We start from the raw sequence: 56,791 nt of genomic DNA on the forward strand, positions 1-56,791 counted from the left end.
CCCTGCTCGCCCCCGCCCACCTGCCCACCCTGCTCGCCCCTGCTCGCCCCCGCTCGCCCCCGCCCACCTGCCCACCCCTGCTCGCCCCCTGCTCGCCCCCTGCTCGCCCCCGAGACCTGCACTTACCTCCGAGCTCACCCCCGCACTTCTCGAAACATCCACCCGGCTCGGAGGCATCGCTAGGGTTCACCCGGGCCCCACCGCTGGGACCGCCGCGCGACGGCGCCTCCCGTTCGCGAGCGGGAGCCCCCTGGCCCACTCCGCCATTTCCGGCAGCGCCCAGCGCCACCCACCACGCCCCACCCAGCGCCCCACCCAGCGCCCAGCGCCCAGCGCTCGGCGCCACCCACCGCGCCCAGCGCCCAGCGCCACCCACCACGCCCCACCCAGCTCCGCCGACTGCGCACACCCCGGCACTGCCCCGAGACCTGCACTTACCTCCGAGCTCACCCCCGTACTTCTCGAAACATCCACCCGGCTCGGAGGTATCGCTAGGGTTCAGGTGCGGCGCAGCGGAGGCGGCACATGAAAGGCTCGTAGCCGCTCTGCCAGGGCATTCGCCGAGCGGCTCGTAGCAAAATCCCAGCGCACAAAACCGAAGCCGGTTGTGCCGCGGATCCAGTCTTCGCGCTGCTTCTCTGCAAGCACGACGTCTCTTGGAGTACGGCCGCCAAGCATCTCCGAGCTCGTGTATTTGACGTCACCGTCGACCTCGCCAAACGTGGCGGCGCCGAGTAGCTCGAAATCAATTCGGTAGACACCGCCGCCCGGAGCTGCAACCGTTGGCTGCAGTCGCACCTCGTAGCCGAGCCGCCTGAGCTGCAGGCGACTCAGACTCTCAGCAACAGACTCTGCCCGGCCGTCGGCGTGGGCAAAGCGCCCTTGAGCCACGCGCACACCTCGTGCGGGTGCTAGCGCCGAAAGCTCACTGAGTTGCCTCGCCCTCCACTCCCTCTCCGCGTCGATGTCGTCGGCGCCGCCGAACAGCATCCGCAGGCCCGCATCCAGCACCACGGCGGCTTGCTCGGGCCGCGCAAACCTGGCCACATCCCTGAGAGTTCGGCCGAGTGAGGTGCACCACAGCCCGTCGACCTCGGTGAGTTCGTCGTCGGCCACGCGGGCCTCATGCTGAATCATGCGCGTCGATCGTCGCTGATGGTTTCGAGACCGCAGGGTGACGTGTACACGTTCGTTGCCGATGCCGTAGCAGGCAACCCCGTGGATCGCCGCGGCTGTGAGATGCGAGAACACCGGTCGTCGCCTCGTCGCGTCGAGGTCGACCGCGCTCGCGAGGGCAAGGTGGCGCCAATCGGGGTGCCAGGCCGCCCAGGTAGCTCCGGCAACATAGTGGCCCCGGGCAACTCGGTGCAACTCTCCCGTGCGCACGGCGTGCTCGATGGCACGGTCGTGCACGCCTTCAGCGCGGAGCTGCGCGCGGCTCATCATATGGGTGCGAATCTCGCTCAGGCGATCCCAGTGGTTCATGCCCCGATGCTCGCAGCCCATGCTCGAGAGCGCGGGGCCGCGCCGAAAAATGTGCACGCCTTCCCATCGCACATCGCCCTAGCGCAGATGTGCACAACGGCTGGGCAACGCGGCACCACAGACCTGGCCCGGCCTGGCCCCACGGGAGCGCACCGCGCGCCCGGCCCGGCCCCACCCGCGCACACCGCGCGCCTTGCACGTCGTCACAGCACAACGCTGCACCCGTTGCCGACCGCGCGCGCTCTGTCGGCCAGCCCTGCACTAGTCTCCGAGATCACCCCGTTGCCGCGCTGCGAAAGTAGGTGCTCTCGGAGGCATCTGCAGGGTTCTTACGACCGCCGGCGGCAACGAGAGCCACCCGCAGGGCACGCACGTCGCTCGTCGGCGACCCCAGAGCGCGCGCAGCCGCGGGCGTTAAGCTTCCTCCATGAGCGAATCCGCGGGCCCGAGGTTTACCAGCCAGCCCCCTATGCCCCCGGAGCAACCGATGGCAGCTACACCGGGCTCGGTTGCCGGGCAGGCGGCGGTTCAGGCAACGGGCTCCTTTCCAGGTCGCACCCCGCGCCAAGCCCCAGGGCACCAGCCCCCGGGGCAACAGCTCCCAGGGCGTGAGTTTCCAGGCAAACGGCTACCGATGCCGACTCGACCCGTAGCGCCGATAACGGCGCCGACAACTTCGTCAGCGCCCGATTTCACGAGCTTCCCGCCGCCGCAGACACCCGCTGCCCTATCGCCAACACCACACGCTCCCCAACCGCCCCAGGCACGCTTCGCCAGCCCAGCCACGCAGCACTGGCCACCGCATCCGGCCCAACATCCCCAGCCCACGCAGCGATCCCAGGTGCTCCCCCAGCACACCCAGCACCCCCAGCACACCCAGCACACCCAGCACCCCCAGCACACCCAGCGCCAGCAAGGCGGCCGCCCTCACCGCCCGGGCGATGGCGCTAACGTGCTCGCGCTCACCGCGTTTGTCTTGGTGGCCATGACGATGCTGCTCTCATCGCTGTTCACTGGCATCGCGAGTTTCACCATGACCGACTACCTGTACGCTCAGTTCGGTGGTGCGGGGTTTGAGGTGCTCAGCTGGGCACAGACGCTCTTCCCACCGCTCATCTACGGCGTCGCCCTGATTCTCGGCTTCGTCGCGACCAGACGCAACCGCCCGACGAGGTGGCGGAGCCTCGGGTTCATCGCCGTCGGGGCTGCAGGTTTCGCGATTCTCACCGAGGTGCTCTCTCGCCTCGGGTGGGTGTTCGTCGGAACGTTCTACTGAGTTTCGGGGCAGTCGCTGCCCGGTGAGCCGATCGGTGCGGCACCGGTGAGCGCAGCGTGAGTGAAGCTGCCGCGGTACTCGAGCACGGTTCCGAGCAACGGGCTGCGCACCCGCGCAGCGACGGTGTTGCGATTAGATGCGTCGTCGAAACCATCACTCACGTCGGCGCGCACCGACAGGAGCGAGGGCAGCCGCATGCGCAGGCGGCCGAGCCTGAGCCAGGCTCTTTCCGAGACAAGTCGCAGGTGCCCTTCGGCGGTCACCGAGCATCGCAGTTCGAGTTCGACCCTGCGATCCCGCCCCAATAGGTTGCGGAGCGTGCCCGGTCGTTCACCGGGGAGCAGCACGTCGACGAAGCGCTGCTCCCCGCGCCGAAACACGAAGACGCGCTCGGCTTGGAGCCCCACCTGGCAGCCGGCCGGCGCGCTTCGCGGCGACACCGCGACCGACCCCCCGCGCACGCCGTCGTTCTCGCGCACACCGTCACTCCCGAGCACACCGTCGCCCCCGCGCACACTGTCGCCCACGCCCGCACCGTCGCCGACGCGCACCACGGTGTTCACGACCGCGAAGGGAACCCCACGCTCGTGCGCAGTTACAAACAGCTCCGGCCCCACGATGGGCCGGGCGAGCAGGTTCAGCCAGCGGTACCTGCTCCCGGCGACCGAGAACTCCCCCGTGACACTCACGGCTCCCCCGACGACCCCGGCGCCGGCGGCGTAGCGCCGCACCTCGGGGTGCAGGAGCGCAGCGGCGGGGCCGAGCGCCGCGAGAAACACCGATCCGCCGGGCACGGGCGCGCCATCAGACAGCGCACCATCAGACAGCGCACCATCAGACAGCGCACCATCAGACAGCGCACCACCAGGCAGCGCACCACCCGGCACCGACACATCACCCTCCGAGCTCACAGCCGCCGCTCCTCGCGGTACGGCTTCAGCGCCCCTGCGACCCTGGCCCCATCGCCATCCCCAACGGCAGGGAACGTGCACGTAAACTCTCCCCGATACCCGAACAGCAGCCCAAACCGCGAGTGCCGCACCTCAAGGTCGATCACGTAGCGCTGCCGCGCCGGGTCAAAGTGTTCGTTGAGATAGGCGCGCCCGGTGAAGAAGGCAGGGAAGCGGAACGCGATCCACCCCTCGTAAAACCGCTGTTCACCCGACACCAGCCGCAACCCGCCGTCGCCGGTGACTGACAGGTCGAGGTCGACGGCGAGGTGCTGGTGGGTGCCGAGGTAGTCGATGATGCGGCCGGCCGCTTCGCTGTAAACCATCGTCGCATCGAAGCGCCGGCGCCTGCCCCGCCCGACCTCCATCGTGCGCACGAAGGTGACGGTCTCGCGCCCGAATCCGTCAATGTACGGGTAGTTGTCGATCTGAAACGGCACGTCGCTGCCGCGCTCGGGAAACATGATGTTGCGCGTGGCCCCGAGCAGCAGGAAGGGCCGCACCCACCAGGGCCCGCGGCGAATCTCGCGCATCACACCGCGCCCGACGCACGCGTAGCCCGCCGCCGTTCCGACACCGAATCTGCGCTGCAGCTCCGGTTGCAGCCGCGCGAAATCGTCGCCGAGCGCGGCTTCGAAGATGCTCTGTGCTTGCGAAGAATTATCTTTCACTATCGCCCGTTCTCGGTCGCGTTGTTGGCTGTTCCGCTCGGCGGCTCGGCGGTGCATGGGGTGGCGTTGTCGGCGGCGGATCCGTGAGGCTCAGCCCCGCCAGCGCCGCCGGCGCGTCGGCCATAACGCCGCCCACCCGCGGCCCGACACCGTGGCTGCCACCGTCACCCCGACCGCGAGCAGCACCGGCGGGTGCGCGCGGCTCTCGCTCGGGCCGCGAACGGCAGTTGGCAGCCCGAGCCCGCGTGCCGCCTAGCCAGCCGCGCCACCACCCGATGCGCTCGGGTTCGATACCCGACTCCGCCCAGATGCGCAGTCTGTCGAAGCTCCAGGCGGTGAGCCACCACACGAACCGCCTCGTGACGATTGGGTCGAGCACTCGGCCGAGCCACCCCCACCCCGGGGCATAGTCATAACCCGTGATGAACCGCACCCCGCCGCGCTCGGGGAGGTATCGCCAGTAGCCGCGGCCCGTGCCGAGCGGTGAGAGCGCGTCCGCGGTCGTGAACAGCAGCGCCGAGGTTCGGGATCCACCCTTCGCACGTTTCTCGCCGAGCGAGACGCCCGTGCCGCGAATCGTGTGCACGCCGAGACCGAGCTCGTAGCGAAACTCCTGTGCGCCGTCTGCGCGCAGCCGCGTCGGGCGGATCGCGCTGAACCTGCCATCCCAGCGCGCGTGCTGCACGGGATCCTGAGTGAGTTCCCAAACGCGCTCCATCGGGGCCGCAATGAAAATCTCGACGTACAGCGCGCGGTCGCGCCGGCCCGCGGGAGTTCGAGACATGCTCTCACACTACCGCCGAGCGGCCCGCGCCCCCGCAGCGACGCGGGCGCGCTCGCATGATTCGCCCAGAATGCACGAAAGCCCCTCTCCCGAGGGAGAGGGGCTTTCCAGAGTCGCAGGCGATCAGTCGCTGGGACTCATGCGCTGAGCCAAACCTGTCGGCTGCAGCCTGAGCGTCGAGCCCGAGCGTCGACCCCGAGCACCAGAGCACTTCGGGGCAGCCAGCGCTGACCCGAAGGTCAGCGCTGCGCTAGCGGCGCAGACCCAGGCGCTCGATGAGCGAACGGTAGCGGCTGATGTCGGTCTTCTGGAGGTAAGCCAGGAGGCGGCGGCGCTGGCCAACGAGCAGCAGCAGACCACGACGCGAGTGGTGATCGTGCTTGTGCTCCTTGAGGTGCTCGGTCAGATCCTTGATGCGACGCGAGAGCAGTGCCACCTGAACCTCAGGGGATCCGGTATCACCGGGGGTGGTCGCGTACTCTTCGATGATCGCCTGCTTGACATCTGTGGGCAATGACATAGGTGATCCCCTTTCTCCAGTTGCGCGGCGCCTTCAGCAGGGTGCTTGGGCTCTCTGTATCCGCGGCCGATCTAACGGCAACCTCCCTAGCTTAGCACCGATTCACGGCTGTGCCCACCGACGGGCTCCGCGCACCGGCGGCCGGCCGATTGAAACACGAGCGAAACACACATGTGACATCGGTGTAGTCGAGGAGAAACTCCAAGGAAACTCCGGGCGCGCAGACTGACACCACCCGGCTTCACGGTCGAGCCGGCCCGCCCTCCCCGGCGGCAACGAAGGGACAACACATGGAAGCAACAGATATTTGGACGCTCACGAGCGCGGCCCTCGTGCTCATCATGACGCCCGGCCTCGCACTGTTTTACGGCGGCCTCGTGCGCGTGCGCTCGGTGGTGAACATGATGCTCTTTAGCTTGAGCGCCATGGGCGTCGTTGGGGTGCTGTGGATTCTCTTCGGCTACAGCATGAGCGTGCTTGGCGATGGCGATGGCTGGTTTGCCGGCAATCCGCTGCGCGACTTCGGGCTCGCGACCACCGACCCCGGTGAATTCATCGGCGTCGGCTTCGGGGCGGTATTTGCGATGATCACGACAGCGCTGATCTCTGGGGCAATCGCCGACCGCGTCGGCCTCGGCTCCTGGGTGCTCTTCTCGGGTGTTTGGGCATCGCTCGTGTACTTTCCGGTCGCCGCCTGGGTGTGGGGCGGCGGGTGGATCGCGAGCCTCGGCACCTGGCTCGGCACCCCCGACGTCATCGATCTCGCTGGCGGAACCGCGATCCACATTAACGCGGGAGCCGCGGCGCTCGCCCTCGCGCTCGTCGTCGGCAAACGCCGCGACTTCGCCCGCGGTGCCCACCGCCCCCACTCCATCCCGCTCGTCACGATCGGAGCGGCGCTGCTCTGGTTTGGCTGGATCGGCTTCAATGCCGGGCTCGCAACCGATGCCGGCACAGCCGGGCTCATTCTCGTGAACACCCTGGGCTCCCCAGCCGCGGCCATCATCGGCTGGCTAGCCACCGACGCCCTGCGCGGCCGCAAGCCAGGCGTGATCGGCGCGGCCTCTGGCGCGGTCGCCGGGCTCGTCGCGATCACCCCGGCCGCCGCGAATCTCGCGCCGGGGTTCGCGCTCCTCCTCGGCCTGCTCGCGGGAGCGGCGTGCGCGTTCGCAATCGACTGGAAGTTTCGGCTCGGCTACGACGACTCCCTCGACGTCGTCGGCCTCCACCTCGTCGCCGGCGTGCTCGGCACCGTCTACCTTGGGTTTTTCGCGTTCGGTGACGGGCTGTTCACCGGCGGCGACGGCGGCCTGCTGCTCGTGCAGGTGCTCTCGGTCGTGGCCGTCGCAGGTTACTCCTTCATCGCCTCACTCGTCATCGCATTCGGGGTCAAGACGCTCACCGGCCTCCGCGTGCCGGCTGAGATCGAGGAGCGCGGCATCGATTCTGCGGCGCACGGCGAGGAGGCGTATGCCCTCGAGAACACGGCAGGCGATAGGTAGCGGGCGCAGGCTGCGAGGCGTCACCCCGCCCTGTCGCGCGAGTCTGCGGGTAGGCTCGGGAGCATGAAGCTTTCGGTTGAACCTGCCAGCCTTGCCGACATCGCGGGGTCGCTCGCCCGCCGAGTGGGTCGCGAGATTCACCGGCTGCGCGCCGCCGGCGTAGACGTGGCCGCGACCAAGTCGAGCCTCACCGACGTCGTCACGGCCGCAGACCGGGAGGCCGAGCGGCTGCTCACTGCCGGGCTGACAGAGCTGCGACCCGACGACGGCATTCTCGGAGAAGAGGGCGCGAGTATCGCTGGCACCACGGGCATCACCTGGGTCGTCGACCCGATCGATGGCACCGTGAACTACCTCTACGATCTCCCCTCGTACGCGGTCAGTGTGGCAGCAACGGTGACCGACGGAGCCCCCGGCACCATGTCCGACGGCCGCCGCGCAATCGCCGGCGCCGTCTATGTTCCGGTCACCGACGAGCTGTTCACGGCTTCGGCAGGCGGGGGCGCCTACCGCAACGGCGTGCGGCTTCAGGGCCCGGCCGACACCGAACTCGCCACGACACTCCTCGGCACGGGGTTCGGTTACACCGTCGAACGCCGCACCGAGCAGATTGAGGTGCTCCGCGAGGTCGTACCCCGCGTTCGCGACATTCGCCGCATGGGCTCGGCCGCGACCGATCTGTGTCTCGTTGCCGCCGGCGCGCTCGACGCCTTCTACGAGCGCGGGCTGCAGCCGTGGGATTACGCCGCTGGCGCCCTCGTGGCGCGAGAGGCCGGTGTCGACGTGCGCGGGCTCGGCACGAACGCACCGGGCGAGGAGATGCTCATCGCGGGCACCCCCGCAATCGCGGCAGAACTCGCGCAGCTCATCGCCGGCACCTACGGGCGGCTGGAGGCGCCGCGCGACTAACTCCGCGGTTGCGGGCGCACCCCGAGCAGCCTGCCCCGCCCGCCCCGCCCGCGCATCCCGCGCATCCCGCGCATCCCGCGCATCCCGCGCATCCCGCGCATCCCATACGATAATCTGACGATCAGCGATGACCACAGTGCGGCTCATCCGTCTCCGAGAGGCTCACACGTGGCAAGTACGAACACCGACAGCGTCAAGTCAGTCGCTCGCGCGCTCGACCTGCTCGAGATCATCGCCGACGCCGGCGGCGATATTTCACTCAGCGAACTCTCGTCGATCGCAGACCTTCCGCTCCCCACAATTCACCGGCTACTGCGCACCCTTGTGGCGCAGGGCTTCGCGCGTCAGCTCGCGAACCGGCGTTACGCGCTCGGGCCGCGCCTCGTGCGCCTCGGCGAGGTCGCTAATCGCAAGTTCGGCCAGATCGCGACGCCGCAGCTGAAGGATCTCGTGGCTCAGCTCGGCGAGACCGCCAACCTCGCGACCCTCGATGGCGATCGGGTGATCTACACCTCCCAGGCACCATCGCCCCACGCGATGCGCATGTTCACGGAGGTGGGCCGTAGGGCATACCTGCACTCGACGAGCGTGGGCAAGGCAATTCTCGCGCAGTTCACCGACGACGAGGTGCGCGCCATCGTGGCCCGAGCGGGCATGCCCCGGGTAACGCCGCGATCGATCGACACCGTCGACGCGCTCCTCGCCGATCTGCGCACCGTTCGCGAGCGCGGGTATGCCTTCGACGACGGCGAGCACGAGGTCGGCGTGCGGTGCTACGCGATGTCCGTGCCGAATATGCCGAGCCCGACAGCCGTCTCCGTCTCTGGGCCGGTCACCCGGGTCGACGACGCGTTCGCCGAGCGGGTGGTGCCGGCGCTACGTGCCACGGTGGCGGAGATCTCCACTGCCGCAAGCCTCGCGAGCTAAGCGCAGCCAAGCGCCTCCAAGCGCCTCTAAGCGCAGCCAAGCGCAACCGAGCGCTTCCAAGCGGGCGCCGAGCGAACTCTCCGGCCCTTGACTGGGCGGATAATTCGACGTACTCTTTCCGTACCATAGAATTAGATTTCCGAATAATGGAAACTTAGTCTCTGGTCATCGAAGAAGGGGACTCCAAATGACTGCATTTCCAAGTGTTCCAGCGACTCCGGCCCACGACGAGCCCGACCACTACCTCGCCGACGGCTTTGACCCAGATTTCTGCACCCCATCCGCCGAGCGCCGCGAGCGCGGCCTGACCGCACTGCTGCGGTCGATCAGGGCCAAGTGGGCGCGCAAGCGCTAAGCCGCACGCGGGCGCGGCGACTGCGCGGAGCTGCCGCGGCGCGCACGACAACGGCGGGGGTGGATCGGCGCAACCGATCCACCCCCGCCGTTGTTATTGCGCGCGGCGCTTACACGCCGAGCATCGCCTCGATTGGCCCGCGAGCGAAGAACACCACGAAGCCGGCAGAAACGATCCACAGCAGCCAGTGGATCTGCTTCGCACGCCCGGTGAATGCGTGCACGAGCACCCACGAGACGAAGCCAGCGCCGATGCCGTTGGCGATCGAGTAGCTCAGCGGCATGACTGCTGCGGTGAGGAACACGGGCAGCAGCACGCGGAAGTCGGTGAGATCGATGTGCGCGATCTGCGACATCATCATCGCGCCGACGATCACGAGAGCCGCAGCGGCGACCTCGGTCGGCACGATCTCGGTGAGCGGGGTGAAGAACATCGCGAGCAGGAACACGAGGCCAGTGACGACGTTCGCGAAACCGGTACGCGCGCCCTCGCCGATGCCCGCGCCCGACTCGACGAACACGGTCGTCGACGACGACGAGGTGCCGCCACCGACGACGGCGCCGATGCCCTCAACAACGAGCGCCGACTTGATGCGGGGGAAGTTGCCCTTCTCGTCTGCGAGGCCGGCCTCGCGCGACAGGCCCGTCATGGTGCCCATCGCGTCGAAGAAGTTCGTGAAGAGCAGCGTGAAGACGAGCATGATGACGGTCACGAGGCCGACCTTGCCGAAGTCGAAGCTCACTGCGCCGACGAGCGACAGGTCGGGCACTGCGAAGGGGTTACCGCCGAGCACGGGCTCGGTGAGGCTCCAGCCGCCGGGGTTCACGGAGCCGTCGGGGCCGAACTTCGGGCCGATCTTCCAGATCGCCTCGACGATGATCGCGATGACGGTGCCCGAGATGAGCCCGATGAGGATGCCGCCCTTGACCTTCTTGGCAACAAGGATGCCGGTGAGGGCGAGCGTGACGACGAAGATCAGAGTCGGAACGGTGGTGATGAAGCCGACGCCTGCCGGGCCGAGGCCAACGGGCGGCGATGACTGGCCGGTCGCGTCGACGAAGCCCGAGTTCACGAAGCCGATGAACGCGATGAAGAAGCCGATGCCGACGGTGATCGCGAGCTTGAGCTGCACAGGGACGGCGTCGAAGATCATGCGGCGCAGGCCGGTTGCCGCGAGCAGCACGATGAGCAGACCGTTGATGATGACGATCGCCATCGCCTCGGGCCAGGTGACCTCCTGCACAACGGAGAACGCGAGGAACGCGTTGATGCCGAGCCCCGCGGCGAACGCGAACGGCAGGCGCGAGACGATGCCGAAGAGGATCGTCATGACACCGGCGGCAAGGGCGGTGACCGCGCTCACCTGGCCGAAGTCGAGGATGTTGCCCGCGACATCTTCTTTACCCGAGAGGATGATCGGGTTGAGAATGACGATGTAGGCCATCGTCACGAAGGTGACGAGACCACCGCGTATCTCGGTTCCGATCGTTGAACCGCGCTTGCTGATCTCGAAGTAGCGGTCGAGGAAACCCCGCTCCTTCACCTGCTGATGTGAGGCCTCTGACACGAACCGCTCCTGTTCCTGGGTGTTTGCTGAACAGGAAAACGGTACCACCTTGCGCGGGGCGGCGTGAGCCCCGGCGCAAAGCGGTACCGTTTGAGCGGTGTCTCAGTGGTGAAATGACACCCTTGAGAGGAGTTAGCTGACACCCTTGAGGTCGATGATGAAGATGAGGGTCTTGCCCGAGAGCGGGTGCCCGCCAGCCTCGCCGTAGGCCTGAGCCGGGGGCACAACGAGCTTGCGGCGGCCGCCGACCTTCATGCCGGGGATGCCGACCTGCCAGCCGGGGATGAGGGCCTTGAGCGGGAAGTTCACGGACTCCCCACGGCTCCACGAGGAGTCAAACTCTTCGCCGGAGTCGTACTCGACGCCGAGGTAGTGAACGTCGACGGTGGAGCTTGCGGCTGCCTCAGCGCCGTCGCCGACAACGATATCGACGATCTCCAGTTCAGCGGGCGCGGGGCCCTCGGGCGCATCGATTTCTGGCTTGGTGAGCGGTGCATCAGTCATGGCCCCATTGTGACTGATCTGCGGGGCTCCCACCATGAGGTTCGCTGAGAGGGAAACACTGTTTTGGCGCCCATACCGTTGCCCACAGGTGAACGGCAGCATCTTAGGCGGGGCGCAACAACGGTTTGGCGGGCAAAGCCCGGTAGCCTAGAGTCGTGAGATTTGCGCACTTGACCCCCGAAGCCACCGGCGACCCTGAACTCTTCATCGAGCGAGGTGAGCGATTCGTTGCCGTGCGTGACCTCGGTGAATCGTTCTCGACGCTACAAGACGTCATCGACGCTGGCCCCGATGCCCTCGAGCGGCTGACCGCGTCACTCGCAGAGCTCCCCGACACGGCGGGCATCAGCGCGGAGGGCGTGCGCTACGCCCCGGCGGTGCTCAACCCGCCCGTGGTGCTCGCGGTCGGGCTGAACTACGACGAGCACGCGAGCGAGCTCGCGCTCGACAACGACTCCGGCCCGGTGTTGTTCACCCTCTTCCCGAACTCCCTCAACGGCCACGGCGGCACCGTCGAGCTCCCGACGCGCATCAGCGAAGAAGTCGATTACGAGGGCGAGCTCGGCGTGATCATCGGCCGACCCGCAAAGAACGTCACGCCTGAGGAGGCGCTCGACTACGTCTTCGGTTATACGACCATCAACGACATCACGGCGCGCAACATTCAGTTCGCCGAGCCGCAGTGGTCGCGCTGCAAGTCGTTCGACGGGTTCACCCCGATCGGCCCGGTCGTCGTGACCGCTGACGAGATCCCCGACCCGCAGGCGTTGCACATCACCACAGATGTCAACGGGCTGCGCGTGCAAGACTCCACGACAGGGTTCATGATTCGATCGGTAGCCGAACTGATCTCGTCGATCTCGCAGTCTCTCACCATTCTGCCCGGTACCGTCATCTCGACGGGCTCCCCCGGTGGCGCCGGTCGGTCGCGCAAGCCACCGCTGTACCTCACCGATGGCACCGAGGTCACCGTCACGATCGAGAAGATCGGCGCGGTCACCGCGCACTGCGTCGCGGTCTAACCAGACCGCGCCAGCGTCGACCGGGTCAACGCAAAGCGGCCCACCGGGGTTTCTCCCGGTGGGCCGCTTTACACGCTTCGCGCGTGGCCGGAGAGGCCCGGCCGCATGCCTACGCCTCTGGCTGCGGATCCCCCGCGTCGCCCGATGCGACATCGGTCTCGATCGCGTCGCGCTCGATCACCGGGATCGCGCCGGTCTCGGGCGCGAGACCCGCGAGCTTCGCCGGCTGCAGAATGTAGTCGAGCTCGGCCTGGTCGAGCAGCCCGCGCGAGACGACGAGCTCGGAAACCTTCGCGTTCGTCGCGAGCGCCTCCTTCGCGAGCTTCGCGGCCTCGGCGTAACCGATCACCGGCGCGAGCGCGGTGATGACGGTGACCGAGCGGGCGACCATGTCTTCGAGGCGATCTTCGTTGGCGGTGATGCCGTCGACGCAGTTCACGCGAAGCGTCTGGCAGGCGCGCTCGAGCCAGGTGATCGACTGGAACAGCGAGTGCGCGATGATCGGCTCGAACGCGTTGAGCTGCAGCTGGCCCGCCTCGACCGCCATCGAGACGGTGACGTCTGCGCCGGCAACCGAGTAGGCCACCTGCGACACGGCCTCGGGAATGACGGGGTTCACCTTTCCGGGCATAATCGAGGAGCCTGCCTGGCGCGCCGGGAGGTTGATCTCGCCGAACCCGGCCTGCGGGCCAGAGGAGAGCAGGCGCAGGTCGTTTGAGATCTTCGAGAGCTTCAGCGCCGAGCGCTTGAGCGCGCCCGAGAAGGTCACGAAGACGCCCGTGTCGCTCGTTGACTCAACGAGGTCGCCCGCGGTCACCAGATCGAGGTCGGTGATGTCGCGCAGGTGGCGGATCACGGATTCTTTGTACCCGCGCGGCGCGTTGATGCCGGTGCCGATCGCTGTGGCCCCCATGTTCACCTCGCGCAACAGCGACACGGCCTCCTGCAGCCGCTCAACGTCTTCGCGGAGCGTTACCGCGAAGGCATTGAACTCCTGGCCGAGCGTCATCGGCACCGCGTCTTGCAGCTGGGTGCGCCCCACCTTGATGATGTGCGAGAACTCGCGGCCCTTCGCCGCGAACGACTCGGCGAGCAGGCTGAGCTCCTCGAGCAGGCTCCCGAGCGAGAACGCGAGCGCGATCTTAATCGCGGTCGGGTACGTGTCGTTCGTCGACTGGCTGTGGTTCGTGTGGTCGTTGGGGTTGATGTAGGAGTAGTCACCCTTGGCGTGACCAGCGAGCTCGAGCGCGCGGTTCGTGATGACCTCGTTCGCGTTCATGTTGCTCGAGGTGCCAGCACCGCCCTGCACGACGCCGACGACGAACTGGTCGTGCAGCATGCCGGTCTTGATTTCCTCACAGGCGCGGTCAATGAGGGTCGCGCGCTGCTCGTCGAGCGCGCCGATCTCGAGGTTGGCGCGCGCCGCGGCCTGCTTCACGCACGCGAAGGCGCGAATGAAATCGGGGTAGACCGAGATCGGCCTGCGGGCGATCGGAAAGTTTTCATGAGCGCGCGCGGTGTGCACGCCCCAGTAGGCAGATGCGGGTATTTCGACGCTGCCGATCGAATCCGTTTCGGTTCGGGTTTGGGCAGACATGAAGTCACTCACGAGTATCTCGCTCCAGTGGTTGAGGGGTTCCGCGGGCACGCCCGCACATCGCCTCCTAGCCTACCCTCCGTGGCCGCCCGGTTCCTCAGTCTCCGGCGGAATCTTTGGCTTTGGGAGCGGAATGATGCCCGTTGTCGGCGGCCCCTCCTGTGGCGCGGAGTCCCAGTGGGTTTTCAGCGGATCCTCGAGCTCTGGCTCGCGTCGCAGCACGTCGAGCGGAGCCGTCAGGGTTTCGACCTGCTGCGATCGGTCGTCGGTCAGGTTGGGCCGGCCCGCGTGGGTGACACGCGGCCCACCGTCCCAGCGCAGTCTGAGCTTGCGCTCGCTCATCAGCCAGGCCATGCCGATCGCGAACGCGACAAGTGCAGCGACCCCGCTGATGACGAACGTGGAGCGCGGCCCGAGCACATCTGCAGCCGCCCCGACGAGCGGCGCCCCGATCGGGGTTCCGCCCATAAGAATCGCCATGTAGAGCGCGAGCACGCGGCCGCGCACGGCAGGGTCTGAGGTGGTTTGCACGAAGCCGTTGGCCGTCGTGAGCATCGTCGAGGTCGCGAGCCCGAAGAACACGAGCGTCGCCGCGAACGCCCAGAACGTTGGCATCGCCGCGCCGAGCAGGCTGACGATGCCGAGCCCGCCCACCGAGATCACGACGACGCGCATCCGCGCAGCCGGCCGCCGAGCCGCGAGCAGCGCGCCGGTGAGTGAGCCGATCGCGAGAATCGACGAGAGCAGGCCGTAGTCGCCGGCCCCTCTGCCGAACTCGACCGCCATCGTCGACGACATCACCGGGAAGTTCATGCTGAAGGCCCCGACGAGAAACACCATCACGAAGATCACGAAGATGTCGTGGCGGCCCATGACATAGCGAAAGCCTGCGGAGAGCTGCCTGAGCTGCGACTCCCGCTTTTCTCCGCCGCCCGGCCGCTCGTGCACCGTCGTGATGAGCAGCAGCGCCCCGAGCATCGCGAGAAACGACGCCGCGTTAATGAGAAACACCCAGCCCGAGCCGATCGCGGCGATGAGCACGCCAGCGACTGCCGGCCCGACGAGCCGCGCGGAGTTGAACGAGGCCGAGTTCAGCGCGACGGCGTTCGACAGGCTCTCGGTGCCGACGAGGTCTGACACGAAGGCCTGGCGCGACGTCGCGTCGAAGGCGTTGACGATGCCGAGGCCCAGCGCGAACGAGTAGAGGTGCCAGAGCTCGGCCGCGCCCGTCACCAGCAGCAGGCCGAGCCCGAGGGCAAGCACCATGAGCAGCGACTGCGTCACGAGCAGCACCTTGCGGCGGTCAAAGCGGTCTGCCACCGCGCCGCTGAACGGCACGAGCAGCAGCTGAGGGCCGAACTGCAGCGCCATCGTGATGCCGACGGCAGACGCGTTGTTGTCGGTCAGCTCGGTGAGCACGACCCAGTTCTGCGTCGTTGCCTGCATCCAGGCGCCAACGTTTGAGACGAACGCTCCGAAGAACCAGATCCGGTAATTGCGGATGGAGAGGGAGCGAAACGTACCTGACACTGAGTAGACGACCCCCTTATGGCTGCCTCTACCCTACGCCTATTACGTTCCGGTTACATCTTTCCGCCCATATCGAGCAGACGCCTGATGCGATCGGGAATGGGCGGGTGCGTCGCGAAGAGGCGCTGCATCATGCCGGGTTTCAGCGGGTCTGCTATCCACAGGTGGGCCATGCTCGATTGCTGTTTCTGCAACGGGCGCCCGTACTCGGAGAGCTTGTGAAGCGCGCTCGCGAGCGCCTCAGGGTGCCGCGTCGTGAGCGCGCCAGTCGCATCGGCGAGGTACTCCCGCTGACGCGAAACCGCGAGCTGCACCATGCTCGCGACGAGCGGGGCAACGAGCATCGCTACGAGGCCAAAAATCATGATCGCGGGGTTGTTGTTGTTATTGCGCCCGAAGAATGCCATGCGCATGAGCATGTCGGCAATCATGCCAACGGCGACCGTGAGGCCATAGACGATCATTGACACGCGGATGTCGTAGTTGCGCACGTGGCCGAGCTCGTGGGCCATCACGCCCTCGAGTTCGGAGTCGGTCATGATGTCGAGCAGGCCCGTGGTCGCGGCGACGATCGCGTGCTCGGGGTCGCGCCCCGTTGCGAAGGCGTTCGGCGCCGGGTCGTTAACGATATAGACCTCGGGCATTGGCATGCCGGTGGTGATCGCGAGGTTCTCGACGACTCGGTACAGCCTGGGGTTGTCGGCCTGGCTGATCTTCACGGCGCCGCTCATAGAGACCGCCTGCTTGCCGGCCATGAAGTACTGAATCAACGCGTAGACGACCGCGAAGCCCATGACCGCGATGACGATGCCGGGAGACTGGTAGATCGCCGCGGCAAGCCAGCCTAGGCCCCCGACGATTGCGAGGAACAGCAGGATGATAAGAAAGCTGTTGATCTTGTTCTTGCGAACGGCGCTATACACGCGGGCTCCTTCCGCGATTCAACGCGTTAAAACTGGATGCGCGGGGGCTCTGCGATCGCCGCCGCGTCGTCGACCTCGAAGAAGTCGCGCTTCGTGAACCCGAACGGCCCCGCGAGCAGGTTGTTCGGGAACACCTGAATCTTGGTGTTCAGCTCGCGCACGCCGCCGTTGTAGAAGCGGCGCGATGCCTGCACCTTGTTCTCGGTGTCAACGAGCTCGGCCTGCAGCTGCAGGAAGTTCTGGCTCGCCTGGAGCTGTGGGTACGCCTCAGCGACCGCGAAGATGCTCTTCAGCGCCGACTGCATGTGGTTCTCAGCGACCGAGGCCTCGGCGGGGCTCTGCGCCGAAATCGTCTCCGCACGCGCCTTTGTCACCGAGTCGAACACACCCTGCTCGTGCGCGGCGTAGCCCTTCACTGTCTCGACAAGCGACGGAATCAGGTCAGCGCGCCGCTTGAGCTGCACCGTAATATCGCTCCACGCCTCTTCCACGCGCACGCGCAGCGTGACGAGCGAGTTGTACGTGGCCCAGAGGTAGATCCCTGCGATGAGCACGAGGGCTACGATGACGAGCGTGATGACCAATCCGGTTGACATAGCTGAATACTAGCGCGCAACGTCATGATTCCGCTGTGAACCGCGCACAATGGCTAGGCGCCAAGCACCCGCTCGAGGTAGGGGTTCGCGAACACGCGATCAGGGTCGAGGCGATCTCGCACGGCCACGAACTCGTCGAAGCGGGGGTAACGCTCGCGCAGTGCTGCCGCCCCGAGCGTGTGCATTTTGCCCCAGTGCGGTCGGCCATCGTGCGCTGCGAGCACGGCCTCCGCCTCCCTGAAGTAGTTGTCTTCGCGGTCTCGCCAGTAGCGGTGCACGGCGACGTACCCGCTGTCTCGCCCGCTCGCGGTCGAGAGCATCAGCTCGTCGGCCTGCGCGCTGCGCACCTCGATCGGGAAAGACACGCGGAAGCGGCGTCGCTCAATGAGCGAGCGCAGCTCGCGCACCGCGTCGGGCACAGCCTCGAGCGGCAGCGCGTACTCCATTTCGCGAAAGTGCACGCGCCGCTGGGTGACAAAGACCCTGTGCGACTCGTCGACATAATCACGCGCGCTCGACACGCCCTGAATTGCACGGTTCACCGCTGGCGTCGTCGCTGGCAGCCACCGCTGAAACCCGACAACGGCACCGAGCAGCGTGTTGTTGACGATCTCCTCGTCGACATACCGCGACACGACGCCAAGCGGCCGCGCCCCGCTCCCTGCGGCGCCGAGCGCCGGGTCGACCGGAATGCGGGTGTTGGTTTTCGTGCGAGCGCCCGAGGTGTGCGGAAACCAGTAAAACTCGAAGTGATCAACTGCCCGGTTGCGCTCGACGAACTTGTCGAGCACCGCGTCGAGCGCATCCGGCGCCTCGACCGCGCGCAGCAGGTAGCGCGGCACACACTGAATGGTCACTGTGATGAGCACGCCGAGCGCGCCAAGCCCGAGCGCAACGGCCGGCAGCAGCTCGGCGTTCTCGGTCTCAGATACGGTGATGAGCTCGCCTGTTCCGGTGACGAGTGTCGCGCCGACGACGGCGGTCGACAGCCCGCCGAGCGCGAGGCCCGTGCCGTGGGTGCCGGTCTGGGTTGCGCCCGTGATCGTCTGCCGGTCGATATCGCCCATGTTCGCGAGCGCGAGGCCGAGCGGCCCGAGAATCGCGGGCAGCTCCCAGAGGTGGGTGCCTGCCCAGAGCGTCACCCTTGCCGCGGCAGGATCGGCCGAGACGAGCCCGCGCATGCGGCTCAGCTGGAGGCGAATGCCGTCGGTCGCCCCGATCGCGGTGAAGCTGTGCGAGGCGCCGATCGGCTTCACTGTGTGGCCGGTGTCGCGTGCGCGCTCGACGGCTGCAATGACCTGCTCCGCGGTTCGCGGAGACACCTCCGTTACGGGCGTCGAAGCCTCTGTTCTCGCCCAGTTGTGCCAGCGCTTGCTCATAGAAAGCACTTCCCTTCTCCGCGATACGTGGGAAGCGGCTCTCCCGCGACGCCGCCCGCGACCGGCACGACGACGTTCCCGTGCTCCATCGGCTCCCCCGATTTCGTGTGCCGCAGCCACACGCGGTCTCCCGGGCGAAGCCCGCGCGCTGCGGGCCCGACCACCGGGGTCTGCACCTCACCCGCAGCCTCTCGCGGCGCATACCTCAAGCCAGTTGGCCAGGCGAGTTGCGGCAGCCGATCGGCTCCGGCCGGCCCCGACGCGATCCACCCGCCGCCGAGCAGGGTCGCCGTGTCGGCGTTCGGGCGGCGCACCACGTCAAGTGCGAACGCCACCGCCGGCGCAGGCGAAAACGAGCGGTAGTTATCGAAGAGGTGCGACCCAAACAGCCCGCTGCCTGCCGCGACCTCGGTGATGCCGCCCTCGGCGACCGTGCGCTCGATCGACCCCGTGCCCCCGCCGTTGACGAACTCGAGCTCCACGAGCTCGCGCACCGCCGCAAGGGCCGCTGCCCGGCGTTCGACGAGCTCGGAGCGACTCGCCCGCTGCATCGCGCGCATCACGATCCCAGCGACCGGCTTGCCAACGGGGGCGTCGCCGACGCCGGCGATCTGCGCCTCGTACGACATCACCCCAGCGATCGTGAAGCCCTGGCGCCCGAGAATGTGCTGGGCAAACCCGCGCAGCCCCTCTTTGGTGTGAATCGGGCTGCGAAACACCCCGATGTGGCCGAGCGCGCGGCTGCGCCACGAGGCGTCGAAGTCGAGGCACAGTCGAATGCGTGGGCGCTTCGTCGGCGCCACGACCGAGTCGATGAGGTCAAGCTGCTCGGGGCTGTCAACCATCAGCGTCACCCGCTCGGCCGCACGGGGGTCTGCGGCGAGCGCCGCGATCGCCGCCCGGTCTGCGGTCGGGTACGCGACGACAATGTCGTCGATCGTCTCGCTCAGCCACACCGCCTCGGCGAGCGAGTACCCGAGCACCCCCGCGTACCCGGGCAGCGCGAGCACCGCGTCGAGCACGCCGCGCACCCGCACCGACTTCGAGGCGACCCTGATGGGGAGCCCGCCAGCGCGCCTGAGCATGTCGTTGGCGTTCGCAGCGAGCGCCTCCGTCTGCAGCGCGATCACGGGGGCCGAGTGCTCCCTGGTCGCCTCAGTGAGGCTCTGCCAGTAGCCGGCGAGGTCGAGCCAGGGCTGCGTTTCTGCTGCGGCGCGCAGCTCCGGTGCCGCGAGATCGAGGGTCATGGGTGCATTCTAGCCCCGCCGGCTAGCTCCCGAGCGAGGCGTTGTCGCTACTCACCAGCGGAGTCTCGCTCCCGGCGCCAGATGCGAAATCTCGTGTAGATGCCCCCGACAACGGCGGCCACGATCAGCACAACAAGCAGGGTTTTCGCGAAGGCCATGTGTCAAGCGTAGCCCGCGCGTCGCGGCGCGGCCCCTCGGCATGCGATCTGCGCTCAATATGCCCTCCTGCTCCGAGTTCTTGCTATCGACCGCAGATCACAGATCCTGCGCCGGCCCCACACCCGGGGGCCGAGCCGCAGCTAGCCCTCGAGATCCACCGCGAACGCCGCGCCCGTCTTCTCTCGCACCTCAGCCTCCGTGTGACCGGGAGCGATGCGCCGCAGCGAGAGCGCCCCATCAATCACATCGAAGACCGCGAGGTCAGAGATGATGCGATCCACCACCCCGACTCCCGTGAGCGGCAGGTTGCACTCGGCGACGATCTTCGGCGACCCGTCTTTCGCGACGTGCTCGGTGACCACGATCACGCGCGGGGTGCCCGCGACGAGATCCATCGCGCCGCCCATTCCCTTGACGAGCTTTCCCGGAATCATCCAGTTCGCGAGGTCGCCGTTACCCGCGACCTGCAGCGCGCCGAGAATCGCGGTCTGCACGTGGCCCCCGCGAATCATGCCGAACGACGTCGCCGAGTCGAAGATCGATGCGCCCGGCACGAGCGTCACGGTCTGCTTGCCCGCGTTGATGAGGTCGGCGTCTTCCTCACCCTCGTACGGGAACGGCCCCATGCCGAGAATGCCGTTCTCGCTCTGCAGCATCACGCTGACGCCCTCGGGCAGGTGGTTCGCGACGAGCGTCGGAATGCCGATGCCGAGGTTGACGTACTGCCCGTCCTCTAGCTCGGAGGCTGCGATCGCGGCCATTTCATCACGTGTCCACATGGTTAGGCCGCCTCTCGGGTGCGCACGGTGCGCTGTTCGATGTGTTTGGTTTGGTCGGCCGCGACGACGACGCGCTGCACGAAGACGCCCTGCGTGTCGATGCGCTCGGGGTCGAGGAAGTCGTCGCTGAGGTGCTCGACCTCGGCGAGGGTCACCCTCCCCGACATCGCGACGAGCGGGTTGAAGTTGCGCGACGTGAAGCGGTAGCGCAGGTTGCCCTCTGCGTCGCCGGTGTGGGCGCGCACGAGCGCGAGATCGGCGACGATGCCGCGCTCCAAGATCGCACGCTTGCCATCGAAGACCGCCTCTTCCTTGCCCTCGGCGATCGGCGTGCCGACACCCGTCGGCGTGTAGAACGCCGGAATACCAGCCCCGCCGGCCCGCAGCCGCTCCGCGAGCGTGCCCTGCGGCACGAACTCGACCTCGAGCGCACCGCTGAGGTATTGCTCGGCGAACAACTTGTTTTCGCCGACGTACGAGCCGAGCACCTTCGACACCTGCTGGTTCTCGAGCAGCAGCCCGAGGCCCTTGCCGTCGACGCCCATATTGTTCGATACAACCGTGAGGTTCTTCACGCCGGTGTCGCGCAGCGCGACGATGAGATTGTGCGGAATACCGGAAAGCCCGAAGCCCCCGACCGCCACCGTCATGCCGTCGCGGGCGACGTCTGCGACGGCCTCCGCGGCGGTGTTCCAAGTTTTTGATGCCACCGTTGCCACCCTTCGTTCACAATGCGGTCACTCTCACCGCCCTGCTGCGAGCGTAGAAGAACGTTGCTATGCCACGCAAGCGGCTCACGCACCCGAGGAGGCATCTGCTCACCTCATGGGTCGCTGGCGTGCTAACGTTCAGTATATGGACGCACAGGTCACCGCTGGCGCGCAGGTCGTCGGCCGCGTCGCCGCGCTGCTGCGTGCGCTGAGCACAACGATGCCCGAGGGGGTGAGCACGACCGAGCTCGCCCGCGATACCGGCATCGCTCGGCCGACCGCGCACCGGCTGCTCTCGGCGCTCGCCGAGCAGGGGTTTGTGGATCGCGAAGCCGCCACGGGTAAGTGGCTGCTCGGGCCCGAGCTCTACCTCATGGGAACAGTGGCCGCGGAGCGCTACGACGTCACCGAGATCGCGCGCGAGCACGTGGCAGAGCTCGCCGCCGCAACGGGCGAGAGTGCATTCTTCTCGGTGCGGCGCGGCAACGAGACCGTCTGCCTGCTGCGACAAGACGGCAGCTTCCCTATTCGCTCCTTCGTGCTGCACGAGGGCAAGCGCTTTCCGCTCGGCGTGGCCTCGGCCGGCCTTGCGATTCTCGCTTACCTCTCCCCCGCAGCCGCCGAGCGCTACCTTGCCGAGACCGACCTGGCGGCGGAGTTCGGGGCCGCTCACGCAGCCGAGCAGTTGCGGGGGCGGATCGCGCAGACGCGAAGCACCGGCTACGCCGTGAACCCGGCCCTCATCGTGCCGGGCAGCTGGGGCATGGGGGCCGCTGTCTTCACGCCGGCGGGCCAGCCCGGGTGGGCGCTCAGCCTCACGGGCACCGAGCACCGCTTCGCGCCGGAGCGCCGCCCAGAGCTTGGCAGGCTGCTGCTTGATCACGCTCACCGGTTGACCGAGCGGCTCGCGCGGCGGTAGGTGCGGGTGTGTGGCGCGCCTCGGGCCACGCGAGCGGTGGGCCGCTATGTACCGCGCGCCGCCGCACGCCCGTCCCCCCACAGGGATTCGAACCCTGACTGAAAAGATTTTAAGTCTTCTGCCTCTGCCAGTTGGGCTATAGGGGGCCAGCCCCTATCTTCCCACAGCGCGGGCGGCTTCCTCGCGGCGGCCGGGCCATCGCTTCGAGCCCGCGCGCGGAGTCCACGTCAGTTTGCCCCGCATTTCGGCCCAAAACCGCCGCTTTGCTGGGGCAAAGTGGCATCAAGTGCGGGCTTCCGAGCAAGGTCACCCTTGACGTAGCCATGCACCGTCCCTTAGCGTTGGCAATTGCAACCTGAATCAGGTTTCATAAACCAACCTTCCAAGGACGAAAGGTACGCGCATGCGCATCGGAAAAAAACTCGCGTTTGGCGCCCTCGTGGCCTCGACCGCACTGGCCCTGTCGGCGTGCGCGCCGGCAGCCACAGCCCCCGGCGACGGCTCGGGCGGCGACGCTGAGGGCCCCGCATCGGTCACCGTCGGCATCATCACGAGCGAGACCGGCCCGCTCGCGGGCTACGGCGCGCAGTACCTCGACGGCTTCAAGGCTGGCCTCGACTACGCGACCGACGGCACTGGCGAAGTCGACGGCACGAAGCTCGACATCAAGTACGTCGACGACGCTGGCGACCCCGACAAGGCCGTCACCGCCGCGAAAGACCTCATCGGCCAGGGAGTGAACCTGCTCGCAGGCAGCGCCTCGTCTGGCGTAGCGGCGGTCGTCGCCGAGCAGGCAGCGCAGAACAAGGTGCTGTTCATTTCTGGCCCCGCCGCCGCCGACAACATCACCGGCATCAACGACTACACCTTCCGCTCTGGCAGGCAGAGCGCGCAAGACGTCGCAACCGCGGGCACGTTCCTCGACGACATCAGCGGCAAGACTGTCGCGGTACTCGCACAGAACAACGCGTTCGGCCAGGGCAACGTCGCCGCCGTAGAGGCAATTCTCGGCGCGAAGGGCGCGACGGTCACCCCGGTGCTCGTCGCCGAAGATGTCACCGAGTTCACCCCGTTTGCCACGCAGGTGCTCGACACGAAGGCCGACCTCGTGTTCGTCGCCTGGGCCGGCGCGACGACCGGCGCGATGTGGCAGTCGATGAGCCAGCAGGGTGTTTTCGAGGCCATGCCCGTCGTCACCGGGCTCGGCGATGCCGCGACCTTCGGCGCGTACGGCGAGGCCTCAGAGAAGATCAGCTTCTTGAACCACTACTTCGCCGGCGCACCCGATAACCCGGTGAACACCGCAATGGTTGAGGCCGTCGAGGCGGCCGGCGGCACCCCCGACCTCTTCACCCCAGACGGGTTCACCGCCGCGCTCATGGTTGTGCAGGCGGTAAAGGAGGGCAGGGGCGACGTCGACCAGATGATCGCCGCGCTGAGCGACTTCACGTTCGAGGGCCCCAAGGGCACGACGACCGTGCGCGGCAGCGATCACGCCCTCATCCAAGAGATGTACCAGGTGAAGCTCGTCGCCGACGGTGAGGGCTTCGCCCCCGAGCTCGTCGCAACGGTCGCGGCCGACGACGTCGCGCCAGCACCCGTCACCGCAGCAAAGTAGGCAAACGCGTGCACACCCAGACCCCGCCTGCTTTGTCTGTTTCGGGCCTCGGCCTGAAGATCGGCGGCGCCACGATTCTCGACGATGTCAACCTCGACGTGCCGCAGGGCTCGATCGTCGGTGTCATCGGCCCGAACGGCGCGGGCAAGACCACCCTGTTCAACGTGATCTCCGGGCTCATCGCCCCGACGAGCGGCACGGTATCGCTGCACGGCGAACCGATCACGCGCAGCTCGGTCGCTGCCCGCGCGCGGGCGGGGCTGGGGCGCACCTTCCAAACCTCGAGCTACTTCCCCGGTCTGAGCGTGCTCGAGAATGTGCGGCTCGCGGCCCAGGCGACCGCCGGCGGCAGCGGCTCGCTGCTGCGCTTCCCGAAGCGCGGAGACGCCGCGACCCAGCGGGCACTCGAAACACTCGCAACCGTCGGTCTGACTCACCAGGCAGAGACCCTCGCGGGCGATGTCTCGCACGGCGACAAGCGCAAGCTTGAAATCGCAGTGCTGCTCGTCACCGACGCGAGCCTCGTGCTGCTCGACGAGCCAATGGCCGGTGTCGCCTCGGGCGATGTCGCGGGGCTCGTGCAGAACATTCGCGATATGCAGGCTCAGAAACAGTGCACGGTGCTCATGGTCGAGCACCACATCGACGTGCTGCTCGGCTTCGTCGACCGCGTCGCGGTGATGTACTTCGGCAACATCATCGCCTTCGACACCCCTCACAACATCATGGAGAACCCCATCGTGCAAAGCGCCTACCTCGGGAAAGCCGTATGAGCGCCCCGATTCTCACGGTCGAGCACCTGCGGTGCACCATCGCCGGGCAACAGGTCGTCGAAGACGTCTCGTTTGAGGTGCCGGCAACGGGCATCACCGCGGTGCTCGGCCGCAACGGCGCCGGCAAGACATCGACGCTGCGCGGCATCATGGGCCTCATCACCCGCGCGGGTGAGGTGCGCCTCGCGGGCGAACGAATCGATGCGCTGCCGACGCACAAGCTCGTGCAGCGCGGCATCGGCTACGTACCAGAAGACCGCGAGGTGTTTGCCTCGCTGAGCGTTGCCGAGAACCTCGCGCTCGCCGAACGGAGCCAGAACCCCCGGCGTGAGTTCGTGGCCGAGCTCTTCCCCGACCTCGTCGCCCGCCGCGACCAGGCAGCCGGCACGCTGTCGGGCGGCCAGCAGCAGATGGTCTCGGTCGCTCGGGCACTCATCAACGACAACCAGCTGCTGCTCGTTGACGAGCCCACGAAGGGCCTCGCACCGAAGATCGTGCACGAGGTTGCCGTGGCGCTCGCAGAGGCCGCGGCCACGGTGCCGATCTTGCTCGTCGAGCAAAACCTCGAGGTCGTCAGGCAGCTCGCAGACGACGCGATCGTTATCTCGGCCGGCCGCGTCGCCTACGTGGGCAAGGCAGCTGACATTCTTGACGACGAGGCGCTCACCACACAGCTGCTCGGCGTCCACGCAGAAGGAGCCCAACTGTGAGCTCACTCGTTCTTACCCTCATTACCGGCGTCGGCCTCGGCGCACTCTACTTTCTCGTCGCCTCTGGGCTCAGCCTCATTTACGGGCTCATGCACGTGCTGAACTTCGCGCACGGGGCGTTTCTCACCCTGGCCGCGTTCATCGGGTGGCGCACCGCTCAGGCGCTCGGCACCGACAGCTGGTTCGCGCTCGTCGTCTCGGTGCTCGTCGGAGCACTCGTTGGCGCGGTGTTCGCGACGCTCACCGAGCTGCTGCTCATCAGGCCACTGTACGAGCGCCACATCGAGCAGGTGCTCGTCACGGTGGGGCTATCGTTCGCCGCGATTGCCCTCTTCGAAGGCATCTGGGGCTCAGACCCCATTACCATCGCTGGGCCGGCCTGGCTCAAGCAGACCACAGCGGTTCTCGGAGCCAAGATTCCGAACGTGTACTGGGTGCTTATGCTTACCGCGGGCATCGTGCTCGCCGCGCTCGTGCTTTTCTTGAAAAAGACGCGCTACGGCATGATCATTCGCGCCGGCGTCGAGAACCGCCAGATGGTCACGGCGCTCGGCATCGACGTGCGCCGCGCCTTCACCCTGGTGTTCGCGATCGGCGGCGCGGCTGCCGGCATCGGAGGTGTGCTCGCGATGCACTACATGACATTCGTGTCGCCCCACCTCGGGCAAACCCTACTCATCTTCGCCTTCATCGTCACGGTCGTCGGCGGTCTCGGCTCGCTTGCGGGGGCCGCGGTCGCCTCGGTTGTCGTCGCCGTGCTCCAGCAGTTTGCAAACTTCTACCTCGGTGGCACGGGCGACTTCATCGTCGTGATCTTGCTCGCCGTCGTGCTCCTCGTGCGGCCGCGCGGCCTCATGGGACGAAAGGTGGCACGCTAATGTCAACCAACACCTCGGCCACTGACTTCGCGGCAGCAGTCGCATCTGAGCCTGCACACCGTGCCCCTCGCCGCGCGATCCCGATCGCCCTCGGCACCGCGCTCGTCGCGTTCGCGGCGGTGCTGCCGCTGCTCAATCTCTCGATTCCCGGTGTTCTCCCCACCCCGACCTACATGCCGGGCAGCCTCGCGCTCCTGTCGCTGTGCATGGTGTTCGCCGCGCTCGCACTGTCGTACAACATGCTGCTCGGCACCGCCGGCATGCTCTCCTTTGGCCACGCCCTCTCCTTCGGCGGCGGGGCGTACCTGCTCGGCATCGGCCTCGCACAGCTGCAGCTGCCGCTTGTCACCGCGACTCTGCTCGCGCTCGTCGGCGGGCTCGCGATCGCGCTCATCACCGGCTCGGTCGCGAACCGCGTCGCGGGCATCCCGTTCGCCATGGTGACGCTCGCGTTCGCGCAGGCCGGTTCGGTGCTCGTGCGCCGCAACGCCCAGGTGACCGGCGGCGAGGAGGGCCTGAGCCTGAACACCGCGCGGGTGCCCGACTGGCTCGTCGGCGTCGTGAACACGCGCAACCTATACTGGGTGATTCTCGCGATTCTCGTCGTCGTCTACCTCGTCGCGCTGTGGGTCGACCGCAGCAGGCTCGGCCACCTCGCCCGCGCCTCGCGCGAGAACCCGGAGCGCGTGCGGGTGCTCGGCCTCAGCCCCTACACCGCCAAGCTCACGATCTTCGTGATCGCCGCGGTGCTCGCGAGCCTCGCGGGCATCGGCTACATGCTGCTGCAGTCTGGCACCGTGCCCCGCGCGGTGTCGGCCGACCTCACGATCACCGTGCTCGTGATGGTGGTGCTCGGCGGCGTCGGCTACCGCTGGGGAGCGATCGTTGGCGGCTTTCTCTACACGCTGCTCGATCAGCGCCTCACTGTGCTCGCCAAGGCCGACGCGATTCAGGGCCTCCCCGATGTGCTTCGCATACCGCTGTCGGAGCCGCTGTTTTTGCTCGGCACGCTATTCATTCTTGTGGTGATGTTCCTCCCCGGAGGCATCGCAGGTACCCTCGATTCAGCATGGAAGAAGCGCACACGAAAGAGCCGCGCATGAGCGAGTACACGATTGGCAGCTGGATAGCCGACCGCGCGGCGATCGATGGCGAGCGCACCGCGATCGACGACCGCGGCGTGCTCACGAGCTACCGCACCCTTGACGCACGCGCACGCGCGCTCGCCGACAGGCTGAGCGAGGCCGGCTACGGCGCGGGCGGGCGCATCGCGACGGTATCTGGCAACTCGACCGACCACGTCGTCGTGTTCTTCGCGTGCGCGCTCCTCGGCATCGCGTTCATCCCGCTCTCGTGGCGCCTCACCGCACCGGAGCTCGCTGAGCTCATCGGGCGCTCGCGGGCCGATCTGCTGCTGATCGAGGACGAGTACGCGGGGCTCGGCGAGCAGGCGATCAACGCGCTCGCCCTGGCCGGCGCGACGCCGCCGCCGAGCGCCGAGCCCGGCCTCGCGGGAGTCGAACTGGCCGCTCCCCCGGCGCGTACCCGGCGCGAGCGACGAGCGGCGCGGGCCGAGGATCCGCTGCTCGTCGTCTACACCTCCGGCAGCGAGGCTGCCCCCAAGGGCGTCGTGCTCACGCACCGCTCCTGCTTCTGGACGAACCTCGCCCTCTCACGGGCGACGCCGATGGGCGCCGACGACGTCGTGCTCACGATTCTGCCCCAGCATCACGTCGCCGCCTGGAACGTGCAGCCCCTGCTCGCGTGGTGGGTGGGAGCGACTGTTGTGCTCGAGCGATCGTTTCAGCCGGGGCGCGTGCTCCAGCTCATTCGTGAACGCCGCGTCACGACGATGATGGGCGTGCCGACGCAGTACCGCATGCTGTTCGACCAGCCAGAGATCGCGGGAGCAGACCTCGGCTCACTGACCCGGGTGCTCGTCGGCGGCTCGACCATTCCCGAGCAGCTCGCGCTCGAGGCAGAGCGGCACGGCCTACCGCTCACGCAGGGCTACGGTCTCACCGAGGCCGGCCCCAACGTGCTGCACTTGCAGCCGCGCGAGCTCGGCACCCACCCAGGGGCGGTTGGCCGCCCCTACCCGAGCGTCGAGACCGCGGTTGTCGACCCCGACTCGGGGTTGCAGCTCTCAGGCGCAGCGACCGGCGAGCTCTGGGTGCGCGGGCCGAGCCTGTTCGCTGGGTATCTCGACGACGAGGCCGCGACCGAGCGCGCACTGGCTGGCGACTGGCTGCGCACCGGCGACATCGTCGAACGTGACGCGAACGGCATTCACCGCATCGTAGACCGGCTCAAGAACATCTACGTCTCGGGTGGGGAGAACGTTGCTCCGGCCGAGGTTGAGGCGGTACTCGCAACCCATCCGCTCGTGGCTGCGGCCGCGGTTGTCGGTGTGCCAGACCCCGTGTGGGGCGAACGCGGCTACGCATTCGTCGTGACCACCGCACCGCTTTCGCGAGACGAGCTGCTCGCGCACGCGCGCTCCCACCTTGCCGCGTTCAAGCTGCCAGCGCACGTCGAGTTTCTCGACGAGCTCCCGCGATCCACCATCGAGAAAGTGGCCCGCACCGAACTTGCCAGGCGCGCCAGCGCTACGCTCGGCACCACCCAACAGACAGGCATCGCATGACCCCCACCAGCGAACACGGCGCGCCGGCCGCAAGCCAGGCAGGCACGACCGACGCGATCGATACGACCGACGCCCCCGTCTCGCCCGCGACCGGCCGCCCGCTCACCAGCCGCGGCCTCGCGACGCGGCGGCGGCTGCTCACTGCGGCCGAGGAGGTATTCGCGGAGCTCGGGTACCACGAGGCGTCGATTGTGAAGGTCACCGAGCACGCAGGCGTCGCCCTCGGCACGTTCTACCTCTATTTCGACAGCAAGCAGGCGATTTTCGAGGCGCTCGTCATCGACCTCAACGACCGCGTCAGGCAGTCGATGACCGAGGCGATGGCCGGCGCCTCGAACCGCATCGAGGCGGAGCGCGGCGGGTTCGAGGGGTTCTTCCGCTTCACCGCACAACACCCGGCCCTCTACCGGGTCGTGCGCGAGGCAGAGTTCGTGTCACCCGACGTGATGCGGTTGCACTACGAGCGCATTGTCGAGGGGTACACGGCGGGGCTTCAGGCCGCTCAGTCTGCAGGCGATATCGACCCTCGGCTTGACCCCGAGGTCGCCTCGTGGGCGCTTATGGGCCTCGGCGAGCTCATTGGCATGCGCTACATCCTCTGGGAGCGCGATGCCGCTGGCATCGCCCCCGATCGCATCGACCCGCAGGTGCTCGACGCGATGATGCAGTTTATTTCTAATGCGCTGGGCGGCACGGCAGCGGCCGGCCCCGGCGCCTCGACGAGCAACGGAGTCACGTCATGACACACGATCTTCAGGGCCGACGCGCCCTCGTTACCGGCGGCGGCAGCGGCATCGGCCTCGCCTGCGTTCACGAGCTCGCAGGGAGGGGCGCGCACGTCGTGGTCGCCGACGTGTCTGAGGAGGCCGCGTCGGCTGCGGTCGCGGCGGTCACGGCGCGTGGCGGATCCGCGACCGCTGACGTTTCCGCGCCCGCCGGCGTCGCGCACAACGGCGCCGAGCGCAACGGTGCCGAGCGCAGTGGCGCCGAGCGCAACGGTGCCGAGCGCAGTGGCGCCGCTGGTGCATCCGGGAGCGCCGAGGCCTGGGTCGTCGACCTCGCCGACACGGCCGCGCTCGACACCCTCGCGCTCGACGTCGATATTCTGGTGAACAACGCCGGCGTGCAGCGGGTGAGTCCCATCGAGGCCTTCGACCCCGAGGCCTTTCGACTCATTCAGCGGCTCATGCTCGAGGCCCCGTTTCTGCTGATTCGCGCGGCGCTGCCAGGCATGTACGAGCGCGGCTGGGGCCGCATCATCAACCTGTCGAGCGTGCACGGGCTGAGGGCGAGCCCGTTCAAATCGGCGTACGTCGCGGCGAAACACGGCCTCGAGGGGCTCTCAAAAGTGACCGCTCTCGAGGGCGGCGCGCACGGCGTCACGAGCAACTGCGTGAACCCCGGCTATGTGCGCACGCCACTCGTCGAAAGGCAGGTTGCCGACCAGGCACGGGTGCACGGCATTCCCGAGTCAGAGGTCGTCGAGCGGGTGATGCTCACCGAGAGCGCAGTGAAGCGGCTGGTGGAGCCCGCTGAGGTCGCCTCGCTCGTCGGCTGGCTCGCCTCAGATCGGGCCGGCATGGCCACGGGTGCCTCGTACACGATGGACGGCGGGTGGAGCGCGCGATGAACACGCACAGCTATCGCACGGTCGATGTTGCGGTTGCCGGCGGCTCGCTGCGCGTCGGGGTGTGGGACCCCGTCGGGCAGGCGCCCGCGGGTGTGACCACGCAGACGGTGCTCGCAATTCACGGTGTCACCGCATCGCACCTCGCCTGGCCATTCGTTGTCGCGGAGCTTCCCGGGGTGCGAGTGATCGCCCCCGATCTGCGCGGTCGCGGCGCGAGCAACGGCGTCGACGGCCAGGCGGGGATGGCCGCGCACGCGGCGGATCTCGTCGCGGTGCTCGACGCCCTCGGAGTCGCGGCGCTCCCCGTGTTCGGGCATTCGATGGGCGCATTCGTCGCCGTGGCGCTCGCGCACCTCGCGCCCGAGCGCGTCGAACGGCTTGTGCTCATCGACGGCGGCCTGCCGTTGAACGCTCCCGCAGGGGTGAGCGCAGAGGCTCTCGTGCAGGCTATTCTCGGGCCGACCGCAGAGCGGCTCTCGATGCGCTTCGCGAACGTCGATGCCTACCTCGATTTCTGGCGCGACCACCCCGCGTTTGTGCGCGACTGGAGCTCGGAGCTCGAGGCCTACTTTGCATACGACCTCGTGCCAGACGGCGACGCGCTTCGCCCGGCTACGAGCCTCGCGACCACGACAGACGACACCGTCGACATGAACACCGGTTCAACGCTCAGCGGCGCGCTCGCTGCGCTGCCCGGCTTCGCTGGCCAGGTAGATCTCGTGACTGTACCGCACGGTCTGCTCGACGAGCGGCCTGGCCTGTACCCGCCGGAGCACCTCGCAGCCCTGCTCGCGGCGCTGCCAAACGTGCGGCACACTGAGCTCGATGACCTCAACCACTACACGGTGGTGATGAGCGAACGCGGCGCGCGAGCAGTCGCGCCCGTGCTCAACCGCGCGGCGCTGCCACGGTAGGCCGGGCGGGCCAACGAGCGCTGCTGTCAGCGCGGCCGGGGTCGGTCGCCAATCCGCGCGAAGTTGATGTCAGTTTCCCCCAGATTTCACCTCGAAAGCACCGTTTCGCTGGGGCAATCTGACACCGAGTTGGGGGCCGTTCGCGGTGCCGAGCGAGCTTGGGCGCGGGGCGGGCTCACACACGGTATCGACCGAGGTCACCCTGCCTCCCACGAGCGTCATGGACTGGAACACTGTGTTTTCGTAGCGTTCGCCCCCGGGCAGGTCGCCCGTGACCCTTGCACGCACCGCGACGCGCGTGCGCCACGGCCACCCTCGCACGAGCACATCGAGCACCTCGAAACGTGCATCGGGTAGGAGACGCATGAGTCGCGCCCACCACCGATTCATTGCGTCGACAGAGGTGCGGCGGCCGCCGAGCGCGTGATCCCCGTGGAAGTGATACTCGAAGGGCTCGCCGAGGCTTTCAACCATCGCCCAATAGTTGCCCGCGTTGATCTCGTCGAACACCCGGCGAACTTTGCGCCGAACAATTGCCGCGTACACGCCGATCGGCCTCCATCTCGGTCGCAGTTCACGATCTCCCGAGTTGCCTCGCGGGATACACACAAGCCCGGCCCAGGGGCGGTGTGCTCCTGGGCCGGGCTTGTCGGTTAGCCTGCCGCGTGCGGCTCGCGCTACTTGCCGAGGCGCTCGCGCAGGCCCTCGAGCTCGGCGGTAAGCGCTGCCGGGAGGCGGTCGCCGAACTGCGAGAAGTACTCCTCGGTGAGGTCTGCCTCAGCGAGCCACGAGGTCGGGTCGATCGCGAAGATCTTCTCGAGATCTTGTTCGACCGACTCGATGCCGGTGAGGTTCAGCTCGCCAGCGGCGGGGATCGTGCCGACGGCGGTCTCCTGGCCCTCGTGCTCGCCCTCGACGCGGCGAATCACCCAGTCGATGACGCGCGAGTTGTCGCCGAAGCCCGGCCACATGAACTTGCCGTCTTCGTCTTTGCGGAACCAGTTGACCTGGAAGATCTTCGGGGCGTTCTCGCCGAGGGTCTCGCCCATCTCGAGCCAGTGGCCCCAGTAGTCGGCCATGTTGTAGCCGCAGAACGGCAGCATCGCGAACGGGTCGCGGCGCAGCTCGCCGACGGTGCCCTCCTGGGCCGCTGTCTTCTCAGACGAGATCGTCGCACCGACGAACACGCCGTGGTTCCACGAGCGCGACTGCGCGACGAGCGGCACGTTGGTCGCGCGGCGACCACCGAAGAGAATGGCATCAAGCGGCACACCGTCTTGCTCGAACCAGTCGTCGGCGAGCGACGGAGTCTGCTGAATCGGCACAGTAAAGCGCGAGTTCGGGTGCGCGGCCGGGCGGCCCGACTCGGGGCTCCAGTCGTTGCCCTGCCAGTCGACGAGGTGCGCGGGCACCGAATCGGTCTTGCCCTCCCACCAGACGTCGCCGTCGTCGGTCAGTGCGACGTTCGTGAAGATCGTGTTGCCCCAGAGGGTCTCCATCGCGACGGGGTTCGTCGTCTCACCGGTGCCGGGGGCGACGCCGAAGAAACCGGCCTCGGGGTTGATCGCATACAGGCGACCGTCCTTGCCGGGGCGCAGCCAGGCGATGTCGTCGCCGATGGTCTCGACCTTCCAACCAGGAATGGTGGGCTGGAGCATCGCCAGGTTCGTCTTGCCGCAGGCCGAGGGGAACGCCGCCGACAGGTGGTAATCCTTGCCGGTCTCGGTGTTCGTGAGCTTGAGCAGCAGCATGTGCTCCGCGAGCCAGCCCTCGTTCTTGCCCATCACGCTCGCGATGCGCAGCGCGAAGCACTTCTTCGAGAGCAGGGCGTTGCCGCCGTAGCCCGAGCCGAACGACCACACCTCGAGCGTCTCGGGGAAGTGGGTGATGTACTTCGTGTCGTTGCAGGGCCACTCGACGTCGTCGGCACCGGCCTCGAGTGGCGCACCGACCGAGTGAACCGTGCGCACCCACTCGCTGCCGGGGGTAATGCCGTCGAGCGCGGCCTGGCCCATGCGGGTCATGATGCGCATGTTCAGCACCGCGTAGGGCGAGTCGGTGATCTCGATGCCGAGCTGCGTGATCGCGCCGCCGACGGGGCCCATCGAGAACGGCACGACGTACATCGTGCGGCCGCGCATCGACCCCTCGAAGAAGGGCTGCAGCTCTGCGCGCATTGCGTCGGGGGCGACCCAGTTGTTCGTGGGGCCCGCGTCTGCCTCGTTCTCGGAGCAGATGAAGGTGCGGTCTTCGACGCGCGCGACGTCGCTGGGGTTCGAGCGGGCGAGGAAGCTGCCGGGGCGAAGGTTCTTGTTCAGCGGGATCAGGGAACCGGCCTCGACCATCTCGCTGGTGATGCGGTTCCACTCGTCTTGCGAACCGTCGCACCAATAGACCGAATCGGGCCGAGTGAGCTCGGCAACCTCGGTGACCCAGGTGAGGATCTCGGGGTTGGTAGTCGTTGCGCTCTCGCGAACGAGATCGGCGATCGATGCGATAGTTGTGGTGCTCATGCCTACGGATTCTCCCTAAGTGGTGCCGTCGAAGTTGGCCTGTATTCCTATTGTGGTTGTGGTCTCAGGTGAACATTCACCAAACAGCCTGTCAATTTTCAGCGTTTTTGCCTTATAGTCAAATTATGAACACAGGATCTGTGCCTTCGCTCAGTGCGGCGACGATTGACCGCTTAGTACTCGGCAAACGGCTCCGACACTTTCGCACCGAGGCCGGGCTCACGCTCGAACAGCTCGGGCAGCAGGTCGGCGTTGTGGCCAGCCAGTTGTCGCTCGTCGAGAACGGGAAGCGCGAGCCAAAGCTCACGCTGATTCAGGCCATCGCCAGAGCGCTCGAGATCGACGCTGGCGACCTGCTCAACGCCGAAGCACCTGACCGGCGCAGCGAGCTCGAGATCGAGCTCGAGCGAGCCCAGAGCACCCCGGGGTACGACCAGCTGGGGTTGCCGCGGATCCGCTCGCCGCGCGCGCTCAGCGACGACACACTTGAAGCGCTCATTGGGCTGCACCGCGAACTCGCGCGCCGCACGAGGGCCGCGGCGACAACCTCGGAGGAGGCGCGTCGGGCGAACACGTCGATCCGCCTAAAAATGCAGGAGCTCGACAATTACCTCCCCGACATCGAACTCATTGCGTCGGAGCTCATGCAGCGCATCGGCCACACCGTGGGCGCGGTGACCCACCGCGACGTGGCAATTCTCGCCGAACTTCTCGGCTTCACGCTGATCTTCGTCGACGACCTGCCGTCGAACACTCGAAGCATCACCGATCTCGAGAACGGGCGCATCTATTTGCCACCGACGTCGATTCCCGGCGGCCACGGGCTTCGCTCGCTCGCGCTCCAGGCGATGGCGCATCGCGTGCTCGGGCACTCCGAGCCGCAAAGTTACGCACAATTTCTCGAACAGCGCTTGCAGATCAACTATTTCGCCGCGGCCTGCCTGCTGCCCGAGGAGCGCGCCGTCGAGTACCTGCAGCAGGCCAAACGGGAACGAAACCTCGCGATCGAAGACCTGCGCGACGCGTTCGGCGTGACGCACGAGGCCGCCGCGCACCGGTTCACGAACCTCGCGACGCGGCACCTCGACCTGCGGGTGCACCACTACCGCACCGACGGTGCCGGCACGCTGGTTCGCGGGTACGCGAACGACGGCCTCCCCTTCCCGGTCGACGAGGGCGGGGCCATCGAGGGCGAGCTGCTCTGCGCGAAGTGGGGCGGGCGCACGGCGTTCAACCGCCAGAACCGCACGAGCGAGTTCTACCAGTTCACCGACACCCCGAACGGCACCTTCTGGTCGAGCGTGCAGACCGGCGACGCCGAGCTCGGGCCGTTCGCGATCGCGTGTGGGGTGCAGTTCGACGATGCGCGTTGGTTTCGCGGGCGCGATACGCAGGTGCGCAAGCGCTCGACCTGCCCAGACCCTAGCTGCTGTCGGGCCGCAGCGCCCGCGCTGCGGGAGCGCTGGGAGGGCAAGGCGTGGCCGAGTGCTCGCATGCACCAGCACGTGCTGTCTCCCCTACCGACCGGCACCTTCCCCGGCGTCGACGACACCTCGATGTACGAGTTCCTCTCGAAGCATGCACCCGAGGTTTAGAGGAAAACGCATCGCGTTTTCCCACCGAGGGGTGTCGGGCCCACCGGCCCAACACAGCCGAACCCCGCACTTCCCTCCGAGCACACCCCATTGCCTGCCGAGATAAGGGGGTGCGCTCGGAGGCAACCGTCCGGCTGAGTGACCAGGGCCCCGCCGGGCCACGCCGGGCCCCGCCGGCCCACGCCGGGCCACGCCGGGCCACGCCGGGCCACGCCGGCCAGCCTGCACCCACCCACCAACCCCCGGGCCAACGCAAAAGGCCGCGGGATCCACCTGGATCACCGCGGCCTGTCGCGTGCGCGCTAGCTAGTTAGCAGCGGGGCGCGGGCGCGACGCGAACTCTTCGAAGATCTCGCGGGGCTGCTGCGTCGCCTCGATGTTCACGATGTCGCGGCCGAGGAAGAAGTGCCCAACCCAGCCGCCAAACACGCGCCACTTACGCTCCCACGTAGGGATCGCGAGGCCGTGGTAGAAGCGGTGTGCGAGCCACGCGATGTAGCCCTTGAGCGTGAAGTTACCGGAGCGGAACACGCCGGTGTTCATGCCGAGGCCGGCGACTGCGCCCTGGTTCTTGTGGTTGTACTCGACAACGCCCTCGCCGCGCAGCGACGCGACGATGTTCTTCGCGAGCAAGCGGCCCTGGCGCACCGCGTGCTGTGCGTTGGGAACGCAGAAGCCGCCGGGGCCGGGGGTCGATGAGATGTCGGGAACCTGCGAGGTGTCGCCCGCCGTCCAGGCGCCCTCGACGATGTCGCCATCTTCGGTTGCAACCCGCAGCGACGGCGCGCCAACGACGTGGCCGCGCGCGCCGATCGGCAGGTCGGTGCCGCGCAGGAACGGGCGGGGCATAACGCCCGCTGTCCAGACGATGAGGTCAGACTCGTACTTCTCGCCGGTTGACAGCTCGATGTTGCCACCCTCGGCGCTCGAAAGCTGCGTGTCGAGGTGAATGTTCACGCCGCGGCGGGTCTGATCCTTGACCACCCAGTCGGCGAGGCCCTCGGTAACCTCGGGCATGATGCGGCCCATCGCCTCAACGAGGTGGAACTTCGTCTCGTCGAACGTGATCTCGGGGTAGCGGCGCAGCAGCGCGGTCGCGAACGAACGCAGCTCGGCGACCGACTCGATGCCGGCGAAGCCGCCGCCAACGACGGTGACGGTGAGCAGGCGCGCACGCTCAGCCGAGTCCTTCGGCAGCGACGCGGCGCGCTCGAAGTTGCCGACCATGCGGTCGCGAATGGCGACTGCCTCTTCGATTGTCTTCATGCCGATCGCGTTGTCAGCGATGCCCGGGATCGGGAAGGTACGCGAGACCGAGCCGGTGGTGATGACGATCTGGTCGTACTCAAAGTCGTACGCCTCGCCGACGTTCGGCGTAATTGTCGCGGTCTTGGTGGCGTGCGAAATGCCGGTCACCTTGCCCGAGATGTTCGCCGTCTTCTTGAGGTGACGGCGGCGCGCCACAACCGCGTGGCGGGGCTCAATCGAGCCAGCCGCAACCTCGGGGAGGAACGGCAGGTATGCCATGTAGGGAAGCGGGTCAACGATGGTGACCTCCGCCTCGCCCGAACGGAGGAGCTTCTCGAGCTTCCATGCCGTGTAGAAGCCGGCGTAGCCGCCGCCAACGATCAGAATCTTCTTCGCCACGAAGCGATCTCCTTGATGATCAAATATGCACAAACTGCAGGCTGCAAGGTGCGCCCGCTTTCTCGCGCGGGAAGCCAGCTGGGCAAGGTTCACCCAACCCAACCCACCTTACCTGCAAAAGAACCCCAAATCGTCACAAACGACGAGTTGCCCGTCACAAACCGAGGTTAATTCGGCAATGCAGGATCCGCGGCGCCGAAAGTACGCTATTTAGCTTGCCAACCAGAACGCTCGAGGGCCAAGTCACCGATCGGGTTCACGCCGGGGCCAGCAGCGAGTGCATGGCCGATAAGCGCGTGCAGGCATTTCACACGCGTCGGCATGCCGCCGGCGCTGATACCGGCGAGCTCGGGCACCTCGCCAACGGAATCACGATCTGCAATGTACTGCTCGTGCGCGCGGGCGTACGCGGCGCGCAACTCCTCGTCTTCGGCGAGCATCTCGTTGAACTCAACCATCATGCCAACAGCCTCGAGCCGCGACGCGGCGGCCACGACCTCAGGGTGCGAGAGGTAGTAGAAGGTCGGAAACGGCGAGCCGTCGGGCAGCCTCGGTGAGGTCGCGACGACGGTTGGGCTGCCGTCTTTGGCACGCGCGGCGATACCCACGACGCCGCGCGCCTCACGCCCGAGCTGCTCGCTCACCGCGGCGATGTCTTCTGGGGTCGGGGCGGGAAATGGGGGCCGGCTCACTGCGTACTCCTTGCGGCTTCGTCTTCTGATGGTGTTTCTGGGACCGCGGTTCCCGAGGCGATGACCGAAGACACGAGGTCTTTCGCCCAGTTGCGCTCAACCTGGGTGAGGCCGGCGCTCGTCTCCTCCTGCGATTCCACGGGAAGCACAACGTCAGAGATAATGCTCAGCTGTGTCTCCCCCGGCAGCACATACGACAGCCGGTCGCGCGCCTGCGCCCTCACATACGAGGGGTCTTTCCAGCGCGCGCGCTCTGCGTCAATGTTCTCGACCGCCTCGCGGTGCTGCCTAACGCTCTCGCGCAGCTGGGCGATCTCTCGCTGCTGCTGCACGAAGGTCGAGATGTTCGGGCTGAGAATCAGCGCCCCGGCGATCACCGAGACGACGACAACGGCGGTAAACACACTGAAGCGCAGACTCGCGGCCCACGCCGCAATATCTGCGCCCCAGTGTTTCACCGTGTGCTCCTCGCCCTGGCGCGTGCCTACGCCTGGAAGCGCGGGAACGCCGCGCGGCCGGCGTAGCGTGCTGCGCCTCCGAGCTCTTCTTCGATGCGAAGCAGCTGGTTGTACTTTGCGACGCGGTCGGAGCGAGCTGGCGCGCCGGTCTTGATCTGGCCGCAGTCAGTTGCGACCGCGAGGTCAGCGATAGTGACGTCTTCGGTCTCGCCCGAGCGGTGCGACATCACGGCGGTGTAGCCGGCGCGCTGCGCCAGCTGCACGGCGTCGAAAGTCTCGGTGAGGGTGCCGATCTGGTTCACCTTCACGAGAATCGAGTTGCCGACGCCCTGCTTGATGCCGTCTGCGAGGCGCTCGGGGTTCGTGACGAACAGGTCGTCGCCGACCAGCTGCACCTTGCCGCCGAGCTCGTCGGTGAGGTGCTTCCAGCCCTCCCAGTCGTCTTCGTCGAGCGGATCCTCAATCGAGACAAGCGGGTAGCGCTCCACGAGATCGGCGTAGTACGCCGTCATCTCTGCCGCGGTGCGCTCCTGACCCTCAAACTTGTACACGCCGTTCTCGAAGAATTCCGAGGAGGCGACGTCGAGCGCGAGCGCGATGTCACGGCCGGGCTCGAACCCCGCGCGCTTGATCGCCTCGACGATCAGGTCGAGTGCGGCGACGTTGTTCACGAGGTTTGGCGCGAAGCCGCCCTCGTCGCCGAGCCCCGTCGAGAGGCCCTGCTCGTTCAGCAGCGCCTTGAGCGCGTGGTAGACCTCGACGCCCCAGCGAAGGCCCTCGGAGAAGCTCTCGGCACCGAGCGGCACCGCCATGAACTCCTGAATGTCGACATCGGTGTCGGCGTGAGCGCCGCCGTTGATGATGTTCATGAGCGGCACGGGCAGCGTGCAGGCGTTGGGGCCACCGAGGTAGCGGTACAGCGGCAGCTCAGCGGAGGCCGCGGCGGCGTGCGCGACCGCGAGGCTCACGCCGAGAATCGAGTTCGCGCCGACGCGCGACTTGTTGTCGGTGCCATCGACCTCGCGCAGCACGGCATCGATGATGCGCTGGTCGTCTGCGGCGAAGCCCTCGATAGCGGGTGCCAGGTCGTCAAACACCGCGTCCACAGCCTTGAGCACACCCTTGCCGAGGTAGCGCTCCTTGTCGCCGTCGCGCAGTTCGTATGCTTCGAAGGCGCCGGTCGATGCGCCCGAGGGCACCGCCGCGCGCCCCACCGAATCATCAGTCAGTCCGACCTCGACCTCAACGGTCGGGTTGCCACGTGAATCCAGAATCTCGCGTGCGATCACCGCGTCGATAAATGCCACCGTGTACTCCTTGTGGTTACGTCGTGAGGCGCGTATTCCGCGCCAGTTCTCAGTGTAGAGGGTGAAGCTTTGGGGCCCGAGGAAATTACGCCATTACTCGCCCAGTTCGCGCCATGAGAGTTCGCTGAGATCGCTCACGCCCGGCTGCACGTTTGCGACCTTGGCAAACCCCTCCTCGACCAGGCGCGCGAGCAGGGTTTTCATGTTTTTCTGCCGCTTCTCGATGCGCACGCGGTTGCCTGCGGCGACGAGCTCGCGCTTGAGTGCCATGAGGTCTTCGAGCTTGGCCTCGGCATCGACGACGAGGGCGAGCGACTCTGGGCCGGTCGAGCCGTCGAGCTCAATGAGATCGACCACCCGCTCGAACCCGATCGAGAACCCGACCGCCGGAACGTCTTGCCCGAGGAACCGGCCAATCATGCCGTCGTAGCGACCGCCGCCGCCCACAGAGGAGCCCGAGCCGGGGTGCGCGATCTCGAAGATCGTGCCGGTGTAGTAGCCCATGCCGCGCACGAGGGTCGGGTCGAAGCGCAGCTCGACGCCCTCGGGCAGGCCCCCGGCGAGAGCCTCGCCAATAGCGACCAGGCTGTCGATGCCCGCCTCTGCCGCCCCAGCGGGGAGCACGGCGGCAATCGCCTCGCGCGTCACCGGAATACCGGCAGCAAGCGCGGCGTCGACGCCCTCGAGAATGCCCCGCATTGCGGCAGCGGCGCCCGAGTTTGTCTCGGCGAGCTCGGCGGCGACTCCCTCGACACCGATCTTGTCGAGCTTGTCGATGGTGATGAGCGCACCGGCCTGCTCCTCGGCTGCAAATCCGCAGTGCTCGAGCAGCCCGAAAAGAATGCGGCGGTCGTTCACCCGAATCACGCAGTCTTTCAGCCCGAGCTCGGCGAGCACCTGCGACGTTGCGGTGATGAGCTCGGCCTCGGCGATGATGCCAGACTCGCCGATCACGTCAATGTCAGCCTGCACGAACTGGCGATAGCGCCCCTTCTGGGGGCGCTCGGCGCGCCACACCGGGCCGATCTGAATCGAGCGGAAGACCGGGGGCAGCTCCGCGCGATGCGAGGCGTAGAAGCGGGCGAGCGGCACCGTCAGGTCGAAGCGCAGGCCGAGGTCTGCGAGCTGCTCGGGGTCGCCAGCCTCGACGGCTGCGGCGAGCGCCTCTGGTTTGATGCCGCGCTTGAGAATGGAGAAGCTGAGCTTCTCGTTATCGCCACCGAGGCCAGCGTGCAAGCGCGCATAGTCTTCAACAACCGGGGTCTCGATCTCGTCGAAGCCGTGGGCGCGATACACCCCGCGAATCACGCCGAGCGCGTGCTCGCGGCGCGCCTTGTCTGCGGGGAGGAAGTCGCGCATACCGCGGGGGGAATTCACTGGGGCTGCCATGCGCTCTATTCTTCCATGCCACGAGGGGCTCGCTGCGCGGGGCTCGCAGCCGGGGCCCGCAGGCTGGGCCCGCAGGCTGGGCCCGGGCCTCGGGCCCCAAGCATTCAGCACCCACTAGGCAATCAGCCCCCACACGGCAGCAACCCCCACACCCGGGGCCTATCAAGCGCAGATCACCTATCTAGCGCAAGTGGGGGCCTGGGCCGCGAACCAGCGGCCTGCTGCACTTAATCGGCGATCGGCAGCCGATAGGCAGCAACCCCGGGTCTGAGGCCTATTGGGGTCTGATCACCTATTGAGCGCTGGTGGCACGGGCGAGGGCCCAAGCCCAAGCCCAAGCCCAAACCCAACCCCAACCCCAACCCCTCACCCCCGCCTACTCAGCAACTGCCCAATCGTGCGCGCGGCGAGCCCAACCGGCTCGGTCAGCACGGCAGTGTCAGGCAGCTCCCCGAGCGTCGAGACCGACACCGAGCCGAGCGGCTCGTGCCCGAGTTTCACGGGCATCGCGAGCGCCGACACCTGCTCGTCGTATTCGCCGCGGGTCACGCAGTAGCCGAGCTCCCGAATGCGCGCGAACTCTGCCTCGAGCTCCCGCGGGTTCATACTCGTCACCGCCGTGTACCGGGCGAGCGGCCGCTGGCTCGTATAGTGGTCTCGCTGCGCCCGCGGCAGGTGGGCGAAGAAGGCCTTCGAGATCGCGCCGACGTGGGCCGGGAAGAGCTCGCCCGCCATCGGGTAGTCGCGCAGCGGCCCCTCGGGCCCGTCGACCGAGATGACGGCGCGCATGTGCGCGTGGTCGGCGATGGCGAAGGTGGCGGTGAGCCCGGTGTGCTCCGAGAGTTCGGTCACGACCGGCCGGGCGATGCTCGCGAGCGATGCGGTGCGCTGCCAGGCCCGCGAGAGGTGGAGCACGCCGGTGCCGAGGCGGTAGACGCGGCGCTCGTCGTCGCGGCGGAGGAACTGCATCTTGGTCAGGGTGTGGATCGTGCGCTGCGCGCTCGAGGTCGAGCAGCCGAGCAGCCCGGCGAGCTCGGTCACCCCGATCTCGCGCCGGTCTGCGCCGAAGAGCAGGAGCGCGGAGAGCGCCCGCTCAACGCTGTCAAGGGTTTCTGCCATGCCCCAAGTATCCCGCATAGCGGCATAAGCCTTGCCCGTCGCTGGCCGATGACCAATTCTTAGGGAGCGCCCCGTCGCGGCGGCGCGAATCACAGAAAGAGGCGATCCAATGACGGACTGGCAGGCGCACGAGCGTGCGAATCGCGCCGGCGCAGCACTCGCGACCACCGAGTCGGGCGAGACATACCTGTACTTCGACACGGCAGCGGCAGCTCCCCCGGTGGTCGCCGCGGTCGAGGCCGCAACCGACTACCTGTGGAAGACGGCGCGCACCGGCCCCTACCTGCCGAGCCTGCGCGCCGAGATCTACGCCCAACTCGACGAGATCCGCGCGAGGGTCGCCGCGTTCATGGGCGCGAAGCCTGCTGAGCTCGCGTTCACCCGCAACGGCACCGAGTCGATCAGCCTCGTCGCGCGCGGGCTCCGCTTCGAACCGGGCGACGAGATCATCGTGCCCGACACCGAGATGCTCTCGAACATCGCGATCTGGCGCATGGTCGCGAACGAGACCGGCGCGAAGATCGTCACCGTCGAGGGCGGCACGAGCGGCCTGCTCACCCCCGAGGCCATCGCCGCGGCAATCACCGACCGCACGCGGCTCATCACCTTCGCAGCGATGTCGAACGTGACGGGCGCCGTGCAGCCGGTGACTGAGATCTGCGAGCTGGCCGCCGCGCGCGGCGTGCTCACCCACGTGAACGCGGCGCAGGCGCTCGGCATGATGCCGGTGGGCCTCGACGTGTGGCCGTGCGACTTCATCTCGGCGTGCACACGCAAGGGCCTGCGCGCCATCGAGGGCTCGGGCGTGCTCGCGGTACGGGAGCGACACCTCGCCGAGATGACGCCCATGCTCGCTGGCTGGTGGAACGCGAGCTTCGACGACGCCGGCGAAGTGGTGTTCCCCGAGACGGCGCGCAGGTTCGAGGCCGGGTCGCCGAACATTCCCGCGATTCTCGCGCTCGGCGCCGCGGTCGATACCGCACACGGTCTCGGCATCGGGCGGATCCACGACCGCGTACGCGAGCTCACCACCTACGCCGCGGCGAAACTGCGCGAGCTCGACGGCGCGCAGATCTACGGGCCCGCAGACGACGCTGACCGCCTGGGCATCTTGCCGTTCAACATCGCGGGCGTCGACCCGGCGAAGCTCACGCTCGCGCTCGAGGCCCGCGGCATCATCATCGAGGCCGGCCACTTCATGGCGACCCCCATTCTCGCCGCGTTTGGCGTCGAGCGCATGGCGCGGGTCTCGCTGCACTACTTCAACACGACCGAAGAGATCGATCGCCTCATCGCAGCGATCGAATCCGAGAGAGGAACCAACGCATGACAACCGCACTCCTGATGAGCAGCTCACGAATGGGCAGCCTCGGATACCTCGAGCACGCCACGAGCCAGCTCGACACCATTCTCGAGGGCACGAGCCGCAAGGTGCTCTTCGTTCCCTACGCAGCGGTCTCGTTCTCGTACGACGCGTACGAGGAGCTCGCGGCTCCCCCGTTCACCAACGCTGAGGCACAGCTCACCTCGATCCACCGCTTCGACGACCCCGTCGCGGCCGTGCGCGAGGCCGACGTGATCGCCGTCGGTGGTGGCAATAGCTTTGCCCTACTCACCCGCCTGTACGGCGCCGAGATCGTCGCCGAGATTCGCGAGCGCGTGACCAACCACGGCACCCGCTACATCGGCTGGAGCGCCGGCACGAACGTCGCGACCCCCACGATTCGCACGACCAACGACATGCCGATCGTCGAACCGCCGTCGTTTGGTGCGATCGGCCTCGTGCCGTTCCAGATCAACCCGCACTTCATTCCGGGCAAGCCGGCCGGGCACAACGGCGAGAGCCGCGAGGAGCGCCTCGCCGAGTTCACCGCGATCAACCCGGGCGAGGAGGTGCTCGGCCTCGTTGAGGGCAGTGCGCTGCACGTCACCGGAACACGCGGCACCATTCTCGGCGATAACGATGCGCTCGTGTTCTCCGGCAGCAAGCCGGTGCGCACGATCGCGGCAGGCGCATCGTTCGAGCTCGCCGAGATTCAGGGGCCGGTGGCCTGATGTCGATTCGCGAAATTCTCGAGGTCTCAGATGAGATGGACGATCCGCGCCTCTCGGGCGAGCGGATCGCGCAGCTGCTGCGCTCGGCTGCCGCCCCCGGCGCCGAGATCACCGTCACCAGCGTGCCCTACGAGGCACCGGAAGACACGAGCCAGAACTGCGACTTCGTCAAGGTCATCATCCGCGGCGAACAGGGCCGCAGCGCCTGCGGCGACGCCCCGACGCTCGGCCTCGTCGGCAGGCTCGGCGCGCAGCAGGCGCAGCCCGAGCGCATCGGGTACGTGTCTGATGCCGACGGATCGATCGTCGTGATCGCCGCAGCCCTGCGGCTGCTGCGCCTCGCCGCCGCCGGCGCCAAGCTCCGCGGCGACGTGATCGTCACGACCCACATCGCGACGCACGTGAGCATCACACCGCGCGAGCCCGTCGATTTCATGGGCATTCCCGTGTCATCGGAGCGCATGAACGAGTTCGAGGTCGACGAGCGCATGGACGCGATCCTGTCGTTCGACACCTCGAAGGGTAACCGACTCATCAACCACCGCGGCATCGCGATCTCGCCGACGGCGAAGGCCGGCTACCTGCTGCCGGTGTCGCCAGACCTCGTGACCGTGCTCGAGTACGCGACGGGCGAGCCGGCCCGCACGTTTCCGCTCGCGCAGCAAGACATCACGCCATACGGCAACGGGTACCGCCACTTCAACTCGATCATGCAGCCGACGATCGCGACCAAGGCCCCCGTCGTGGGAGTCGCGCTCACCGCGCGCGCCGTCGTTCCGGGCTCCTCGACAGGCGCGAGCTACGAGACCCCGCTGCTTGACGCAACCCGCTTCGCTGTCGAGACCGCGAAGAGCTTCACCCGCGGCGAGATCGCGTTCTACGACGTCACCGAACACGCGGCCCTGATCGCGCAGTACGGCGAGCTCACCTCCTTCCAGCAGTAACCTGATGCTCCTGCCGCGTGGCGCCCTCGTCGCTCGGCAGGAGCATCCCTCCATGAGAAAAGACACATCATGACTTCACCCACCGGTGCGCGGCTCGGCAACGTTGCCGCGGCGCATCCCCGAGCGTTCGAGCTTGGCACCCTCGTCGTTTCGGTACTCCTCAGCCTGCTCGGCGCCGTAATCGGCGTTCACCTCATCACCACGCTCGGCATCTCGGCAAACACAAGCGTTATCGGCGCCGTGATTGCAATGCTCATCGGGCGTTTGTCGTTCATGGGCTTGAGTAAGTTCCGCGATCCACACCGCCAAAATATCTTGCAGACCGCGATCTCGACCGCGACCTTCGCCGCCGCAAACGGGCTGCTCGCGCCGATCGCGATTCCGTACGCGCTCGGCATGCCAGAGCTCGTGTGGCCGATGCTCATCGGCTGCGCGCTCGGCGTGCTCATCGACGTGTTCATTCTGTACCGCGCCTTCGGCTCGCGCTTCATGCCGGCCTCGGCGCCGTGGCCTCCCGGCGTCGCCGCGGCCGAGACCATTCGCGCTGGCGCGTCTGGCGGCAAGCGCGCGCTGATTTTGCTCGGCGGCGCCGGTGTCGGCGTTGTCGGCTCGCTATTCTCCCTGCCGATGGCCGCGGGCGGCGTCGCCCTCATCGGCAATTTCTGGGCGCTGTTGATGTTCGGCATCGGGCTGCTGCTGTCGCAGTACGCGCCCGCGCTCTGGAACGTGAACCTCGGCGAGATTTACGTCGCGCACGGCGTGATGATCGGCGCGGGCGTCGTCGCCCTGCTCCAGGTGATCTGGCTCATTCTCGGCACCCGCACGAAGAAGGCGAAGCTCACCGAGACCGCGCGCCTGCAGGCCGTCGCCGAAGACGAGACGCTGCAGTACACGATCGACAGTGCACGGTTGGGTAAATCGCTCGGGCTTGGCTACGTACTGTTCGTTGTCGGGGCGCTGCTCATCGCGCTCATCGGCGGTGCGATGAACCACCTGACCATGTGGGGGCTCATCGGCTTCGTGCTGTTCGCCGGTGTCGCCGCGATCGTGCACGAGCTCATCGTCGGGCTGGCCGCAATGCACGCCGGCTGGTTCCCCGCGTTCGCCGTCACCCTCATCTTCCTCATCTTCGGCCTCATGCTGAACATTCCGACCGTGCCGCTCGTGATGCTCGTGGCCTACTGCTCGGCCACCGGCCCGGCGTTCGCCGATATGGGGTACGACTACAAGACCGGCTGGATTCTCAGGCGCGAGCTCAAGCCTTGGAAGGCCGCCGAGCTCATCGGTCGCCGCGAGCAGCTGAAGGCGGCCATCATCGCTATCGTCGTCGCCATCGGCGTGGTGGCGGTGTCGTGGCAGGGGCTCTTCGCCGAGGGCAAGCTGCCCCCGTCGTCGAAGGTGTTCGCCGACACCATCATGGCCGGGGTTACCGACCCGAAGATCATGCTGACGATGGCGCTGTGGGCGATTCCCGGGGCGCTCATTCAGTTCTTCGGCGGCTCGAAGCGCCAAATGGGTGTGTTGTTTGCCACCGGCCTGCTCGTTGCTACCCCGAATGCGGGCTGGCTCGTGCTTGTCGCACTGGTCGCGCGCATCGTCTGGACGAAGCTGCGTGGTGAGCAGGGCGAGCAGGAGCTCTCGCTCGTCGGTGCCGGCGTGATCGCGGCCGACTCGATTATGAATGTGGGCAAGGTCATCAAGTTCTAGGCGGTCGCTGTGAGCTAGTGCCCCGCCGGGCATGCCTCTCTCGGGAGGCGGCCGGCGGGGCGCTGTGCTGTTGCTGGGTGCTGTGCTCGGCGGGGCCCGGCGCGCGGGGCTCGGGGCGCCGGGCCCCGCGCGCTCGCAGGGGCAATCTGCAGCCCCTAGGCTCGAAACCCGAGGTTGGGGCATATCTGCGGCTGATCGCCTATGCAGCGCAGCTACCGCGATGGCACACAGGCCGGAGCCCATCTGCGCTCACAGGGGCAATCTGCAGCCCCTAGGCTCGAAACCCGAGGTTGGGGCACATCTTGGGCCGATCACCTATGCAGCGCAGCGCAGCCAGCCAGCGCAGCGGCCCGCTCGAGTCGAGCACCGCGCCCTGCTAGCCCTGAGCAGGGCGCCTGCTAGAGTCGGGTGCCCGCCTGCGCCGCCGAGCGGCCGATCGAGCGCGCCGCGGCGTGCACCGCCTGGCCGTACTCGGTGTAGCGCTCGGGCACGATGCGGCTCGACGGGCCAGACACCGAGACGCTCCCGAGCGGGTCGCCCCCCGGCCCCAAGATCGCGGCGCCGAGCGAGGTGATGCCACTGCTGAGCCCCTCCTCGTTGATGGAGTACCCACGGGCGCGCACCGCGGAAATCTCGGCGAGCAGCACGTCACGGTCGGTGAGCGTGCGCTCGGTGACGCTGTCGAGCGCCGAGGCGAGGTATTCGGCAATGAAGGAGTCTTCAGAGGCCGCGAGGAAGGCGATTCCGGTCGCCGAGGCATGCAGCGGAATCTTGCTGCCGAGGGGCAAGAATGCGCGGAGCACGTGCGGGGTGTCCAGGCGCTCCGCGAGAATGAGGATGTCGCCGTCTGGGATCGCGAGGTGCACGGTCTCCGTCGTCGCGAGCTGCAGCGTGTTCATGTGCCCGATCGCGATGTCGCGAAGCGAGCTCATCGGCCCGCTGCGCACGGCGACAGCGTAGGCGTGCGGGGTGAGCGACCACAGCTTTGCCAACTCACTCTGCTGCACCCAGCGCAGCTCGGCGAGCGTGTTGAGCACCCGCAGCACGGTTGCCTTCGACGCGTCGAGCGTGCGCGCGAGGTCAGAGAGCCCGACGGGCTGCGATTCTGAGACCGCCTCGATCACTCGGACGGCGGTCACCACACTTTGCGTACTCATGGCTCCATCATTGCGCCTTCTGGCCCTTGACGGAAAGCGCCGCTACCCATACCTTAGAGAAAACCAAGAAATGAACCAGCGGTTCAACTAGCGAACCGATGTGGGATTTTGGTTTTCGAACTTCGAGTGAAAGGTTGGCCAATGACGGCCCAAATCATCGCACTGCTGTTGTTCGTCGGAGTGTTCGCCCTCGCAACGTTGCGCAAGGTACACCTCGGCGTCATCATGTTTGCCGCCGCCGCTGGCGTCGGGCTCGGCCTCGCCGGTATGACCCTCCCCGAGGTCATCGGCGGCTTCCCCGTCTCGCTGCTCGTGCTCCTCGTGGGGGTGACCTACTTCTTCGGCATCGCGCAGGCAAACGGCACGGTTGACCGCATCATCGAACGCGCCATTCGGCTCGTTGGCGACCGAGCGGCTCTCCTGCCGCTCGCGTTCTTTGTGCTGACGGCGGGCATCAGCGCAATGGGCTCGCCGCTCGCAGGTCTCGTGATGGCACCGGTAGGCATGCCGCTCGCCAAGAAATACGGAATCGACCGCATGCTCATGGGTCTCGCCATCGGGTCGGGCCTGAGCGCGGGCGCGTTCGCGCCCACGAGCCTCTTCGGCATCGTCACCTACGGCACCGCCCACTCCGTGAACATCGACCTCAACCCGCTCGTGCTCTTCGCTGTGGCCGTCGGAGCAAACCTGCTGTTGCTCGCGGCCGCGTACTTCATGTTCGGCGGGTTCGCCCTGTTCCGCCGCAACGGCGCCGGCAACGGTGTGGGCACCGCCGGTCGCGGCGGCCTCGTTCCCGAAGACCTTCCTGCGCTCAGCGCGGCGAAGCCCGCCCCGCAGCACCCGTTCGAGCGCGAGGGCCACGCCTACCAGAGCCGCCACGCGGTCACGTCGGGCATTCAGACACTCGAGGATCCGCAGCTGCGCGAACCCGCGCTCCCCCGCATGTCTGGCGTGCAGGTCGCGACCGTGCTCTGCATGCTCGGCCTCATCGCGAGTGTCATCGTGCTCGCGGCGCTCGGCATGAGCCCCGACATTGGCGTGCTGTGCTTCGCGTTCGGCACCGTGCTCACCCTCATCGACCCGAGCACCGGCAAGACCGCGGTGTCGAAGATCGACTGGTCGACCGTGCTCATGGTCGGCGGCATCATCACGTTCGTCGGCGTGCTCGAGCACATGGGCGCCGTCGACCTGCTCGGCGAGGCGGCTAGCAACGTTGGCACGCCGCTCGCCGCGGCGTTCGTGATCTGCCTCATCGGCGGGCTCATCTCAGCCTTCGCATCGACCACCGGCATGCTCGCCGCGCTCGTGCCGCTCGCCATTCCGCTCGTCTCATCGGGCGACATCGCGGGGTGGGCAGTTATCGCGGCTCTCGGCGTCTGCTCCTCGATCGTCGACGTCTCGCCGTTCTCTACGGTCGGCGCCACGCTCGTCGCGACGGTCGACGAGGAGGAGCGCCCGCGCATGAACCGCTTGCTCACCCGCTGGGGCCTCTCGATGGTCATCGTCGGGCCCGTGCTGCTCGTCGGCACCCTCGTGCTCCCCACTATGTTCTAGGCGCCGGCTGGCCCGGGCGCGGGCACTCGCCGCCTGGCGGCTGCCCGGGCCCGGCGCCCGGCCGGCGATCGGGCAGCCGGCACCCGGCACCCGGCACCCGGCGCCGGGCCGCCACCCGGCCAAAACCCAGCACACACCACCTTCCACCCCAATCAGAAACGGAATCGGCCATGCTTCCCCTGAGCTCCCTCCGCATCATCGACCTCAGCCGCGCGCTCGCCGGGCCACTGTGCACGGCGCTGCTCGCAGACCTCGGCGCCGACATCTTGAAAGTCGAGTCGGGCCGCGGCGGTGACCCGGCCAGGTCGTGGCCCCCCTTCGAGGGCTCTCACAGCCTGTATTTTGACTCGGTGAATCGCAACAAGCGGTCGATCGCGCTCGACCTCTACTCCCCCGCCGGCACCGAGATTCTCGACAGGCTCATTGCCGGGGCCGACGCGCTCGTCGAGAATTTCAAGCCAGGCACCCTCGCAGCGATGGGCTACACCGACGAGCGGCTGCGCGAACTCAACCCCGAGCTCGTCGTCGCCTCGGTCACGGGGTACGGCGACACGGGGCCGCTCAGCGACCGCCCGGGTCTCGACCAGGTCATTCAGGCGGTGTCTGGCATCACTTCGATCACCGGCCCAGCCGATTCGAGCGGCTACCGTGTCGGGCTGCCAATCGTCGACCTCACGAGCGGCATGTCTGCGGCGATCGGCCTGCTCGCGGCGCTCCTCGGCCGCGCGAAGCACGGCAGCGCGGCGGCGCCGACCGACAGGGTATCGACCTCGCTGTACGAGACGGCGCTCAGCCTGTCGGTGTTCCAGGGGCAGGGCGCGCTCACTCTCGGCACGCCGCCGCGCCCGCAGGGCAACGACCACCCGAGCATCACCCCATACGGTGTCTTCGAGACCGGAACGGAGCCCATCGTGCTGGCCGTGACGACGGCGGCGCACTGGCGGAGCTTTTGCGCGGCAATCGGTGGGCCAGAGCTCGAGCACGACCCTAGGTTTGCGACGAGCCGCGATCGCACCGAGCACCGCGAGGAGCTGCGGCCGCTGCTCACCGAGCTGCTGGCCCGCGACAGCGCAGAGGCCTGGATCGAGGCGCTCAACGCCGTCGGCATTCCCTGCGGCGCTATTCAGAACTACGCGCAGGTGCTCGCGCACCCGCACACCGAGGCGCTCGGCATGATTCGAGACACCGTGCGCGGCGACGGCAGCGCGCTCAGGGTGATTCGGGGCCCGCTGAACCTCAACGGCGCGGCGACCGATGTGCGGCTGCCCCCGCCGGGGTTTGGCGAGCACGGGGCTGAGGTGCTCGCCGAACTCGGCATCGCCGATTCCGAGCTCGCGGCACTCCTCGCGGACGGGGTGGTAGTTGGGGGCGCCGCGTCGGCGGCACCGGGCGGCAGCGCAAGTGTCACCCCCGGCGGGGCTGGCGCCGCAGCCAGTGGGGCTGCAAAGTGACCGGCGGCGCGATCCGCCTCGCAGTGCGCGACGGCATCGGCACCATCGAGATCGACCGGCCCGCCAAACGCAACGCGCTCACCCCCGAACTCTGCGATGACCTCGCGAGCGCCGTGCGCGACCTCGACCGCGACCCGGCGGTGCGGGTGATCGCGCTCACCGGCGCCGGCGGTAATTTCTCGGCCGGCGCCGATATCGCGGAGCTCCCGCGGGTGCTATTCGATGCGCCAGAGGCTGGCCCCGGCTCGCCGGGGGCGCCGCTCGGCCCAGCGAGCAGCACCAGCGGGGCGGATCCACGGCCGTCATTCGACCACCTCACCGCAGCCGACGAGGCCTTCGGGGCGGCCCAAAAACCGACGGTGGCGCTCGTACGCGGCATCTGCATGGGCGGCGGTTGGCAGCTTGCCTCGGCGTGCGATGTGGTGCTGTGCTCAGACGACGCCCGCATCGCGATCACCCCTGCGCTCCTCGGCATCGTCTACCCGCGGCGCGGGGTGGCCAGGCTCGTGCGCATGGTCGGGCCAGACCGGGCGAAGTACCTCCTCTTCAGCGGCGCGCGCATCAGCCCAGCAGACGCTGAGCGCTGGGGGCTGGTGACGGCGCTGCTGCCAGCCGGCGACTTCGACGTCGCGACCGCCGAGTACCTTGCCAGGGTTGCCGCGAACTCGCAGTATTCGGTGCAGACGTCAAAGCGGCTCATCGACGCCGGCACGGGGGCGGAGGGCCTCGGCGGCGGCGACCTCGATGCGGCCTGGCGCGAGGTGTGGCGCGAGATGCCCGCCAACCCCGATCTCGCCTCGGGCAGGCCCGCGTTTCTCGCCGGGCGTTCCCCCGAGTTCAGCTGGCGGGGCAACGCGCCTGCGTGAGCGACGGGTGCCAGGGCCTCCGGGGCACCCGTCGCTCACCGCGAAAACTGCAGACCATAGGCTCGAGAGTCAAGATTGTGGCCTGTCTTGGGCAGATCACCTATCGAGCGCAGCGGGGCCCGGGGCCCCAGGGCCCCAGGGTCCCAGGGCCCCGGGGCCCCGTGCTCAGTGCTTCACCGGCGGCTCGGCGCCGTAGCCGGTGAGCTCACGCACCTCCATTTCTGCGGCGCGCACCGGCGACTCGACGGTCTTGTCAGTGATCGAACCGAGCCAGGCGAGCAAGAACCCGACCGGAATCGAGATGATGCCCGGGTTCGACAGCGGGTAGATCGCGAAGTCGACGCCGTCGCCGAACATCGAGTTCGGCTGCCCCGAGATCACGGGCGACAGGGCGATCAGGCCGACCGCCGCGATGAGGCCACCGATCATCGACCAGAGCGCTCCCCTGGTGGTGAAGCGCTTCCAGAACAGCGAGAACAGAATCGTCGGCAGGTTCGCCGACGCAGCGACCGCGAACGCCAGCGCCACGAGGAAGGCGACGTTCTGCCCCTGCACCCCGATGCCGCCGGCTATCGCGACGATGCCGATCACGATTGTCGTGTATCGGGCGACCCGCACCTCCTTCTTCTGGGTCACCTGACCCTTCTTGATCACGTTCGTGTAAATGTCGTGAGCGAACGAGGCCGATGCGGTGATCGTCAGGCCTGCGACAACCGCGAGAATCGTCGCAAACGCGACCGCTGAGATGAAGCCGAGCAGCACCGGGCCGCCGAGCTCCGCCGCGAGCAGTGGGGCCGCAGAGTTCACACCGCCGGGCGCCGAGGTGATCGTTTCGGGGCCAACGAAGGCGCCGGCGCCATAGCCGAGCACCAGGGTGAAGAGATAGAAGATGCCGATGAGCCAGATCGCCCACACTACCGACTGTCTTGCAGCCTTCGCAGTCGGAACTGTGTAGAAGCGCATGAGCACGTGAGGCAGCCCTGCGGTGCCGAGCACAAGCGCGAGCGCGAGCGATACGAAGTCGATCGGCATGGCGCCGTACTGAATGCCCGGCACCAAGATGGCGTCGCCGTTCGTGTTCTCGGGGTTGTTCACGGCAGCTTCGAGCACCGCAGCGAAGTTGAACCCCTTGAGCGCGAGCACCCAGATGGTCATCGCCCCCGCCCCGAGAATGAGCAGCGCTGCCTTGATGATCTGCACCCAGGTGGTGCCCTTCATGCCGCCGATGAGCACGTAGAGAATCATCACGAGCCCGACCACCGCGACGACGAGCGACTGCCCGAGGCTGTCGTCAACGCCCAGCAGCAGCGACACTAGCCCACCGGCTCCCGCCATCTGCGCCAGCAGGTAGAAGAACGTCACGGCGAGCGTCGTGATCGAGGCAGCCATGCGAACCGGCCGCTCCTTCAATCGGAAGGAGAGCACATCGGCCATCGTGAACTTTGCGGTGTTGCGCATGAGCTCGGCGACGAGCAGCAGCGCGACGAGCCACGCGACAAGAAACCCGATCGAATACAAAAAGCCGTCATAGCCGTTCACTGCAATTGCGCCGCAGATGCCGAGAAAAGATGCCGCCGACAGATAGTCGCCCGCGATCGCGAGGCCGTTCTGCCTGCCGGTGAACGATCTCCCCCCGGCGTAGAAGTCGGCAGCCGTTCGACTGTTTCTGCTCGCGCGAATGACGATGACCATCGTCACCGCGACGAAGAGGAGGAAGATCGAGATGTTGAGCACCGGGCTCTGCTCGGCCGCCCCGACACTCTTCACGATCGTCGCGGGCTGCGCCAGCACGCTCAGGGTTCCGTTCATGCTTCACCTCCGTTGTGTGATGCGGCTTGGGCCTCAAGGTCGGCTCGGATCGACTCGGCGAGCGGGTCGATCTTGCGATTCGTGTACATGACGTAGGCGGTGGTGATCGCGAACGTTGACACGAACTGCAGCAGCCCGAACCACAGCCCGATATTCATGCCGAGCAGCGGAATGGCCATGAAATCGTGCGCGTAGGCGCCCAGCAGCACGTAGAGCAAAAACCACGCGAGAAAGGCCGCGGCGAGCGGAAACACGAACCGTCGCAGCTTGCGCCGCAGCTCCCGAAACTCCGAGCCCCCTTGCACGGCCAGATAGTCGATCGGGCTCGCTTCGTCCACCTGCGGTGGAGCGGTGTCTTCTGACATATGGGCCTCCTTGCCCTGTCACAGATGTTCAGGCTCCGGCACCGGTAGCAGCAGTTGCGAGCTAATTACACATCGACCGAAACCTGAAGACCACCTAACTGAGGTCTGGTGCCGATGCTAGAAATCGTGATAAGCATGCACTACCCCCGAAAGTAGGGAGCGAGCATGCCCCACACACACTCATCGGAGCAACTGCGACTCATCAGGGCCGCCGTCGCGGCCTTCGCGGGCGAAACGAAATTTCCCGTCGCCTTCGGCGGTTACGAGCGAGACGGCATCATCAACGTGTCGGCCTTCACCGGAACCAATGGATCGAGCCTGCACGGCCTGCGGGTTGCGAACAACCGCGGGCTCGGCGGCAGGGCCATGAGCGAGCACCGAGCCAGGTTCACGAGCGACTACCTCGCCTCCACCCATTTCAGTCACGACTACGACAAAGAAATCGGCGGCGAGGGCATCGTGATGCTCATCGCCGTTCCCGTTGTCGTCGAAGGCGACACCCGCGCCATGCTCTACGGCGGCACTCGCGGCGAAGCCCCTCCCGATGAGTCGTTTATGCGCGCAGCCGCGGGCGTCACCGAAGATCTCGCCCACGAGATCCGCCGCGCAGACGCCCCGCTCGAGCTACCGGCTGGTGGCTCGGCCACGCAGTTGCCCGGGCCGGCGCTGCAGCAACTGCGCAGGAGCCACGCAGAGGTGCGCAGAATCGCCGCGGAAACCACCGACCCTGTCGCCCGCGAGCGCCTGGCCGAGCTCGAAAACCGTCTGCTCGGCATCGAGCACCCCGAGCGGGCCCGAGCAACGGTTCGCCTCACCGCGCGCGAACTCGACGTGCTGAGTCACGCGGCACTCGGGGCGACCAACGCGCAGATTGGGCTCGCACTGGGCATCGCCGGCAGCACCGTCAAGAGCTACCTGAAGACAGCGATGGGCAAACTCCAGACGTCGACTCGGCACGCGGCGGTGGCGGCCGCGCGCCAGCAGGGGCTCATTGTGTAGCGACGCGTCGGCTCCCAGCACTCAGCACCGCAACCGGTTGTCGCGGCGCGAATCGTGGTATGTATGTACTTACCCCTCGGAAGTTCGGAGTGCCAATGTTGCCAGCTATGAACGTGGCGAATCAGCGCATGTTGCAGGAAGCCGTCACTGAGTTCTCGCGCGCGACAGGGTTTCCGCTCGCCTTCGGCGGCTACGAGTCGAACGGCGTCACGACCGTGACGGCGCTCTCGGGCACGGAGGGCCACAGCCTGCAGGGGCTGCGTGTCGCGAACTGGCGGGGGCTCGGCGGCAAGGCGATGATCGAGCACCGCCCGCGGTTTACCCGCGACTACATGTCGTCTCAGACCATTAGCCACGACTACGACCTCGAAATCGGCGCCGAGCGCATCGTCATGCTCGTCGCGGTGCCAGTCGTCGTCGACGGGGTGACGCGCGCGGTGCTCTACGGCGGCACGCGCGGCGAGACCGCCCCCGACGCCACGTTCATGCAGGCCGCCGCGGGAGTGAGCGAGGAGCTCGCGCGCTGGCTACGAGCGGACGATCTGACCCGGGCGGCGAGCCTCGCCCGCGGCTCGGTGTCCGCAGCGGCGGGGGCCGAGGCGGCGACGGCACCTACGGCGGCGGCGATGACAGCAGCGGCCACTGCGGCACCAACCGCGTTCGTCTCAGCGCCGACCCACCACAGACAGTCGCACAGCACAACCGCAACCGCACCCGCATCCGCTGTGCCCGCTGTGCCCGCTGTGCCGGCAGCCCTCCCGGGAACCGTGATCGAGGAGCTCAGGAGCAGCCACGCTGAAATTCGCCGCATCGCTGCCGCTACCACCGACCCGGTCGCGAGGGAGGCGCTGGGGGCCCTAGAGCGGCGCCTCGCCGGCATCGGGCGCGCCGAGCCGCCGGCGACCGAGGTGCGCCTGACGGCCCGAGAGCTCGACGTGCTCAGCGAGGCCTCACGCGGCGGCACGAATCAGCACATCGCCGCCGCGCTCGGCATCGCTGAGAGCACCGTCAAGGGCTACCTCAAGACGGCGATGCACAAGCTCGAAACGCCGACCCGCCACGCGGCAGTCACCGCCGCGCGCGGGTTCGGGCTCATCCCCTAGGCTCGACTGCGATCACCGCTGCCGCGGCCGCGCGGGCCTCGCGCGCAGTTGTCGCCGCCACCGCTGCAGTGGCAGCGGAACGACACTGCGCAAGACTCGTCTCGCCGATAGCCGCTCCAACGGCAGGCACCGCGCGGGCCGTCATCGACAGGCTTGTCACCCCGAGCCCCACGAGCACGCGGGCGAGCAGCGGGTCTGCCGCGGCCTCGCCGCACACGCCCACTGGCCTACCTGCGGCTCCCGTCGCGCACTCGGCGATGAGCCGCAGCACGGCGGGCTGCCACGGGTCACCGAGCTCGGCGAGGGGCCCGCTCAGCCTGTCGGCCGCCATGGTGTATTGCGCGAGATCGTTCGTGCCGAGGCTCACGAAGTCGACGTGCGCGAACAGCTCAGCACTCATGAGCGCCGCGGCCGGGGTTTCGACCATCACGCCAACGGTGTCGAGGCCGGCCGCGCGCGCCTGAGAGGCGAAATCGGCCGCCTCTGTCACCGTCGCGATCATGGGCGCCATGACCCAGGCCGCAGTGTCTGGCACCTGCCCGGCAGCAGCCGCAATCGCCTCGAGCTGCAGCGTCAGCAC

General features: G+C 67.5%; 53 protein-coding genes and 1 tRNA gene (1 of these 54 only partly in view). 26 read left to right on the top strand and 28 right to left on the bottom strand.

The genetic code is table 11. From position 1 onward, the window contains the following. Positions 1-498: 498 nt before the first annotated feature. A complete protein-coding gene (locus ABD115_RS09340; protein WP_343960441.1) occupies positions 499-1,485 on the bottom strand; it encodes a type IV toxin-antitoxin system AbiEi family antitoxin domain-containing protein in 987 nt (328 codons plus the stop codon). Positions 1,486-2,437: 952 nt separating this feature from the next. On the opposite strand from ABD115_RS09340, the gene ABD115_RS09345 reads away from it, so the two are divergent. Continuing rightward, positions 2,438-2,761, top strand: a complete 324-nt coding sequence (locus tag ABD115_RS09345) for a hypothetical protein (RefSeq protein ID WP_343960442.1) — start codon at positions 2,438-2,440, stop codon at positions 2,759-2,761. Here the strand turns inward: ABD115_RS09345 and ABD115_RS09350 are convergent. The 4 genes from ABD115_RS09350 to rpsO all read right to left on the bottom strand — a co-directional run bounded on the left by ABD115_RS09350 (position 2,755) and on the right by rpsO (position 5,686). After that, complete coding sequence (locus ABD115_RS09350) at positions 2,755-3,672, bottom strand: DUF4166 domain-containing protein (protein ID WP_343960443.1); 918 nt, start codon at positions 3,670-3,672, stop codon at positions 2,755-2,757. The two genes, ABD115_RS09345 and ABD115_RS09350, sit on opposite strands and share 7 nt — an antisense overlap. Then, a complete protein-coding gene (locus ABD115_RS09355; RefSeq protein ID WP_343960444.1) occupies positions 3,669-4,382 on the bottom strand; it encodes a DUF4166 domain-containing protein in 714 nt (237 codons plus the stop codon). The genes ABD115_RS09350 and ABD115_RS09355 overlap by 4 nt, the downstream gene beginning before the upstream one ends. Beyond that, positions 4,372-5,166 carry an SRPBCC family protein gene (locus ABD115_RS09360; protein WP_343960445.1) on the bottom strand — a complete coding sequence of 265 codons (795 nt, stop codon included), beginning with the start codon at positions 5,164-5,166 and terminating at the stop codon, positions 4,372-4,374. Before ABD115_RS09360 ends, ABD115_RS09355 begins: the two co-directional genes overlap by 11 nt. Before the next feature lie 250 nt (positions 5,167-5,416). Continuing rightward, positions 5,417-5,686, bottom strand: a complete 270-nt coding sequence (gene rpsO, locus ABD115_RS09365) for a 30S ribosomal protein S15 (RefSeq protein WP_343960446.1) — start codon at positions 5,684-5,686, stop codon at positions 5,417-5,419. Between the two features lie 290 nt (positions 5,687-5,976). Between rpsO and ABD115_RS09370 the strand changes: the two genes are divergently transcribed. The 4 genes from ABD115_RS09370 to ABD115_RS09385 all read left to right on the top strand — a co-directional run bounded on the left by ABD115_RS09370 (position 5,977) and on the right by ABD115_RS09385 (position 9,379). Beyond that, positions 5,977-7,188: an ammonium transporter gene (locus tag ABD115_RS09370; protein ID WP_343960447.1), complete on the top strand. Its 1,212-nt coding sequence runs from the start codon at positions 5,977-5,979 to the stop codon at positions 7,186-7,188. Positions 7,189-7,251: 63 nt separating this feature from the next. After that, entirely contained in the window at positions 7,252-8,097 is an 846-nt protein-coding gene (locus ABD115_RS09375) for an inositol monophosphatase family protein (protein ID WP_343960448.1), read from the top strand. A 168-nt stretch (positions 8,098-8,265) separates the two neighbouring features. Continuing rightward, positions 8,266-9,024, top strand: a complete 759-nt coding sequence (locus ABD115_RS09380; RefSeq protein WP_343960450.1) for an IclR family transcriptional regulator — start codon at positions 8,266-8,268, stop codon at positions 9,022-9,024. A gap of 187 nt (positions 9,025-9,211) precedes the next feature. Next, positions 9,212-9,379 (top strand): hypothetical protein, encoded by a 168-nt coding sequence (locus ABD115_RS09385; protein ID WP_343960451.1) that lies wholly within the window; start codon positions 9,212-9,214, stop codon positions 9,377-9,379. Positions 9,380-9,488: 109 nt separating this feature from the next. On the opposite strand, the gene ABD115_RS09390 is transcribed toward ABD115_RS09385, so the two are convergent. Both ABD115_RS09390 and ABD115_RS09395 read right to left on the bottom strand, forming a co-directional pair. Further along, positions 9,489-10,946 carry an NCS2 family permease gene (locus tag ABD115_RS09390; RefSeq protein ID WP_343960452.1) on the bottom strand — a complete coding sequence of 486 codons (1,458 nt, stop codon included), beginning with the start codon at positions 10,944-10,946 and terminating at the stop codon, positions 9,489-9,491. A gap of 132 nt (positions 10,947-11,078) precedes the next feature. Beyond that, positions 11,079-11,450: an FKBP-type peptidyl-prolyl cis-trans isomerase gene (locus ABD115_RS09395; protein ID WP_343960454.1), complete on the bottom strand. Its 372-nt coding sequence runs from the start codon at positions 11,448-11,450 to the stop codon at positions 11,079-11,081. Between the two features lie 155 nt (positions 11,451-11,605). Between ABD115_RS09395 and ABD115_RS09400 the strand changes: the two genes are divergently transcribed. After that, positions 11,606-12,472 carry a fumarylacetoacetate hydrolase family protein gene (locus ABD115_RS09400; protein WP_343960455.1) on the top strand — a complete coding sequence of 289 codons (867 nt, stop codon included), beginning with the start codon at positions 11,606-11,608 and terminating at the stop codon, positions 12,470-12,472. 109 nt (positions 12,473-12,581) lie between these two features. Here the strand turns inward: ABD115_RS09400 and ABD115_RS09405 are convergent, their stop codons facing one another. From ABD115_RS09405 to ABD115_RS09440, 8 genes are all read right to left on the bottom strand, one after another. Further along, entirely contained in the window at positions 12,582-14,069 is a 1,488-nt protein-coding gene (locus ABD115_RS09405; protein WP_343960456.1) for an aspartate ammonia-lyase, read from the bottom strand. 72 nt (positions 14,070-14,141) lie between these two features. Next, the gene (locus ABD115_RS09410) at positions 14,142-15,599 is read right to left on the bottom strand and encodes an MFS transporter (protein ID WP_343960457.1); all 1,458 of its coding nucleotides are present in this window, start codon (positions 15,597-15,599) and stop codon (positions 14,142-14,144) included. Positions 15,600-15,652: 53 nt separating this feature from the next. Next, positions 15,653-16,522, bottom strand: coding sequence for a M48 family metalloprotease (locus ABD115_RS09415; RefSeq protein WP_343960458.1), 870 nt, complete (start codon positions 16,520-16,522; stop codon positions 15,653-15,655). Positions 16,523-16,548: 26 nt separating this feature from the next. After that, positions 16,549-17,118, bottom strand: a complete 570-nt coding sequence (locus ABD115_RS09420) for a LemA family protein (RefSeq protein WP_343960459.1) — start codon at positions 17,116-17,118, stop codon at positions 16,549-16,551. Positions 17,119-17,171: 53 nt separating this feature from the next. Further along, complete coding sequence (locus ABD115_RS09425; RefSeq protein WP_343960460.1) at positions 17,172-18,497, bottom strand: D-arabinono-1,4-lactone oxidase; 1,326 nt, start codon at positions 18,495-18,497, stop codon at positions 17,172-17,174. Then, positions 18,494-19,744 carry an alanine racemase gene (locus tag ABD115_RS09430; RefSeq protein WP_343960461.1) on the bottom strand — a complete coding sequence of 417 codons (1,251 nt, stop codon included), beginning with the start codon at positions 19,742-19,744 and terminating at the stop codon, positions 18,494-18,496. Before ABD115_RS09430 ends, ABD115_RS09425 begins: the two co-directional genes overlap by 4 nt. Positions 19,745-20,043: 299 nt before the next feature. Beyond that, positions 20,044-20,682 carry a CoA transferase subunit B gene (locus tag ABD115_RS09435; protein ID WP_343960462.1) on the bottom strand — a complete coding sequence of 213 codons (639 nt, stop codon included), beginning with the start codon at positions 20,680-20,682 and terminating at the stop codon, positions 20,044-20,046. Between the two features lie 2 nt (positions 20,683-20,684). Continuing rightward, positions 20,685-21,332, bottom strand: a complete 648-nt coding sequence (locus ABD115_RS09440; RefSeq protein ID WP_343960687.1) for a CoA transferase subunit A — start codon at positions 21,330-21,332, stop codon at positions 20,685-20,687. A gap of 205 nt (positions 21,333-21,537) precedes the next feature. Here ABD115_RS09440 and ABD115_RS09445 point away from each other — a divergent pair, with 205 nt between their 5' ends. Further along, complete coding sequence (locus tag ABD115_RS09445) at positions 21,538-22,311, top strand: IclR family transcriptional regulator (protein ID WP_343960463.1); 774 nt, start codon at positions 21,538-21,540, stop codon at positions 22,309-22,311. 72 nt (positions 22,312-22,383) lie between these two features. On the opposite strand, the gene ABD115_RS09450 is transcribed toward ABD115_RS09445, so the two are convergent. Beyond that, a tRNA-Leu gene (locus ABD115_RS09450) sits at positions 22,384-22,457 on the bottom strand. A gap of 257 nt (positions 22,458-22,714) precedes the next feature. On the opposite strand from ABD115_RS09450, the gene ABD115_RS09455 reads away from it, so the two are divergent. Genes ABD115_RS09455 through ABD115_RS09495 form a run of 9 tightly spaced genes read left to right on the top strand, consistent with a single transcriptional unit; the run spans position 22,715 to position 31,481 of the window. Then, entirely contained in the window at positions 22,715-23,929 is a 1,215-nt protein-coding gene (locus tag ABD115_RS09455; protein WP_343960464.1) for a substrate-binding domain-containing protein, read from the top strand. 8 nt (positions 23,930-23,937) lie between these two features. After that, complete coding sequence (locus tag ABD115_RS09460; RefSeq protein ID WP_343960465.1) at positions 23,938-24,702, top strand: ABC transporter ATP-binding protein; 765 nt, start codon at positions 23,938-23,940, stop codon at positions 24,700-24,702. Next, complete coding sequence (locus ABD115_RS09465; protein WP_343960466.1) at positions 24,699-25,412, top strand: ABC transporter ATP-binding protein; 714 nt, start codon at positions 24,699-24,701, stop codon at positions 25,410-25,412. The genes ABD115_RS09460 and ABD115_RS09465 overlap by 4 nt, the downstream gene beginning before the upstream one ends. Continuing rightward, on the top strand, positions 25,409-26,290 hold the full coding sequence (locus tag ABD115_RS09470) for a branched-chain amino acid ABC transporter permease (protein ID WP_343960467.1): 882 nt from the start codon (positions 25,409-25,411) through the stop codon (positions 26,288-26,290). The genes ABD115_RS09465 and ABD115_RS09470 overlap by 4 nt, the downstream gene beginning before the upstream one ends. After that, positions 26,290-27,393 (top strand): branched-chain amino acid ABC transporter permease, encoded by a 1,104-nt coding sequence (locus ABD115_RS09475; RefSeq protein ID WP_343960468.1) that lies wholly within the window; start codon positions 26,290-26,292, stop codon positions 27,391-27,393. The genes ABD115_RS09470 and ABD115_RS09475 overlap by 1 nt, the downstream gene beginning before the upstream one ends. Beyond that, positions 27,360-28,937, top strand: coding sequence for a class I adenylate-forming enzyme family protein (locus ABD115_RS09480; protein WP_343960469.1), 1,578 nt, complete (start codon positions 27,360-27,362; stop codon positions 28,935-28,937). The genes ABD115_RS09475 and ABD115_RS09480 overlap by 34 nt, the downstream gene beginning before the upstream one ends. Further along, positions 28,934-29,680, top strand: coding sequence for a TetR/AcrR family transcriptional regulator (locus ABD115_RS09485; RefSeq protein WP_343960470.1), 747 nt, complete (start codon positions 28,934-28,936; stop codon positions 29,678-29,680). Before ABD115_RS09480 ends, ABD115_RS09485 begins: the two co-directional genes overlap by 4 nt. Next, positions 29,677-30,567 carry an SDR family NAD(P)-dependent oxidoreductase gene (locus ABD115_RS09490; protein WP_343960471.1) on the top strand — a complete coding sequence of 297 codons (891 nt, stop codon included), beginning with the start codon at positions 29,677-29,679 and terminating at the stop codon, positions 30,565-30,567. Before ABD115_RS09485 ends, ABD115_RS09490 begins: the two co-directional genes overlap by 4 nt. Then, positions 30,564-31,481, top strand: coding sequence for an alpha/beta fold hydrolase (locus ABD115_RS09495; protein ID WP_343960472.1), 918 nt, complete (start codon positions 30,564-30,566; stop codon positions 31,479-31,481). Before ABD115_RS09490 ends, ABD115_RS09495 begins: the two co-directional genes overlap by 4 nt. 69 nt (positions 31,482-31,550) lie before the next feature. On the opposite strand, the gene ABD115_RS09500 is transcribed toward ABD115_RS09495, so the two are convergent. After that, on the bottom strand, positions 31,551-31,991 hold the full coding sequence (locus tag ABD115_RS09500) for a nuclear transport factor 2 family protein (RefSeq protein ID WP_343960473.1): 441 nt from the start codon (positions 31,989-31,991) through the stop codon (positions 31,551-31,553). A gap of 167 nt (positions 31,992-32,158) precedes the next feature. Continuing rightward, positions 32,159-33,994 (bottom strand): phosphoenolpyruvate carboxykinase (GTP), encoded by a 1,836-nt coding sequence (locus tag ABD115_RS09505; RefSeq protein ID WP_343960474.1) that lies wholly within the window; start codon positions 33,992-33,994, stop codon positions 32,159-32,161. A gap of 125 nt (positions 33,995-34,119) precedes the next feature. Between ABD115_RS09505 and ABD115_RS09510 the strand changes: the two genes are divergently transcribed. Beyond that, entirely contained in the window at positions 34,120-35,589 is a 1,470-nt protein-coding gene (locus ABD115_RS09510; protein ID WP_343960475.1) for a helix-turn-helix domain-containing protein, read from the top strand. A gap of 306 nt (positions 35,590-35,895) precedes the next feature. Here ABD115_RS09510 and ABD115_RS09515 read toward each other — a convergent pair whose 3' ends face one another. From ABD115_RS09515 to ABD115_RS09540, 6 genes are all read right to left on the bottom strand, one after another. After that, positions 35,896-37,236: an NAD(P)/FAD-dependent oxidoreductase gene (locus ABD115_RS09515; protein WP_343960476.1), complete on the bottom strand. Its 1,341-nt coding sequence runs from the start codon at positions 37,234-37,236 to the stop codon at positions 35,896-35,898. 206 nt (positions 37,237-37,442) lie between these two features. Then, positions 37,443-37,928, bottom strand: a complete 486-nt coding sequence (locus ABD115_RS09520; protein ID WP_343960477.1) for a DUF501 domain-containing protein — start codon at positions 37,926-37,928, stop codon at positions 37,443-37,445. Next, a complete protein-coding gene (locus ABD115_RS09525) occupies positions 37,925-38,386 on the bottom strand; it encodes a septum formation initiator family protein (protein WP_343960478.1) in 462 nt (153 codons plus the stop codon). The genes ABD115_RS09520 and ABD115_RS09525 overlap by 4 nt, the downstream gene beginning before the upstream one ends. A gap of 26 nt (positions 38,387-38,412) precedes the next feature. Continuing rightward, positions 38,413-39,693, bottom strand: coding sequence for a phosphopyruvate hydratase (eno, locus tag ABD115_RS09530; RefSeq protein WP_343960479.1), 1,281 nt, complete (start codon positions 39,691-39,693; stop codon positions 38,413-38,415). A 93-nt stretch (positions 39,694-39,786) separates the two neighbouring features. Further along, on the bottom strand, positions 39,787-41,082 hold the full coding sequence (gene hisS, locus ABD115_RS09535) for a histidine--tRNA ligase (RefSeq protein WP_343960480.1): 1,296 nt from the start codon (positions 41,080-41,082) through the stop codon (positions 39,787-39,789). A gap of 366 nt (positions 41,083-41,448) precedes the next feature. Further along, the gene (locus ABD115_RS09540; RefSeq protein ID WP_343960481.1) at positions 41,449-42,201 is read right to left on the bottom strand and encodes an IclR family transcriptional regulator; all 753 of its coding nucleotides are present in this window, start codon (positions 42,199-42,201) and stop codon (positions 41,449-41,451) included. A 109-nt stretch (positions 42,202-42,310) separates the two neighbouring features. On the opposite strand from ABD115_RS09540, the gene ABD115_RS09545 reads away from it, so the two are divergent. From ABD115_RS09545 to ABD115_RS09560, 4 genes are all read left to right on the top strand, one after another. After that, a complete protein-coding gene (locus tag ABD115_RS09545) occupies positions 42,311-43,531 on the top strand; it encodes an aminotransferase class V-fold PLP-dependent enzyme (protein ID WP_343960482.1) in 1,221 nt (406 codons plus the stop codon). Beyond that, positions 43,528-44,256 (top strand): dipeptidase PepE, encoded by a 729-nt coding sequence (gene pepE / locus ABD115_RS09550; protein ID WP_343960483.1) that lies wholly within the window; start codon positions 43,528-43,530, stop codon positions 44,254-44,256. The genes ABD115_RS09545 and pepE overlap by 4 nt, the downstream gene beginning before the upstream one ends. Next, a complete protein-coding gene (locus ABD115_RS09555; protein WP_343960484.1) occupies positions 44,256-45,200 on the top strand; it encodes a DUF1177 domain-containing protein in 945 nt (314 codons plus the stop codon). The genes pepE and ABD115_RS09555 overlap by 1 nt, the downstream gene beginning before the upstream one ends. Positions 45,201-45,269: 69 nt before the next feature. Further along, the gene (locus tag ABD115_RS09560) at positions 45,270-46,907 is read left to right on the top strand and encodes an OPT/YSL family transporter (protein ID WP_343960485.1); all 1,638 of its coding nucleotides are present in this window, start codon (positions 45,270-45,272) and stop codon (positions 46,905-46,907) included. A 398-nt stretch (positions 46,908-47,305) separates the two neighbouring features. Here ABD115_RS09560 and ABD115_RS09565 read toward each other — a convergent pair whose 3' ends face one another. Continuing rightward, positions 47,306-48,064, bottom strand: a complete 759-nt coding sequence (locus ABD115_RS09565) for an IclR family transcriptional regulator (protein WP_343960486.1) — start codon at positions 48,062-48,064, stop codon at positions 47,306-47,308. Between the two features lie 141 nt (positions 48,065-48,205). On the opposite strand from ABD115_RS09565, the gene ABD115_RS09570 reads away from it, so the two are divergent. The 3 genes from ABD115_RS09570 (at position 48,206) to ABD115_RS09580 (ending at position 51,935) form a co-directional block, all read left to right on the top strand. Next, a complete protein-coding gene (locus ABD115_RS09570) occupies positions 48,206-49,618 on the top strand; it encodes an SLC13 family permease (protein ID WP_343960487.1) in 1,413 nt (470 codons plus the stop codon). Positions 49,619-49,788: 170 nt separating this feature from the next. After that, positions 49,789-51,069 carry a CaiB/BaiF CoA transferase family protein gene (locus tag ABD115_RS09575; protein WP_343960488.1) on the top strand — a complete coding sequence of 427 codons (1,281 nt, stop codon included), beginning with the start codon at positions 49,789-49,791 and terminating at the stop codon, positions 51,067-51,069. Beyond that, positions 51,066-51,935, top strand: a complete 870-nt coding sequence (locus ABD115_RS09580; protein ID WP_343960489.1) for an enoyl-CoA hydratase/isomerase family protein — start codon at positions 51,066-51,068, stop codon at positions 51,933-51,935. The genes ABD115_RS09575 and ABD115_RS09580 overlap by 4 nt, the downstream gene beginning before the upstream one ends. A gap of 165 nt (positions 51,936-52,100) precedes the next feature. On the opposite strand, the gene ABD115_RS09585 is transcribed toward ABD115_RS09580, so the two are convergent. Both ABD115_RS09585 and ABD115_RS09590 read right to left on the bottom strand, forming a co-directional pair. Further along, complete coding sequence (locus ABD115_RS09585; protein WP_343960491.1) at positions 52,101-53,744, bottom strand: solute symporter family protein; 1,644 nt, start codon at positions 53,742-53,744, stop codon at positions 52,101-52,103. Beyond that, complete coding sequence (locus tag ABD115_RS09590) at positions 53,741-54,109, bottom strand: DUF485 domain-containing protein (RefSeq protein ID WP_343960492.1); 369 nt, start codon at positions 54,107-54,109, stop codon at positions 53,741-53,743. The genes ABD115_RS09585 and ABD115_RS09590 overlap by 4 nt, the downstream gene beginning before the upstream one ends. A gap of 165 nt (positions 54,110-54,274) precedes the next feature. Here ABD115_RS09590 and ABD115_RS09595 point away from each other — a divergent pair, with 165 nt between their 5' ends. Together ABD115_RS09595 and ABD115_RS09600 are read left to right on the top strand one after the other, a co-directional pair. Continuing rightward, positions 54,275-55,108 (top strand): helix-turn-helix transcriptional regulator, encoded by an 834-nt coding sequence (locus tag ABD115_RS09595; protein WP_343960493.1) that lies wholly within the window; start codon positions 54,275-54,277, stop codon positions 55,106-55,108. A 128-nt stretch (positions 55,109-55,236) separates the two neighbouring features. Further along, entirely contained in the window at positions 55,237-56,211 is a 975-nt protein-coding gene (locus ABD115_RS09600; RefSeq protein ID WP_343960495.1) for a response regulator transcription factor, read from the top strand. On the opposite strand, the gene ptsP is transcribed toward ABD115_RS09600, so the two are convergent. Then, positions 56,201-56,791, bottom strand: partial view of a phosphoenolpyruvate--protein phosphotransferase gene (ptsP, locus tag ABD115_RS09605; protein WP_382388751.1) — the 3' portion only. 1,107 nt of this gene lie beyond the right edge of the window; 591 of the gene's 1,698 nt are visible here — the last part of the coding sequence; its start codon lies beyond the right edge, outside the window — the gene reads right to left on this strand; the stop codon is at positions 56,201-56,203. The two genes, ABD115_RS09600 and ptsP, sit on opposite strands and share 11 nt — an antisense overlap.

This window comes from Leucobacter albus, from assembly GCF_039528015.1.
Taxonomy (GTDB): Bacteria; Actinomycetota; Actinomycetes; order Actinomycetales; family Microbacteriaceae; genus Leucobacter; species Leucobacter albus.

What these genes read in the sequence shown, in the direction of transcription:
- ABD115_RS09590 (WP_343960492.1), bottom strand. Translation starts at nt 54,109, where the DNA reads ATGTCAGAAGACACCGCTCCACCGCAGGTGGACGAAGCGAGCCCGATC.
- ABD115_RS09475 (WP_343960468.1), top strand. Translation starts at nt 26,290, where the DNA reads ATGTCAACCAACACCTCGGCCACTGACTTCGCGGCAGCAGTCGCATCT.
- ABD115_RS09385 (WP_343960451.1), top strand. Translation starts at nt 9,212, where the DNA reads ATGACTGCATTTCCAAGTGTTCCAGCGACTCCGGCCCACGACGAGCCC.
- ABD115_RS09440 (WP_343960687.1), bottom strand. Translation starts at nt 21,332, where the DNA reads ATGACGGTGGCGGTCGGGGGCTTCGGGCTTTCCGGTATTCCGCACAAT.
- ABD115_RS09540 (WP_343960481.1), bottom strand. Translation starts at nt 42,201, where the DNA reads ATGGCAGAAACCCTTGACAGCGTTGAGCGGGCGCTCTCCGCGCTCCTG.
- rpsO (WP_343960446.1), bottom strand. Translation starts at nt 5,686, where the DNA reads ATGTCATTGCCCACAGATGTCAAGCAGGCGATCATCGAAGAGTACGCG.
- ABD115_RS09575 (WP_343960488.1), top strand. Translation starts at nt 49,789, where the DNA reads ATGCTTCCCCTGAGCTCCCTCCGCATCATCGACCTCAGCCGCGCGCTC.
- ABD115_RS09490 (WP_343960471.1), top strand. Translation starts at nt 29,677, where the DNA reads ATGACACACGATCTTCAGGGCCGACGCGCCCTCGTTACCGGCGGCGGC.
- ABD115_RS09405 (WP_343960456.1), bottom strand. Translation starts at nt 14,069, where the DNA reads ATGTCTGCCCAAACCCGAACCGAAACGGATTCGATCGGCAGCGTCGAA.
- ABD115_RS09465 (WP_343960466.1), top strand. Translation starts at nt 24,699, where the DNA reads ATGAGCGCCCCGATTCTCACGGTCGAGCACCTGCGGTGCACCATCGCC.
- ABD115_RS09445 (WP_343960463.1), top strand. Translation starts at nt 21,538, where the DNA reads ATGGACGCACAGGTCACCGCTGGCGCGCAGGTCGTCGGCCGCGTCGCC.
- ABD115_RS09430 (WP_343960461.1), bottom strand. Translation starts at nt 19,744, where the DNA reads ATGACCCTCGATCTCGCGGCACCGGAGCTGCGCGCCGCAGCAGAAACG.
- ABD115_RS09505 (WP_343960474.1), bottom strand. Translation starts at nt 33,994, where the DNA reads ATGAGCACCACAACTATCGCATCGATCGCCGATCTCGTTCGCGAGAGC.
- ABD115_RS09495 (WP_343960472.1), top strand. Translation starts at nt 30,564, where the DNA reads ATGAACACGCACAGCTATCGCACGGTCGATGTTGCGGTTGCCGGCGGC.
- ABD115_RS09480 (WP_343960469.1), top strand. Translation starts at nt 27,360, where the DNA reads ATGGAAGAAGCGCACACGAAAGAGCCGCGCATGAGCGAGTACACGATT.
- ABD115_RS09360 (WP_343960445.1), bottom strand. Translation starts at nt 5,166, where the DNA reads ATGTCTCGAACTCCCGCGGGCCGGCGCGACCGCGCGCTGTACGTCGAG.
- ABD115_RS09340 (WP_343960441.1), bottom strand. Translation starts at nt 1,485, where the DNA reads ATGAACCACTGGGATCGCCTGAGCGAGATTCGCACCCATATGATGAGC.
- ABD115_RS09555 (WP_343960484.1), top strand. Translation starts at nt 44,256, where the DNA reads ATGTCGATTCGCGAAATTCTCGAGGTCTCAGATGAGATGGACGATCCG.
- ABD115_RS09395 (WP_343960454.1), bottom strand. Translation starts at nt 11,450, where the DNA reads ATGACTGATGCACCGCTCACCAAGCCAGAAATCGATGCGCCCGAGGGC.
- ABD115_RS09455 (WP_343960464.1), top strand. Translation starts at nt 22,715, where the DNA reads ATGCGCATCGGAAAAAAACTCGCGTTTGGCGCCCTCGTGGCCTCGACC.
- ABD115_RS09565 (WP_343960486.1), bottom strand. Translation starts at nt 48,064, where the DNA reads ATGAGTACGCAAAGTGTGGTGACCGCCGTCCGAGTGATCGAGGCGGTC.
- ABD115_RS09570 (WP_343960487.1), top strand. Translation starts at nt 48,206, where the DNA reads ATGACGGCCCAAATCATCGCACTGCTGTTGTTCGTCGGAGTGTTCGCC.
- ABD115_RS09595 (WP_343960493.1), top strand. Translation starts at nt 54,275, where the DNA reads ATGCCCCACACACACTCATCGGAGCAACTGCGACTCATCAGGGCCGCC.
- ABD115_RS09420 (WP_343960459.1), bottom strand. Translation starts at nt 17,118, where the DNA reads ATGTCAACCGGATTGGTCATCACGCTCGTCATCGTAGCCCTCGTGCTC.
- hisS (WP_343960480.1), bottom strand. Translation starts at nt 41,082, where the DNA reads ATGGCAGCCCCAGTGAATTCCCCCCGCGGTATGCGCGACTTCCTCCCC.
- ABD115_RS09600 (WP_343960495.1), top strand. Translation starts at nt 55,237, where the DNA reads ATGTTGCAGGAAGCCGTCACTGAGTTCTCGCGCGCGACAGGGTTTCCG.
- ABD115_RS09545 (WP_343960482.1), top strand. Translation starts at nt 42,311, where the DNA reads ATGACGGACTGGCAGGCGCACGAGCGTGCGAATCGCGCCGGCGCAGCA.
- ABD115_RS09560 (WP_343960485.1), top strand. Translation starts at nt 45,270, where the DNA reads ATGACTTCACCCACCGGTGCGCGGCTCGGCAACGTTGCCGCGGCGCAT.
- ABD115_RS09370 (WP_343960447.1), top strand. Translation starts at nt 5,977, where the DNA reads ATGGAAGCAACAGATATTTGGACGCTCACGAGCGCGGCCCTCGTGCTC.
- ABD115_RS09585 (WP_343960491.1), bottom strand. Translation starts at nt 53,744, where the DNA reads ATGAACGGAACCCTGAGCGTGCTGGCGCAGCCCGCGACGATCGTGAAG.
- ABD115_RS09435 (WP_343960462.1), bottom strand. Translation starts at nt 20,682, where the DNA reads ATGTGGACACGTGATGAAATGGCCGCGATCGCAGCCTCCGAGCTAGAG.
- ABD115_RS09510 (WP_343960475.1), top strand. Translation starts at nt 34,120, where the DNA reads ATGAACACAGGATCTGTGCCTTCGCTCAGTGCGGCGACGATTGACCGC.
- pepE (WP_343960483.1), top strand. Translation starts at nt 43,528, where the DNA reads ATGACAACCGCACTCCTGATGAGCAGCTCACGAATGGGCAGCCTCGGA.
- ABD115_RS09485 (WP_343960470.1), top strand. Translation starts at nt 28,934, where the DNA reads ATGACCCCCACCAGCGAACACGGCGCGCCGGCCGCAAGCCAGGCAGGC.
- ABD115_RS09375 (WP_343960448.1), top strand. Translation starts at nt 7,252, where the DNA reads ATGAAGCTTTCGGTTGAACCTGCCAGCCTTGCCGACATCGCGGGGTCG.
- ABD115_RS09425 (WP_343960460.1), bottom strand. Translation starts at nt 18,497, where the DNA reads ATGAGCAAGCGCTGGCACAACTGGGCGAGAACAGAGGCTTCGACGCCC.